This is a genomic window from Streptomyces sp. NPDC003379, from assembly GCF_053589195.1.
The window spans coordinates 493,372-551,042 of sequence record NZ_JBSFRK010000001.1 but is presented as its reverse complement, the minus strand read 5'-3'; the positions used below and the strand labels follow the sequence as shown (position 1 = coordinate 551,042).

Annotated in this window: 44 protein-coding genes, 1 pseudogene and 1 riboswitch (2 of these 46 only partly in view); of the genes and pseudogenes, 31 read left to right on the top strand and 14 right to left on the bottom strand. The window is 69.7% G+C overall.

Annotated features, from left to right (window positions below; genetic code table 11):
- Window positions 1-1,647, top strand: the 3' portion of a protein-coding gene (locus tag ACWDVB_RS02240; protein WP_451515408.1) for an ATP-dependent DNA helicase. 324 nt of this gene lie to the left of the window's left edge; 1,647 of the gene's 1,971 nt are visible here — the last part of the coding sequence; its start codon lies off the left edge, out of view; it ends in the stop codon at window positions 1,645-1,647.
- A gap of 169 nt (window positions 1,648-1,816) precedes the next feature.
- Here the strand turns inward: ACWDVB_RS02240 and lexA are convergent, their stop codons facing one another.
- Window positions 1,817-2,602 carry a transcriptional repressor LexA gene (lexA, locus tag ACWDVB_RS02235; protein ID WP_362340136.1) on the bottom strand — a complete coding sequence of 262 codons (786 nt, stop codon included), beginning with the start codon at window positions 2,600-2,602 and terminating at the stop codon, window positions 1,817-1,819.
- A gap of 495 nt (window positions 2,603-3,097) precedes the next feature.
- Between lexA and nrdR the strand changes: the two genes are divergently transcribed.
- A complete protein-coding gene (gene nrdR, locus ACWDVB_RS02230; protein ID WP_219689514.1) occupies window positions 3,098-3,643 on the top strand; it encodes a transcriptional regulator NrdR in 546 nt (181 codons plus the stop codon).
- Window positions 3,644-3,781: 138 nt separating this feature from the next.
- Window positions 3,782-6,685 (top strand): vitamin B12-dependent ribonucleotide reductase, encoded by a 2,904-nt coding sequence (locus tag ACWDVB_RS02225; protein WP_451515409.1) that lies wholly within the window; start codon window positions 3,782-3,784, stop codon window positions 6,683-6,685.
- A gap of 146 nt (window positions 6,686-6,831) precedes the next feature.
- On the opposite strand, the gene ACWDVB_RS02220 is transcribed toward ACWDVB_RS02225, so the two are convergent.
- Window positions 6,832-7,359, bottom strand: coding sequence for a TerD family protein (locus tag ACWDVB_RS02220; protein WP_451515410.1), 528 nt, complete (start codon window positions 7,357-7,359; stop codon window positions 6,832-6,834).
- A 169-nt stretch (window positions 7,360-7,528) separates the two neighbouring features.
- Here ACWDVB_RS02220 and ACWDVB_RS02215 point away from each other — a divergent pair.
- Both ACWDVB_RS02215 and ACWDVB_RS02210 read left to right on the top strand, forming a co-directional pair.
- Window positions 7,529-8,350, top strand: a pseudogene (locus ACWDVB_RS02215) (arylamine N-acetyltransferase family protein).
- Between the two features lie 33 nt (window positions 8,351-8,383).
- Window positions 8,384-8,989, top strand: a complete 606-nt coding sequence (locus ACWDVB_RS02210) for a YdbC family protein (protein ID WP_451515411.1) — start codon at window positions 8,384-8,386, stop codon at window positions 8,987-8,989.
- Between the two features lie 89 nt (window positions 8,990-9,078).
- Here the strand turns inward: ACWDVB_RS02210 and ACWDVB_RS02205 are convergent, their stop codons facing one another.
- Complete coding sequence (locus ACWDVB_RS02205; protein ID WP_451515412.1) at window positions 9,079-9,699, bottom strand: TetR/AcrR family transcriptional regulator C-terminal ligand-binding domain-containing protein; 621 nt, start codon at window positions 9,697-9,699, stop codon at window positions 9,079-9,081.
- Window positions 9,700-10,066: 367 nt separating this feature from the next.
- Here ACWDVB_RS02205 and abc-f point away from each other — a divergent pair, with 367 nt between their 5' ends.
- The 4 genes from abc-f to ACWDVB_RS02185 all read left to right on the top strand — a co-directional run bounded on the left by abc-f (window position 10,067) and on the right by ACWDVB_RS02185 (window position 15,423).
- Window positions 10,067-11,677: a ribosomal protection-like ABC-F family protein gene (gene abc-f, locus ACWDVB_RS02200; protein ID WP_451515413.1), complete on the top strand. Its 1,611-nt coding sequence runs from the start codon at window positions 10,067-10,069 to the stop codon at window positions 11,675-11,677.
- 34 nt (window positions 11,678-11,711) lie between these two features.
- Window positions 11,712-12,371: a histidine phosphatase family protein gene (locus ACWDVB_RS02195; RefSeq protein WP_451515414.1), complete on the top strand. Its 660-nt coding sequence runs from the start codon at window positions 11,712-11,714 to the stop codon at window positions 12,369-12,371.
- Window positions 12,372-12,383: 12 nt separating this feature from the next.
- A complete protein-coding gene (locus ACWDVB_RS02190; RefSeq protein ID WP_451515415.1) occupies window positions 12,384-13,406 on the top strand; it encodes an ADP-ribosylglycohydrolase family protein in 1,023 nt (340 codons plus the stop codon).
- A gap of 523 nt (window positions 13,407-13,929) precedes the next feature.
- Window positions 13,930-15,423, top strand: coding sequence for a DUF4153 domain-containing protein (locus ACWDVB_RS02185; protein ID WP_451515416.1), 1,494 nt, complete (start codon window positions 13,930-13,932; stop codon window positions 15,421-15,423).
- 94 nt (window positions 15,424-15,517) lie between these two features.
- Here the strand turns inward: ACWDVB_RS02185 and ACWDVB_RS02180 are convergent, their stop codons facing one another.
- Entirely contained in the window at window positions 15,518-17,077 is a 1,560-nt protein-coding gene (locus tag ACWDVB_RS02180; RefSeq protein WP_451515417.1) for an MFS transporter, read from the bottom strand.
- A gap of 111 nt (window positions 17,078-17,188) precedes the next feature.
- On the opposite strand from ACWDVB_RS02180, the gene ACWDVB_RS02175 reads away from it, so the two are divergent.
- The 3 genes from ACWDVB_RS02175 (at window position 17,189) to ACWDVB_RS02165 (ending at window position 19,578) form a co-directional block, all read left to right on the top strand.
- The gene (locus ACWDVB_RS02175) at window positions 17,189-17,803 is read left to right on the top strand and encodes a TetR/AcrR family transcriptional regulator (RefSeq protein WP_451515537.1); all 615 of its coding nucleotides are present in this window, start codon (window positions 17,189-17,191) and stop codon (window positions 17,801-17,803) included.
- A 241-nt stretch (window positions 17,804-18,044) separates the two neighbouring features.
- A complete protein-coding gene (locus tag ACWDVB_RS02170; RefSeq protein ID WP_451515418.1) occupies window positions 18,045-18,746 on the top strand; it encodes a ribonuclease HII in 702 nt (233 codons plus the stop codon).
- 79 nt (window positions 18,747-18,825) lie between these two features.
- Entirely contained in the window at window positions 18,826-19,578 is a 753-nt protein-coding gene (locus ACWDVB_RS02165; RefSeq protein ID WP_451515419.1) for a hypothetical protein, read from the top strand.
- A 265-nt stretch (window positions 19,579-19,843) separates the two neighbouring features.
- Here the strand turns inward: ACWDVB_RS02165 and ACWDVB_RS02160 are convergent, their stop codons facing one another.
- Window positions 19,844-20,482: a hypothetical protein gene (locus tag ACWDVB_RS02160; RefSeq protein ID WP_451515420.1), complete on the bottom strand. Its 639-nt coding sequence runs from the start codon at window positions 20,480-20,482 to the stop codon at window positions 19,844-19,846.
- A gap of 366 nt (window positions 20,483-20,848) precedes the next feature.
- On the opposite strand from ACWDVB_RS02160, the gene ACWDVB_RS02155 reads away from it, so the two are divergent.
- The 9 genes from ACWDVB_RS02155 (at window position 20,849) to ACWDVB_RS02115 (ending at window position 34,948) form a co-directional block, all read left to right on the top strand.
- Entirely contained in the window at window positions 20,849-23,008 is a 2,160-nt protein-coding gene (locus tag ACWDVB_RS02155) for a RecQ family ATP-dependent DNA helicase (RefSeq protein WP_451515421.1), read from the top strand.
- Between the two features lie 296 nt (window positions 23,009-23,304).
- Window positions 23,305-23,844, top strand: coding sequence for a choice-of-anchor K domain-containing protein (locus ACWDVB_RS02150; RefSeq protein WP_451515422.1), 540 nt, complete (start codon window positions 23,305-23,307; stop codon window positions 23,842-23,844).
- A 111-nt stretch (window positions 23,845-23,955) separates the two neighbouring features.
- Window positions 23,956-25,479: a DUF4192 domain-containing protein gene (locus ACWDVB_RS02145; RefSeq protein WP_451515423.1), complete on the top strand. Its 1,524-nt coding sequence runs from the start codon at window positions 23,956-23,958 to the stop codon at window positions 25,477-25,479.
- Between the two features lie 331 nt (window positions 25,480-25,810).
- Entirely contained in the window at window positions 25,811-27,769 is a 1,959-nt protein-coding gene (locus ACWDVB_RS02140) for a glycogen debranching N-terminal domain-containing protein (protein ID WP_451515424.1), read from the top strand.
- A 195-nt stretch (window positions 27,770-27,964) separates the two neighbouring features.
- A complete protein-coding gene (locus ACWDVB_RS02135; RefSeq protein ID WP_451515425.1) occupies window positions 27,965-28,726 on the top strand; it encodes an NUDIX hydrolase in 762 nt (253 codons plus the stop codon).
- A gap of 210 nt (window positions 28,727-28,936) precedes the next feature.
- Complete coding sequence (locus tag ACWDVB_RS02130; protein ID WP_451515426.1) at window positions 28,937-30,844, top strand: ATP-binding cassette domain-containing protein; 1,908 nt, start codon at window positions 28,937-28,939, stop codon at window positions 30,842-30,844.
- 162 nt (window positions 30,845-31,006) lie between these two features.
- On the top strand, window positions 31,007-31,897 hold the full coding sequence (locus ACWDVB_RS02125; RefSeq protein ID WP_451515427.1) for a FadR/GntR family transcriptional regulator: 891 nt from the start codon (window positions 31,007-31,009) through the stop codon (window positions 31,895-31,897).
- Window positions 31,898-32,353: 456 nt separating this feature from the next.
- Window positions 32,354-33,898, top strand: coding sequence for an RNA polymerase sigma factor (locus tag ACWDVB_RS02120; RefSeq protein ID WP_451515428.1), 1,545 nt, complete (start codon window positions 32,354-32,356; stop codon window positions 33,896-33,898).
- 138 nt (window positions 33,899-34,036) lie between these two features.
- A complete protein-coding gene (locus ACWDVB_RS02115) occupies window positions 34,037-34,948 on the top strand; it encodes a S1 family peptidase (RefSeq protein WP_451515429.1) in 912 nt (303 codons plus the stop codon).
- 93 nt (window positions 34,949-35,041) lie between these two features.
- On the opposite strand, the gene ACWDVB_RS02110 is transcribed toward ACWDVB_RS02115, so the two are convergent.
- The gene (locus ACWDVB_RS02110; RefSeq protein WP_150186615.1) at window positions 35,042-35,272 is read right to left on the bottom strand and encodes a DUF7455 domain-containing protein; all 231 of its coding nucleotides are present in this window, start codon (window positions 35,270-35,272) and stop codon (window positions 35,042-35,044) included.
- 441 nt (window positions 35,273-35,713) lie between these two features.
- Here ACWDVB_RS02110 and ACWDVB_RS02105 point away from each other — a divergent pair, with 441 nt between their 5' ends.
- The 3 genes from ACWDVB_RS02105 to ACWDVB_RS02095 all read left to right on the top strand — a co-directional run bounded on the left by ACWDVB_RS02105 (window position 35,714) and on the right by ACWDVB_RS02095 (window position 40,125).
- The gene (locus ACWDVB_RS02105; protein ID WP_451515430.1) at window positions 35,714-37,837 is read left to right on the top strand and encodes a DNA gyrase/topoisomerase IV subunit B; all 2,124 of its coding nucleotides are present in this window, start codon (window positions 35,714-35,716) and stop codon (window positions 37,835-37,837) included.
- Between the two features lie 114 nt (window positions 37,838-37,951).
- Entirely contained in the window at window positions 37,952-38,536 is a 585-nt protein-coding gene (locus tag ACWDVB_RS02100) for a DUF485 domain-containing protein (RefSeq protein ID WP_451515431.1), read from the top strand.
- Window positions 38,533-40,125 carry a solute symporter family protein gene (locus tag ACWDVB_RS02095; RefSeq protein ID WP_451515432.1) on the top strand — a complete coding sequence of 531 codons (1,593 nt, stop codon included), beginning with the start codon at window positions 38,533-38,535 and terminating at the stop codon, window positions 40,123-40,125. The genes ACWDVB_RS02100 and ACWDVB_RS02095 overlap by 4 nt, the downstream gene beginning before the upstream one ends.
- A gap of 31 nt (window positions 40,126-40,156) precedes the next feature.
- Here the strand turns inward: ACWDVB_RS02095 and ACWDVB_RS02090 are convergent, their stop codons facing one another.
- The 4 genes from ACWDVB_RS02090 to ACWDVB_RS02075 all read right to left on the bottom strand — a co-directional run bounded on the left by ACWDVB_RS02090 (window position 40,157) and on the right by ACWDVB_RS02075 (window position 44,844).
- Window positions 40,157-40,834: a response regulator gene (locus ACWDVB_RS02090; protein ID WP_451515433.1), complete on the bottom strand. Its 678-nt coding sequence runs from the start codon at window positions 40,832-40,834 to the stop codon at window positions 40,157-40,159.
- A complete protein-coding gene (locus ACWDVB_RS02085; RefSeq protein ID WP_451515434.1) occupies window positions 40,831-42,498 on the bottom strand; it encodes a sensor histidine kinase in 1,668 nt (555 codons plus the stop codon). The genes ACWDVB_RS02090 and ACWDVB_RS02085 overlap by 4 nt, the downstream gene beginning before the upstream one ends.
- A 114-nt stretch (window positions 42,499-42,612) precedes the next feature.
- Window positions 42,613-43,518 carry a sucrase ferredoxin gene (locus ACWDVB_RS02080; RefSeq protein ID WP_451515435.1) on the bottom strand — a complete coding sequence of 302 codons (906 nt, stop codon included), beginning with the start codon at window positions 43,516-43,518 and terminating at the stop codon, window positions 42,613-42,615.
- Window positions 43,519-43,563: 45 nt separating this feature from the next.
- Complete coding sequence (locus tag ACWDVB_RS02075) at window positions 43,564-44,844, bottom strand: citrate synthase family protein (RefSeq protein WP_451515436.1); 1,281 nt, start codon at window positions 44,842-44,844, stop codon at window positions 43,564-43,566.
- Between the two features lie 120 nt (window positions 44,845-44,964).
- Between ACWDVB_RS02075 and ACWDVB_RS02070 the strand changes: the two genes are divergently transcribed.
- Window positions 44,965-46,191, top strand: a complete 1,227-nt coding sequence (locus ACWDVB_RS02070; protein WP_451515437.1) for a citrate synthase/methylcitrate synthase — start codon at window positions 44,965-44,967, stop codon at window positions 46,189-46,191.
- Between the two features lie 650 nt (window positions 46,192-46,841).
- Here ACWDVB_RS02070 and ACWDVB_RS02065 read toward each other — a convergent pair.
- Both ACWDVB_RS02065 and ACWDVB_RS02060 read right to left on the bottom strand, forming a co-directional pair.
- Complete coding sequence (locus ACWDVB_RS02065; RefSeq protein ID WP_451515438.1) at window positions 46,842-47,078, bottom strand: hypothetical protein; 237 nt, start codon at window positions 47,076-47,078, stop codon at window positions 46,842-46,844.
- 93 nt (window positions 47,079-47,171) lie between these two features.
- Window positions 47,172-47,747, bottom strand: coding sequence for a DUF6082 family protein (locus ACWDVB_RS02060; protein WP_451515439.1), 576 nt, complete (start codon window positions 47,745-47,747; stop codon window positions 47,172-47,174).
- A 375-nt stretch (window positions 47,748-48,122) separates the two neighbouring features.
- On the opposite strand from ACWDVB_RS02060, the gene ACWDVB_RS02055 reads away from it, so the two are divergent.
- Window positions 48,123-49,232, top strand: coding sequence for a CobW family GTP-binding protein (locus tag ACWDVB_RS02055; protein WP_451515440.1), 1,110 nt, complete (start codon window positions 48,123-48,125; stop codon window positions 49,230-49,232).
- Between the two features lie 10 nt (window positions 49,233-49,242).
- Here ACWDVB_RS02055 and ACWDVB_RS02050 read toward each other — a convergent pair whose 3' ends face one another.
- Entirely contained in the window at window positions 49,243-51,696 is a 2,454-nt protein-coding gene (locus ACWDVB_RS02050; protein WP_451515441.1) for a DNA gyrase/topoisomerase IV subunit A, read from the bottom strand.
- A 260-nt stretch (window positions 51,697-51,956) separates the two neighbouring features.
- Between ACWDVB_RS02050 and ACWDVB_RS02045 the strand changes: the two genes are divergently transcribed.
- From ACWDVB_RS02045 to ACWDVB_RS02030, 4 genes are all read left to right on the top strand, one after another.
- Window positions 51,957-53,351: a M16 family metallopeptidase gene (locus ACWDVB_RS02045; protein ID WP_451515442.1), complete on the top strand. Its 1,395-nt coding sequence runs from the start codon at window positions 51,957-51,959 to the stop codon at window positions 53,349-53,351.
- Window positions 53,348-54,733 carry a M16 family metallopeptidase gene (locus tag ACWDVB_RS02040; RefSeq protein ID WP_451515443.1) on the top strand — a complete coding sequence of 462 codons (1,386 nt, stop codon included), beginning with the start codon at window positions 53,348-53,350 and terminating at the stop codon, window positions 54,731-54,733. Before ACWDVB_RS02045 ends, ACWDVB_RS02040 begins: the two co-directional genes overlap by 4 nt.
- 251 nt (window positions 54,734-54,984) lie before the next feature.
- Window positions 54,985-55,146, top strand: a riboswitch (cyclic di-AMP (ydaO/yuaA leader).
- Window positions 55,147-55,159: 13 nt separating this feature from the next.
- On the top strand, window positions 55,160-55,963 hold the full coding sequence (locus ACWDVB_RS02035) for a M23 family metallopeptidase (protein ID WP_451515444.1): 804 nt from the start codon (window positions 55,160-55,162) through the stop codon (window positions 55,961-55,963).
- Window positions 55,964-56,174: 211 nt separating this feature from the next.
- Window positions 56,175-56,861, top strand: a complete 687-nt coding sequence (locus ACWDVB_RS02030) for a GntR family transcriptional regulator (protein WP_451515445.1) — start codon at window positions 56,175-56,177, stop codon at window positions 56,859-56,861.
- 173 nt (window positions 56,862-57,034) lie between these two features.
- On the opposite strand, the gene ACWDVB_RS02025 is transcribed toward ACWDVB_RS02030, so the two are convergent.
- The gene (locus ACWDVB_RS02025; protein ID WP_030021209.1) at window positions 57,035-57,316 is read right to left on the bottom strand and encodes an HPr family phosphocarrier protein; all 282 of its coding nucleotides are present in this window, start codon (window positions 57,314-57,316) and stop codon (window positions 57,035-57,037) included.
- 135 nt (window positions 57,317-57,451) lie between these two features.
- On the opposite strand from ACWDVB_RS02025, the gene ACWDVB_RS02020 reads away from it, so the two are divergent.
- Window positions 57,452-57,671 carry the 5' end (the start) of a bifunctional acetate--CoA ligase family protein/GNAT family N-acetyltransferase gene (locus ACWDVB_RS02020; protein ID WP_451515446.1) on the top strand. It continues 2,657 nt past the right edge of the window, so only the first 220 of its 2,877 coding nucleotides appear in the window; its start codon is at window positions 57,452-57,454; the stop codon falls past the right edge of the window.

Below are 57,671 nucleotides of genomic sequence, written 5' to 3'. Positions count from 1 at the left end.
TCGAACTACCTGTGCCTGCACCGCCTCCACGAAGGCGTGCCCCAGGAAGAGGAGGAGGGCCTCTTCGACCAGTTCGAGGCGGCCGCGCCCACCAGCAAGCTGGGCCAGGACCTCTTGAGGATGCGGGATTGGGCGGACGAGACCGAGACGGGCGACCGCGACGATCTCACCCCCGGGGCCTCCGATCGCGCCTGGTCCCAGGTCTCCGTCTCCTCCAGGGAGTGCCTCGGGGCCTCGAAGTGTGCCTATGGGGCGGAGTGTTTCGCCGAGGCGGCTCGCGAGCGTGCCAAGCTCGCCGATGTCGTCGTCACGAACCACGCGCTGCTCGCCATCGACGCCATCGAGGGCGCCCCTGTCCTTCCTCAGCACGAAGTGCTGATCGTGGACGAGGCCCATGAGCTGGTCTCCCGTGTCACCGGTGTGGCCACGGGTGAGCTCACCCCCGGGCAGGTCAACCGTGCCGTCCGTCGCGCGGCCAAGCTCGTCAACGAAAAGGCGGCCGACCAGCTCCAGACCGCTTCCGAGGGCTTCGAGCGGTTGATGGAGCTGGCGCTGCCGGGCCGCCTGGAGGAGATCCCCGAAGACCTCGGGTATGCGCTGATGGCCCTGCGCGACGCCGCGCGCTCCGTCATCACGGCGCTGGGTTCCACCCGGGACAAGTCGGTCCAGGACGAGGACGCGGTTCGTAAGCAGGCACTCGCCTCCGTGGAGTCGATCCACGATGTGGCGGAGCGCATCACGAACGGCTCGGAGTACGACGTCGTCTGGTACGAGCGGCACGACCGTTTCGGAGCCTCCCTGCGCGTGGCCCCCATGTCCGTGTCGGGTCTCCTCCGGGAGAAGCTCTTCGCCGACCGCTCGGTGATCCTCACCTCGGCCACGCTCAAGCTCGGCGGCGACTTCAACGGCGTCGGGGCCTCACTCGGCCTGGCCCCGGAGGGCACCGAGTCCGAGGACGCGCCTCAGTGGAAGGGCCTCGACGTCGGGTCCCCGTTCGACTACGGCAAGCAGGGCATCCTGTACGTCGCCAAGCACCTGGCTCGTCCCGGGCGCGAGGGCACTCGTAGCGACATGCTCGATGAGCTGGCCGAACTGATCGAGGCGGCCGGCGGTCGCACGCTCGGCCTGTTCTCCTCCATGCGCGCCGCTCAGAGTGCTGCGGAGGAGCTGCGAGGCCGCCTGGACATGCCCATCCTGCTACAGGGCGAGGAGACCCTGGGCGAGCTGATCAAGGGCTTCGCGGCGGATGCGAAGACGTGCCTCTTCGGGACGCTCTCGCTCTGGCAGGGCGTCGATGTGCCGGGGCCCAACTGCCAGCTGGTGATCATGGACAAGATCCCGTTTCCGCGTCCCGACGACCCGCTGATGAGCGCCCGCCAGAAGGCGGTCGACGAGGCCGGTGGAAACGGCTTCATGGCGATCGCGGCCACGCACGCGGCTCTGCTGATGGCGCAGGGCGCGGGACGTCTCGTACGAGCGTCCGGAGACCGTGGGGTGGTCGCCGTGCTGGATCCCCGTCTGGCCACCGCGCGCTATGGAAGCTATCTGCGGGCTTCGCTGCCTGACTTCTGGTACACGACGGACCGGAACCAGGCGCGCCGCTCCCTGGCAGCGATCGACGCCGCGGCGAAGGCCGCCGAGGCGTAGAACCCCCGACTGCGACGACGGCCGGGGGCTCCGTGTGGGGGCGCGGCGCCCCCAGGCGGCGTCTCCTTTGTTCGGACATGACTGGACAGGACCGGAAACACTTGGACCGGACACAGCAGGGCCCCGGAACCGGCGCAGTTGGTTCCGGGGCCCGGTCTGGGGCGGAGGCTCACACCCGCCGCAGCACCGCCACGACCTTGCCGAGGATCGTTGCCTCGTCGCCGGGGATCGGCTGGTACGCGGAGTTGTGCGGGAGGAGCCAGACGTGCCCGTCCTCGCGCTTGAACCGCTTGACCGTCGCTTCGCCGTCCAGCATGGCAGCCACGATGTCGCCGTTCTCCGCGACGGGCTGACGGCGCACCGTGACCCAGTCGCCGTCGCAGATCGCGGCCTCGATCATCGAGTCACCGACGACCTTCAGTACGAAGAGCTCGCCGTCGCCCACGAGCTGCCGGGGGAGAGGAAAGACGTCCTCCACCGACTCCTCGGCGAGGATCGGCCCGCCGGCCGCGATACGGCCGACCAGCGGGACGTACGAAGCTGCCGGTTTGCCGGTGGTGTCGGTGGGCTGGCTACTCGGCTGGTCCGAGCCCCGCACCTCGTAAGCACGCGGGCGGTGCGGGTCGCGGCGGAGGAAGCCCTTGCGCTCCAGAGCCATCAGCTGGTGGGCGACCGAGGAGGTGCTGGAGAGGCCCACCGCCTGACCGATCTCACGCATTGACGGTGGGTAGCCGCGCCGTTGCACGGAGTCCCTGATGACCTCGATCACGCGGCGCTGCCGGTCCGTGAGTCCCGAACTGTCGGCACGGATGCCTGGAGGTCGGCCCGGCAGGGAGCGAGTGGGCTTGGGCCCCTCCTGGTTCGTGGCTGCTTCATTCATGGCATGCACCGGCTCGAGTCGGCTCTGGGAGCGGTCCTGGGCAGTGATGGTGGCGCTGTCTGCGGTGGTGGTCACGTCGGTCGGCCCCTCTCGAGATGTTCTCTCCCTAGCTAGCCAACGGTAGTTGCTTTCGAAAGGTTGCGCCAAACACACGTTCGAGTGAAAAATCGGCGATTACCTGACGTGATCATGTGTCCAGGTGTATGGCTGGCGCTCGGGCCGAACGACAATTCGGTTCATTACGGTACTCTTCACCGCCGGGGTAATGAGCCCCTCCGTGGCGTTCCCATACTGCCACCCGGCGCCCCGTCAACCCGGCACCGGCCCCCGCCCCGAGCGGCGCGAGTGACGACTTCGTAGGTCTGACGCGGTCTGGGGCGATGCGACACGCTAGGTGCCGAAAAAGCGGTCAAACCCCAGATCTAGTGGTTGGATTGCAGGAGCAGCCCAGAAGTTGTGGTCCCTGGTCTTTCGGGGCCTCGGGGATCGCCTATGCTTGGGGCTGCTTCGAGGGCCCCGAGGGCCTGTTGAGGCTTATGAGTCACGCCATGAAGGAGGGTTCGGAGTTCCATGCACTGCCCCTTCTGCAGGCACCCCGACAGCCGCGTAGTCGACAGCCGCACCACCGACGACGGCACGTCGATCCGAAGGCGCCGCCAGTGCCCTGACTGCTCCCGTCGTTTCACGACCGTGGAGACATGCTCACTGATGGTGATCAAGCGCAGCGGCGTGACCGAGCCCTTCAGTCGCACGAAGGTCATCAATGGCGTCCGCAAGGCGTGCCAGGGGCGACCGGTGACCGAGGATGCCCTCGCCCTGCTCGGGCAGCGGGTCGAAGAGGCGGTGCGCGCCACCGGAAGCGCCGAGCTGACCACCCATGACGTCGGGCTGGCCATACTGGGTCCGCTGCAGGAACTCGACCTCGTCGCCTACCTGCGCTTCGCGTCCGTGTACCGGGCGTTCGACTCGCTCGAGGACTTCGAGGCCGCCATCGGGGAGCTGAGGGAACAGCGGCTCGACGCCGAGCCGCGCGACGCGGGCGGAGAGCGCGTCGTGAACGACCGCGGGCCCGGAGGGACTGTCGAAGTCCCGGTGCCCGCCACCGCCGCCGACTGACCGGCTGACCGACCGGCCGGCGGCGAAACCAGACCTGTTGTGGGTGTCCTCTGCGATGCCCACAACATCAGACACATATCCGTGCCATGGGAAGAACGTGGCACTTCAGGGCGTTTTAGCCTGATACAGGGAGGCGGCATGACCGAGACGACGAGCGGCCCGGCACGAGGTTCCCGCGCCAAGGGAACCAAGGCCAACAAGGGTCTGCGCATCGACCGCATCCATACGACCCCCGGCGTGCATCCGTACGACGAGGTGGTCTGGGAGCGCCGTGACGTCGTCATGACCAACTGGCGCGACGGCTCGGTCAACTTCGAGCAGCGTGGCGTCGAGTTCCCCGACTTCTGGTCGGTGAACGCGGTCAACATCGTCACCAGCAAGTACTTCCGCGGGGCTGTCGGTACCCCGCAGCGCGAGACCGGCCTCAAGCAGCTGATCGACCGCATTGTGAAGACGTACCGCAAGGCCGGCGAGGACTACAACTACTTCGCTTCGCCCGCCGACGCGGAGATCTTCGAGCACGAGCTGGCGTACGCCCTCCTGCACCAGATCTTCAGCTTCAACTCGCCGGTCTGGTTCAACGTCGGAACGCCGCAGCCGCAGCAGGTCTCCGCCTGCTTCATCCTGGCCGTCGACGACTCCATGGAGTCGATCCTCGACTGGTACAAGGAAGAGGGCATGATCTTCAAGGGCGGCTCCGGCGCCGGCCTGAACCTGTCCCGCATCCGTTCCTCCAAGGAACTGCTGTCCTCCGGAGGCAACGCCTCGGGTCCCGTCTCCTTCATGCGCGGTGCCGACGCCTCCGCAGGAACGATCAAGTCCGGTGGCGCCACGCGCCGCGCGGCCAAGATGGTCATCCTCGACGTCGACCACCCCGACATCGAAGGCTTCATCGAGACCAAGGTGAAGGAAGAGGAGAAGATCCGCGCCCTGCGTGACGCGGGCTTCGACATGGACCTGGGCGGCGACGACATCACGTCCGTCCAGTACCAGAACGCCAACAACTCGGTCCGCGTGAACGACGAGTTCATGAAGGCCGTGGAGTCCGACTCCAAGTTCGGGCTGCGCGCCCGGATGACCGGTGACGTCATCGAGGAGGTCGACGCCAAGTCGCTCTTCCGCAAGATGGCCGAGGCGGCCTGGGCCTGTGCCGACCCCGGCATCCAGTACGACGACACCATCAACGCCTGGCACACCTGCCCGGAGTCCGGCCGGATCAACGGCTCGAACCCGTGCAGCGAGTACATGCACCTGGACAACACGTCCTGCAACCTCGCCTCGCTGAACCTTATGAAGTTCCTGAAGGACGACGGCAAGGGCACCCAGTCCTTCGACGCCGAGCGCTTCTCGAAGGTCGTCGAGCTGGTCATCACCGCGATGGACATCTCGATCTGCTTCGCGGACTTCCCGACCCAGAAGATCGGCGAGAACACCCGCGCCTTCCGTCAGCTGGGCATCGGCTACGCCAACCTCGGCGCCCTGCTGATGGCCACGGGTCACGCGTACGACTCCGACGGCGGTCGCGCCCTCGCCGGTGCCATTACGTCGCTGATGACGGGCACCTCGTACAAGCGTTCCGCCGAGCTCGCCGCGGTCGTGGGTCCGTACGACGGCTACGCCCGCAACGCCACGCCGCACAAGCGCGTCATGAAGCAGCACGCCGACGCCAACGCCACTGCCGTCCGCATGGACGACCTGGACTCGCCGATCTGGGCCGCCGCCACGGAGGCCTGGCAGGACGTGATCCGCCTCGGTGAGAAGAACGGTTTCCGTAACTCCCAGGCGTCCGTCATCGCCCCGACCGGCACCATCGGTCTCGCGATGTCCTGCGACACCACGGGCCTGGAGCCCGACCTCGCCCTGGTGAAGTTCAAGAAGCTCGTCGGCGGCGGCTCGATGCAGATCGTCAACGGCACCGTGCCGCAGGCCCTGCGCCGCCTGGGCTACCAGGAGGAGCAGATCGAGGCGATCGTCGCCCACATCGCCGAGAACGGCAATGTGATCGACGCCCCGAGCCTGAAGACCGAGCACTACGAGGTCTTCGACTGCGCCATGGGTGAGCGCTCCATCTCCGCGATGGGCCACGTCCGTATGATGGCCGCGATCCAGCCGTGGATCTCGGGCGCCCTCTCCAAGACGGTCAACCTCCCGGAGACCGCCACTGTCGAGGACGTCGAAGAGGTCTACTTCGAGGCCTGGAAGATGGGCGTCAAGGCGCTCGCCATCTACCGCGACAACTGCAAGGTCGGTCAGCCGCTCTCCGCCAAGAAGAAGGAGACGGAGAAGACCGAGATCACCGAGAAGACCGAGGACACGATCCGTGCCGCGGTCGAGAAGGTGGTCGAGTACCGCCCGGTCCGCAAGCGTCTCCCGAAGGGCCGTCCCGGCATCACCACTTCCTTCACGGTGGGCGGCGCCGAGGGTTACATGACCGCCAACTCCTACCCGGACGACGGTCTGGGCGAGGTCTTCCTGAAGATGTCCAAGCAGGGCTCGACCCTCGCGGGCATGATGGACGCCTTCTCGATCGCCGTCTCGGTCGGTCTGCAGTACGGCGTGCCCTTGGAGACGTACGTCTCCAAGTTCACGAACATGCGCTTCGAGCCGGCCGGCATGACGGACGACCCGGACGTGCGGATGGCGCAGTCGATCGTCGACTACATCTTCCGCCGCCTGGCGCTGGACTTCCTGCCCTTCGAGACGCGCTCCGCGCTCGGCATCCACTCCGCCGAGGAGCGCCAGCGTCACCTGGAGACGGGCTCCTACGAGCCGTCGCTCGACGACCCCGAGGTCGACGTCGAGGGGCTGGCCCAGTCCGCTCCGCGGCAGACCGAGTCGCTGAAGGCTGTCGCCACACCGAAGGTGGAGGCCGAGGCGGCCAAGCCCGCCCCGCAGCAGGCGCACACCAGCGCCGAGCTGGTCGAGATGCAGCTCGGCATCCAGGCCGACGCGCCGCTGTGCTTCTCCTGCGGTACGAAGATGCAGCGTGCGGGCTCCTGCTACATCTGCGAGGGCTGCGGCTCCACCAGCGGCTGCAGCTGATCGACAGCGGAAGCCGACTGACAGCTGAGGCTGACTGACGGCAGAGGCTGGTTGACGGCACACGAAGGGGATCGGCGATACGTCGATCCCCTTCGTTGTGTGTTATTGCGGCGAACGTGGTGAGAGGGCTACTTCTCGCGCCGGTGTCAGATCTTGCTTCCCATGAGGGAGGCGAACTCCGTCGGATCGGCGTCGAAGCCACGGATGACCTCGCGGAACGACCACACCCCGGACTCGTCCCTGGTGAACTCCGCGACAGTCGAAGCTGTGCTTCCGGAGACACCGGACAGATCGTTCTGCGCCAGATCCGAGTGGCCTTCGCGGACCCGAACCACGGTGTTCGGGATGTCGCCGAACGTCTTCTGTGCTTCCTGCTGCTGGATAGCGACGCCCACCACCACCCGGGAGTACGCGGGTGCGAGGCGGTCCAGTTCCAGGACCATGACCTCATCGAAACCGAAGCCCTGACCCGTCCTGCTGTCACGGTTGAGGGTGATCGTGCCGTCGGGCGAGCGGCTGTCGAAGTGCACGAGGTACACGGGGTTTCCGTAAGGAGCATCCGACGTGTAGGTCGCGGCGATGATGTCGAGGTCGTTGGGCGTGGAGCCGGCCCGGCCCGGCTCCCACTTGAGACCGACTTCGACCTTCTTGATTCCCTTGCTGACACCGCTCACTGGGCTTCCCCCTCCTCGTGGCCCGGCCACTGCGGATCCGCCAGGCATGTCCCACACATACGCTACGACGCGCGACTGACAACGGCGTAGCGCCGCTGGTCAGGAGCGCGCAACAGGGCCGGCACCCGGGCAGGTTGGCGTTCGGCGCGGCCCCGGAGATCATTGCTTCATGACATGGAACGGGGAAGAACTCGATGTCGACGCCTACTTGGCGAGACTCGGGCACACGGCTGAGACGAAGCCGGATCTGGACACTCTGCGTGCGCTCCACAGGGCGCATGTGGCGGCGATCCCCTTCGAGAACCTTGAGATGATGCTCGGCCGCCCGGTCCCGCTGGACCTGGCGGCACTGCAGGACAAGATGGTGCACAGGCGGCGGGGCGGCTACTGCTACGAACAGAACCTGCTCTTCGCGGCGGCTCTTTAACGTATCGGCTTCAACGTCACCGGACTTGGAGCCCGCGTCAGAGCCAGGGCGTCCGTCACGCGCGCGGTGACGCACATGCTCCTGAAAGTCGAGGCGGACGGCGAGGACTGGCACTGCGATGTCGGATTCGGCGGTGACGGGCTGCTCGAACCGATTCCGCTGCGCGGCGACGTGGAGACGCGACAAGGGGAGTGGCGTTACCGGACTCAGCGTGAGGATGACGGGGCCATGGTCCTGCGGACATGGCGCCGTGACGGTTGGTTCGACCTGTACGCCTACACCCTGGAGCCACGCCTTCCCGTCGACTACGTAGTCATGAACCACTACACGTCGACCCACCCCAGGTCGTCGTTCATCCGGCGTCCGGTGATGCAGAGGGCCGCTCCCGAGGCGCGCCGCAGGCTGGTGGGTGATCAGTTGAGTGTCACGCACCCGGACGGCTCGGTGGTCGAACGAAGCGTTCCTGTGGGCGAATTGACGGAGGTTCTCGTTCGGCAGTTCGGTATTGAACTGGATGCTGATGACTCAGCCGAGCTGATCCGGGTGCACTACGCCGGAGCGTGACCCGGGGCGCGCTCCGCGCCGTACGATGGCGCGGTGCTGGTCAAGTGGATTCGCTGCACCGTGGTGGACCGTCGGGGGTTCGAGCGAGGGCAGCGAAAGTGGGCGGGGCTTTTGGGGGAGCCGGGGTTCCGGGGGCAGGGCGGGGGGTGGAGTCGAGGTCGGACGGGTGTCGCCCATGTCTTCACCTTCTGGGAGAGCCGCGCCTTCTACGACTCCTTCATGGCTCGTTCGCACGACCGCCTCGCGGCCGCGCAGGGGGGTACGTACAAGGACCACCAGGCCAAGCTCTTCGATCACCGCTTCGATGTGAAGACGGGCTTTGAACCGCGCTTCACGGACGCCGACGTGGTACGCGTCGCGCACTGCCGGGTCCGTGAAGCGCGGGTGGAGCACTTCGCCCTGATGCAGGAGAAGGTGTGGAACCCGGCGATGGCCGGTTCGCCCGGAATGGTGCGTGGGCTTTTCGGAGAGGCGCCCGGACACGAATTCCTCGTGCTCTCCATGTGGCAGTCCGCCGCTGAGCACGGCAAGTACCGCGCCGAGCGCGTGGAACGCCTCTCCCTGCGCGCGCAGACGGAGGCCGATGTCTCCGCACTCGCCGGGGACATCGTGCAGCTGGAACCGTCGTGGACGGTGTGACTCCTCCTTGAGGGGCGCGGTCTCGCGGGTGGGGCGAGCGGGTGGGGTGTACGGGTGCGGTCTGGTCCGGGCTTGCGGCGCCGTTGCTGTCACCGTCTGGTGAAAGCTCCTTCACGGGTGGCGGCGATGGCCGCAGCCGCCGACTGGTCGGCCAGCGCCGCGTCGATCGGCTCACGCGTGATGAAGACCCGGAGCAGCAGTGGTGCGGACACGGCTCGGACGAGCGCCGCCGAGTCGGTGTCAGGATCTGCCTCGCCGCGCTCCACGGCCCGCGATACGACCGCCTCGCAGCGGCTGAACCGCTCGGCGTAGAAGGCGTGGAGGGCCTTGGCGGCCCGCTCCGACTGGAAAGCCGCGGCGATGAAGGCGGTGGGCGCCGCGGCTGCCGCCTCGTCGGAGAAGGAGTCGACCACCTCATGGGCGAGCTCGCGCAGGTCCCCCTCCAGGCTGCCGGTGTCCGGCGGAGTCCACGTGTCCTCGCCCGCCATGTCGAGGGCGTCGGCGACCAGTCCCTCCAGTCCGCCCCAGCGGCGGTACAGCGTGGTCTTGTGGACTCCCGAGTGATCGGCGACGTACTCGACGGTCAGGCCCGGATAGCCATGGTCCGCGAGGCCGCTCAGTACGGCGTCGCGGACGGCGGCGCGGGTGCGGGCCGTGCGGCCGCCGGGGCGGCGGGTGCCGGGGGCGGCGGCGGACGCTGCCGATTCCACCGCGTCGGACTGCGACGCTTCGCGTTGCGGCGACTCGGCGTGCTCCGCCCATTCCGCCGGTTCTGATTGTTCCGCCCGTTCCGCCCGTTCCGCCCGCCCCGCCATGTCTGCTCCCGGTCGGCTTCGCCGATTCGTCTCGTCAGTCGCAGGTCGCTCACCGACTCGTGCTCGGCTGCTCCGATCAGCGGTAACAGGCTTGTCCGCCATGGCTTGCCTCTCTCCGTCGTCCCGCACCCGGCGGGTCCGGCGCCCACGGCCGGGAAAATAATTGCCACTTCTGTTGCGTTAGTCGGGACGCTGTGTCACGCTCATCGTAACGCGACAACCGTTGCGTTTGGCTGGCGTGGATATGGAACCGGGGGTGCCCTTGCCTACTCAGATCTCTCTGCATGGCGTGACCAAGGCCCGTGGCGAGCGGCTGTTGTTCGACGGGGTGTCCCTCGCGATCAGGCCGGGTGAGCGCATAGGCGTCGTAGGGGAGAACGGCGCGGGCAAGTCCACGCTGCTGCGTCTGATGTCCGGCGACGAACAGCCCGACGAGGGCGAGGTGGTGACCGTCGCAGACCAGGGGGCAGCCTTGCTCGCGCAGACCCCACAGCTGCCCGCCGACTGCTGCGTCGATGACGCGATCGACGCGGCGCTGGCCGAGCTGCGATCCATGGAGCGGCGGCTGCGCGACCTCGAAGCAGACCTTGGCTCCGCTACGGAACAGGCGCTGGCAGAGTACGGCGATCTACTGACGGCCTTCGAGCTGCGCGGTGGCTATGAGGCGGACGCACGTGTCGACAAGGCGATGCACGGACTGGGGCTCGGGCACATCGGCAAGGACAGGAACCTGGGCAGCCTGTCCGGTGGTGAGCAGGCGCGGCTCGGCCTGGCCTGTCTGATCGCAGCCGCGCCGGAAGTCATGCTCCTGGACGAGCCGACCAACCACCTGGACGAGGAGGCGCTCGACTGGCTGGAGAACGCCCTGTCAGCACACCGCGGCACGGTCGTCGCGGTCTCGCACGACCGTACGTTCCTGGAGCGGGTCGCCACCGCCATCCTCGAAGTGGACGCCGACCGCAGGACGGTGGTGCGGCACGGCGGCGGCTACCAGGGGCTGCTCGCCGAGCGGGCAGCCACCCGGTCGCGCTGGGAGCAGGAGTACGCGCAGTGGTGTGAGGAGACGAGCCGGCTCCAGGACTTCATGGCGACCACCGCCCATGCCGTCGCCGGGGGGCGTGGCATGAAGGACAACAACAAAATGGCGTACGACCGGGCGGGCGGCCGGGTCCAGGCCTCGGTCGCGGGCCGGGTGCGCAACGCGCAGGAGCGCCTCCGCAGACTCCGCGAGCAGCCGGTCCCCAAGCCTCCCGAGCCGCTGAGGTTCGCGGCGCGCCCCATGGCGGGTGCGGCCGAAGGGGCGCTGGTGACGCTGCGGCACGTACGAGTGGGCGAGCGGCTCGCCGTGGAAGAGCTCACGGTGTCGGCCGGTGAGCGACTGCTGATCCACGGGGGCAACGGCGCGGGGAAGTCCACGCTGCTGCGCACCATGGCAGGTGTCCTGGAACCCGACGAAGGAACCGTCGTCCGCAGAGGACGGATCGGCTATCTCGCCCAGGAGATACCGGTACAGCGTCCTGCCGAGCGCGTACTCGAAGTGTTCGGCAAGGGCCTAGGCCTGACCGAGGAGGAGCGGACGGAACTGCTCCTTTCATACGGCATGTTCCGAACCCACGACCTGCATGTCCCTGTGGGAGCGCTCTCCGCCGGGCAACGCCGGAGGCTGGCCCTCGCGCGGCTGCTCGCCAGGCCGGCGGATCTGCTGCTCCTCGACGAACCCGCAAACCACCTGGCGCTCGGCCTGGTCGAGGAGCTGGAGGCGGCACTCGACCAGTGGACGGGAGCGCTGGTCGTCGTCTCGCACGACCGGTCACTGCGTCGACGTTTCACGGGCCGAATACGCCGGATGGAGTCCGGACGGCTACCCGCCTGAGTCGCCCGACAGCACACCGATCTAGGGTTTCCGCATGGCACGCCCGCGGCGCATCATCCTGGTCCGGCACGGCGAGTCGGCGGGAAACGCCGACGACACCGTGTACGAGCGCGAGCCCGACCACGCGCTCGCACTCACCGAGACGGGGTGGGCCCAAGCGGCGGACGCGGGCAAACGACTGCGTGAGGTGCTCGGCAGAGAACGGGTGAGCGTGTACGTCTCGCCGTACCGCCGCACGCACGAGACGTTCCAGGCGTTCCGGCTCGATCCCGAGCTCGTGCGGGTGCGTGAGGAGCCCAGGCTGCGGGAGCAGGACTGGGGCAACTGGCAGGACAGGGACGACGTGCGCTTGCAAAAGGCGTACCGGGACGCGTACGGACACTTCTTCTACCGCTTCGCGCAGGGTGAGTCCGGAGCCGACGTCTACGACAGGGTGGGGGCCTTCCTCGAGAGCCTCTACCGGAGCTTCGAGGCCCCCGACCATCCGCCGAACGTCCTGCTGGTCACGCACGGACTCACCATGCGGCTGTTCTGCATGCGATGGTTCCACTGGTCGGTGGCCGAGTTCGAGTCGCTGTCCAACCCAGGGAACGGCGCGATAAGGATGCTGGTGCTCGGCGAGGACGGCAAGTACGCGCTGGATCGGCCGTTCGAACGCTGGCGCGAGCCGGAGCCGTACGGCATCACCGGATAGAGTGGCAGGGCGATGACCGCTGACTCCTCTCCCGACCGGCGCCTGGAGCGCGCTCTGGCCAGCCTGCGCGGACTGGCGGTGGGGGACGCGCTGGGCTCCCAGTTCTTCGTGCCCGCGCACTACCCACTGCTCAAGCACCGACAGCTGCCGGACGCCCCGTGGCAGTGGACCGACGACACCGAGATGGCCTGCTCCGTGCTGGCCGTCCTCATCAAGCACCACCGGATTGACCAGGACGCGCTTGCCCGGTCCTTCGCCGAGCACCACGACTTCGACCGCGGTTACGGCCCTGCCGTGAATCGTCTGCTGAGGCTGGTCCGTGAGGGCGGGGACTGGCGGGAGCTGGCTTCCGCGCTGTTCAAGGGTCAGGGTTCCTGGGGCAACGGCGCCGCGATGCGGATCGCCCCGCTCGGCGCCTGGTACGCGGACGACCCGGAGCAGGCGACGCACCAGGCGGAGATCTCGGCCTACCCCACGCATCAGCACCGGGAGGCCGTGGTCGGAGCCATGGCGGTGGCCGCGGCGGCGGCGTTGACGGCCGCTCCGGCGGGGCCACCCACGCCACAGGCTCTCCTCGACGGCGTCATCGCCCTGGTGCCGCGCAGCGCGGTGGGGGCGGGGCTGCGCAGAGCGCGGGACATGCTCGACTACGGCGACGCGGCGACGGTCGCTGCGGTTCTGGGATGCGGGCGCCGTACTACGGCTCATGACACGGTGCCGTTCGCGCTGTGGTCGGCCGCCCGTGGCCTCGGAGGGTACGAGCGGGCCATCTGGGACACGGCCCAGGTGGGCGGCGACATGGACACGACGTGCGCCATCGTGGGCGGCGTGGTTGCTGCCGGGGACGGCGGGGCGCCGCCCGTGGAGTGGCTGGAGCGGACGGAAGCGCTGCCGGGCTGGGTGCCCGTCGGGAAGGCTGGATTCCGGATGTTTCCGGAGCTCCTGGTGCCGCAAGGTCACGGTCGTGCCACAGGCGCTTCCTGGCCGGGAGCTGGGAATGGCTGCGCGGATACTCTTGTGCGGCCCGCTGGTTGAGCTTCGCTTGCGCGCATGGAACGAGATGCCGGTCCCGGCAGCCTTGCGGCATCTGAGCGTGCCGTGTGCCGTACGGATGAACCGGCCGGGAGGGGGTCCCGTGTCCGACACACCAGCCAGCCGCGACGGATCAGTCGAGGGTGACGAATCAGTCAGAGGTGACGTACCGGCCGGAGGCGACACATCGGCCAGAGGCGACACACCGGCCGGGGGTGATGCAGCGGATACGCCTGGGGCAGTGGGTACGCCTGCGTCCGCGGTCCTGCCCGACGCGCCGCTCACGCAGGCGCCGTCTGTTCCTGCGACTGCGACTGCGTCTGCGTCTGCGTCTGCGTCTGCGTCTGTGCCCGTGCCCGCGTCACCGGCCGAAGAGCCGCGTGACGCCGTTGAGGCGGCGGCTGCTGGAAGCGCCGCCGGGCGCGTTGGTTACGGGGCCGAGCCGCGGGACCGGGCGCCTGTGGCCCCGCAGCGCGCAGCGGTGGGAGGCGGAGGGCCGCAGCCCCATCCGGGCTGGGGCTACCCGATGCCCGAGCACACGCCGCTCCTCGCCGACCTGCGTGTCGAGCCGCCCGGGCCCGTGCGGACGACGACGCTCTGCGCAGTGCTCGCCACCGGTGTACTGACCATGCTGCTCCTCGGTGACGGCCTGGCGCTCAATCTGCTGATCGCGGCCGTCCCGGCCACGCTGGCCGCCTACTTCGCCCGCCGGACGGCCGGTGGCCGACCTCGCGCGTGGTCGCTGACGTGGGCAGTCGGCGGACTGGCGCTGCTGGTCGTGCCCGCCCTGCGTGACGCGGGATGGCCGTCGTTCCTCGCGATCGTCACCGCGCTCGCGCTCGGCTCGCTCGCGCTGCACGGCTGCCGGACCTGGCTCGGGATAGCCCTGAGTCCCCTGGGCCTCCTCGACGCTCTCTGGAAGGGCCTCGTCTGGGGCTGGCGCGGAGTGCGTGAGCGCGCGGGCAGTGCGAACGGCGCAGGCCCCGCCATGCGCGCGGTGGCGGTGACCGCCGGGCTGCTTCTGGTCTTCGGCGCACTGTTCGCCGGGGCGGACGCCGCCTTCGCCGATCTGCTCGGCGATCTGATACCCGACACCTCCGTCGCGGGGATTCCCTGGCGCATCCTGCTCCTGATAGTCGGTGTGATCGGCGCTCTCGCCGCGGCGCACACGGCGGCCTCCCCCCTGCGCTGGGACCGGCTCGTGGTCAACCCCGGCCGGGCCCGTGGCCGCATGGAGTGGGCGCTGCCGCTGATCGTGCTCAATGTGCTGTTCGCGGCGTTCAACGCCGTCCAACTCGCCGTGCTCTTCGGCGGGTACGACGCCGTCCTCGACAAGACCGGACTTTCGTACTCGGCCTACGCGCGGCAGGGATTCTGGCAGTTGCTCCTTGCCACGTTGCTCACGTTGCTCGTCATCGTGTTCGCGTTGCGGTGGGCGCCGCGCGACGGCGCCAAGGACCGCGCTCTGGTGCGCGCGGTGCTCGGCACGCTCTGCGCGCTGACGCTGGTCGTGGTGGCGTCCGCGGTGCGCCGCATGGACATGTACGTGGAGGCGTACGGACTGACGAGGCTCAGGATCTCGGTCGTCGCCGTGGAGCTCTGGCTCGGAGTGATCATCCTGTTGCTCATGGCTGCCGGAGTGTGGGGCGCTCGATGGCTGCCGCGCGCCGTCGCCGCGAGCGCCGCCGTGGGGGTGATGGTCTTCGGTCTGCTCTCGCCCGACGCGATGATCGCCGAGCGCAATGTGCAGCGCTACCAGGACACCGGCAAGTTCGACCTCGATTACGCGCGGCAGCTCTCCGCGGACGCGGTGCCCGCCCTCGACAAGCTGCCGGAGCCGAAGCGCTCCTGTGCGCTCATGGACATAGCCGACGACCTCGGGACCGAGAGCGGCCCTTGGTACGCGACGAGCTTGGGGGAGTCCCGGGCCCGGCAGATCATCGAGGTCCGGCCGCCCGAGCCGGACCTGGACGTCTGCGGCCGGACGAGCACTGGGACCCCGTACACCTCGTATCCCTGACATCGGTTCACGCCCGTTGGCGTCGGTCGCTGCCCACCGCTCCGTATGGCTGCGATCGAGGAAGGGGCGGACGAAACAGCAAATCCTGGCCCCGTCAGCCGCCCCCGGGCCCGGCAGCGCTCGCCGTACCCGACAGGGCTTCGAGGTCGCTCTTGCGTACGCGGATCACCAGCGTGGCGGTCGCCAGGGCGAGCAGGGCCATGGCCACCGCCGGGATGAAGGCGGTCGAGATGCCCTCGGACAACACCTCGTGACCCCACGGCGCCGGCAGCTCGTGGGTCTTGGCGAATTCCGCCTTCTGTTCCGGAGTGCCGTGGGCCATGAAGTCCGCCATCTGCTCCTTGGCCTCGTCCCGGCTCGCGGTGCCGAAGACCGTGGTGAGGATGGAGAGACCGAGGGAACCACCGACCTGCTGGGTCGCGTTGAGCAGCCCGGACGCCGCACCCGCCTCGTGCAGGCCGACTCCGGAGACCGCTGTCAGCGTCAGCGTCACGAAGTTCAGGCCCATGCCGAAGCCGAACAGCAGCATCGGGCCGAGCACTCCACCGACGTACGAACTGTCCGGGCCGATCAACGTCTGCCAGCCGAGGCCCACGGCGACGATGATCGAACCGGTCACCATGAACGGTTTGGGGCCGAGGACCGGCAGGAACTTCTGCGAGAGCGCCGCACCGATCGCGATCACAACCGTGACCGGCAGGAACGCCAGGCCGGCCTCGATCGGGGTGTAGTTCAGTACGTTCTGTACGAAGAGCACGATGAAGAAGAACATGCCGAACATCGCGGCAGCGAGGCTGAGCATGATCACATACGTGCCCGAGCGGTTGCGGTCGGCGAACATCCGCAGCGGAGTGATCGGTTCCTTCGCACGGCTCTCGACCACGGCGAAGGCGACCAGCAGGACGACCGCGGCCGCGAACGACCCCAGGGTGAGGCTGTCGCGCCAGCCCTCCTCGGAGGCCCGGATGAAGCCAAAGACCAAGGAGGTCATGCCCGCCGTCGAGGTGAGTGCCCCCAAGAAGTCGAAGCGGCCCGGGTGGCGCTCGGATTCGTTGATGTAGAGCGGGGCCAGCACGGCGATCAGAATGCCGATGGGTACGTTCACGAAAAGCACCCAGCGCCAGTCGAGCCACTCGGTGAGCATGCCACCGGCCAGTAGCCCGATCGCGCCGCCGCCCGCGGAGACGGCCGCGAAGACGCCGAACGCGCGGTTCCGCTCCGGCCCTTCGGGGAAGGTCGTCGTGATGAGCGCCAGCGAGGTGGGCGACGCGATCGCGCCTCCGACACCTTGCAGGGCGCGAGCGGCCAGCAGCTGCCAGGGCTCCTGGGCGAATCCGCCGAGGAGCGAGGCGAGCGTGAAGAGGAGGATGCCGGCCATGAAGACGCGGCGACGTCCCAGAATGTCCCCGGCCCGGCCGCCGAGAAGCAGCAGGCCGCCGAAGGTGAGGGTGTACGCGCTGACGACCCATGTCAGGTCGGTGGTGGAGAAGTTGAGCGCGCCCTGAATGTGAGGCAGCGCGATATTAACAATCGTCGCGTCCAGGACCACCATGAGCTGGCAGGCCGCTATGACGGTCAGGGCTATGCCGGGATGCCCCTGCCGGCGTGCCGCACCAGGCTTGTGTTCTTGCGTCAGTTGAGAGGTAGTCACCATGATCCCCCGCAAGTGCCTTAGTGAACGGTCTCGTTCACTGTTCTGAAGACGGTAGTGACTCCCCTTCAGTGGATGCAACCGTTCACTCGCTCGCTCAACGGAGAGATATCGATGGTTACTTCGCGCTGGTCGGCCGTTCCCGCTCGCACGGCTTCCCCGCGGCGTCGGGGCCCTGTGCTCGAGCGGGCGATCCTCGATGCCGCCCTTGAGCAGCTCAGCACGGTGGGCTGGAGCGGACTCACGATGGAGGGCGTGGCCGCGGGCGCGCAGACGGGGAAGGCCGCGGTGTACCGCCGCTGGCCGTCCAAGGAGGAGCTCGTCGTGCACGCGCTGCGGGCCGGGCTGCCGCAGATCGACAGCACGCCGGACCTCGGAGGCGTCCGGGAGGAGCTTCTGCAGCTGTGCAGACAGATACGGGAGGCCATGTTCTCGCGCCCCGGATTCGCTCTGCGTTCGGTGCTTCACGAATGCGATACGGCAACGGCGGAACGCTTCCATGAAGTGATCTTCCAGGGCGTCGTGGAGCCGAGCGTCAAACTCCTCAAGGAGGTCGTACGGCGTGGAATCGCGCGCGGAGAGGTGCGTTCCGGAGGTATGGACGACTACGTATGCGACGTTATTCCGGCCATCCTGATGTACCGCTCCAAGGTGTGCGGCAGCGAATGGACGGACGAGGAATTCGAGGCCCTGATCGATCAGGTGATGGTGCCGCTACTGCGTCGCTGAGGGAGGGTGGGGCGGCCCGGGGCGCCACTCAGGGGCTACGCGGGGGTCGGTCGACCCGCTTCACGTACTACGTAGGGCAGGTCTTCACGTACTACGGAGGGCGGGTCTTCGCGTAGTGCGTAGGGCGGGTCCATGAACCGTGCATGGACCCGTTGGACAACCGTTCACGAAGGGGCGCAGGAGCGACTGGGCAGGCCCGGGTGTCGCAGGTGGCCCCCGGCGGCGTACGCTGTTTGGCGCCATGCCGTACGAAGCACCCACCCACACCGTCGAGCGCTCCTTGCGCGCCACCACCGGAGCGAAGATCGTCGCCGGTGTCGACGAGGTCGGGCGCGGTGCGTGGGCGGGCCCCGTCACCGTCTGTGCGGCGGTCACAGGACTGCGCCGGCCGCCCGAAGGGCTCACCGACTCCAAGCTGATCAGCTCCAAGCGGCGCACCACGCTCGCGGCGGAGCTCGAGAGCTGGGTCACGGCGCACGCCCTTGGCCACGCCTCGCACGAGGAGATCGACGAACTGGGGATGACGGCCGCGCTGCGGCTCGCCGCGGTGCGGGCACTGGAGGGGCTGCCCGTCCGTCCGGACGCGGTCATCCTCGACGGGAAGCACGACTACCTCGGCACTCCCTGGCGGGTTCGTACGGTGATCAAGGGTGACCAGTCCTGTGTGGCCGTCGCCGCCGCTTCGGTGATCGCCAAAGTCCGGCGCGACAAAATGATGGCCGAACTGGGCATCGAACATGCAGACTTCTGTTTTGCGGCCAACGCCGGCTATCCGTCGCCGGTGCACAAGGCCGCGCTGGCGGAGCGGGGGCCCACCCCGTACCACCGGCTTACGTGGGCGTATCTTGATGCGCTGCCCCAGTGGCGGCACCTCAAGAAGGCCCGCAGCTGGGCGGACGGAAACGTTCCGGAAATCGAGGGTCAGCTCGGCTTTGAGTTCTGACCCTTTTCCGGCACGCCCGGTCGCACTCATGTGCCACCCGCCGACGCGAGTCGCATCGGCGTTTGATAGACAACACTTCATGCCTCTCATTCCCGAGGAGCCTCAGATTCACGAGAGTGCCCAGGGTCCCCGCGCCACGCAGGCCAGTGGCCGCACCGCGCCGACCCCCCGCCCCGTACCCGGTCCGCGTCCCGCGGCTCCGCCGCGTCCCGGCCGTCCGGGTCCCGCCCGGCCGATGCCGCCCGCGCAGCGCACGTCGCGTGACGCGGCCGCCAAGCCCGGGCTGTCCGCCCCGGCTGCTTCTGGAACCTCTGCTTCCGGAGCGCCTGCTTCCGGAGCGCCTGCTTCAGGAGCCCCGGCTTCTGGAGTATCCGTTTCTGGAGTGTCTGCTTCCGGAGTGTCCGCTTCTGGAGCATCCGCCGACAGTGCCTCCGCGGCCTCGGTTCCGCAGATCCAGTTGATCCCGGCCTCGGCCGAGGGCGCGCTGGACGCGGCCGAGGAGGCTGTCGACCTGCTCCTCGACTCCGGGCGCGCGCCCGGGGACGTCCTGGTGATCACCACCGGTGAAGCGCACCCGTGGGCCACGCACGAGCTGTCCTTCGGTGAGGCCGCCTACTGGGCCCAGCACGACGCGGGCGACGACGTCTTCTACGCCGACGCCGCCGCGCTGAGCCGTGCGGCGACCCGGCCCGTGGTCGTCGTCGCTGTCAACGGTGCCGGCGAGGAGACCGCGCTCGGCGCGCTGCCGACGGCGGTGACCCGAGCAGGCGACCTGTTGATCGTGTGCGGCGACCCGCAGCGGATCAACTCGATGCTGGGCGCGGGCGTCTGACGGTTACGCGTCTGGCGTCCTCGCGCGGCGGCTGTGTCGCTCGGTGGCTGCGTCCGACGTTCGACGTCCAGTGTCCGCCGGGGGTCGTACGTCGGTCGGTGCGCGCCGTGCGGTGCCAAAGTGCGCCGTGCGGTGTCGACCCGTGCCGCGGCTCCCTGTAGTGCACGGTGATCAGTCGTGTGCCGCGCGGCGACGTGGCTGCTTCCCACGTCCCGGCGCTGGATGCCGGGCGCTGGGGGCGAGGCCACGGAGTGTGCGTGGCGCGTCAGCGTGCCGCCGCGCGGCGGAGCACGTCCGAGGCGGCGCCTCCGGTGCGAGGCGCCGGCGGGTCGGCCCCGGTGAAGGCTTCGGGCTGCGAGTCGACGCTCGGCCTGCGGCCACCGCGCCCCTCGCCGAGCACCTGCCAGCCGTCGTGCGTCAGTGTGATGTACGCACCGCAGCGCAGCCCGTGCAGGGTGCAGGCGTCCCGCAGACCCCACATCCAGGCCCCGTCCTCCTGCGTCCAACGCGCGTCGCCCTCACGGCAGTAGAGCAGCACGGCGGTGCGCACCGGAGTGCGGCGCCGCAGGTCGTGCGGGATGATGCGACGCAATTGCACGAGCAGCGCGTTGCGGAAGATCCAGCCGTCCGTCGCGGTCGCGCGGCGGCTGAACGAGGCGCTCGCGCAGAGCCGGTCGTCCTGATCCAGCACCGCCACGACGGCCGTCGCAGGCGACGGCCGATGCCGGGAATGCAGGCCGCTCACGACCTCGCGTGGATTGCGCAGCAGAGGGATCCCCGCTGCTGACCACTCCGCTGGCTCCAGCATCCGGGCCAGTCGGTGGGCGGAATCGGCGGACATCTCGGCCGGCGTCGAGGACTCCGGCAGCGATGCCGCATCGGACGGAGCGAATCCGAAGGTCACGGTCCTCCCTTCGGCTACGCGCCCCTGACTGAGGGCGAGGGTCGGACTGGGGGAGCGCACCGCGGCGCAGCCCTTCCGGGCCACGGGAACCGCGCGGGGAGCAATTCCAATTCTTCCCGTCGTACGTGCTTGCGGCAACGAGCATTTGGGGTCGCACGTCGGTATCAGACGATGCGTCTTGTATATCCTTCCCATCTTGCCGTCCCTCGACGCTCACTCCCTCCCTGTACAGCCAGGACCAGCGGCAACATGTCCATGGCCCCGGCGTGACATCGCCCCCTCATCGTCCCCTCATCGCCCTCTCATCGGGCCTGGTCACGTTGCGTGAGTTGGTCGATTGTCAGTGGTATCGGGTTGCATGGGGGCATGGACAACCAGGAGCTGCGCACTGAAGCCGACGCCATCCTCGCCGAGCTCGTCGGCGACCCGGGGGGTACGGCGCGGCTGCGGGAGGACCAGTGGCAGGCGGTGGCGGCTCTGGTGGAGGAGCGTCGGCGTGCCCTGGTGGTGCAGCGCACGGGCTGGGGCAAGTCGGCGGTGTACTTCGTCGCCACCGCTCTGCTGCGACGGCGCGGCTCCGGCCCTACGGTGATCATCTCGCCGCTGCTGGCGCTGATGCGCAACCAGGTCGAGTCGGCGGCGCGGGCCGGCATCCGGGCGCACACCATCAACTCGGCCAACCCGGAGGAGTGGAACACCATCTACGAGGAGGTCGAGCGCGGCGAGACCGACGTCCTCCTTGTCAGTCCGGAACGCCTCAATTCCGTGGACTTCCGCGAGCAGGTGCTGCCCAAGCTGGCGGCCACGACCGGCCTGCTGGTGGTCGATGAGGCGCACTGCATCTCCGACTGGGGGCACGATTTCCGCCCCGACTACCGCCGCCTGCGGGCGATGCTCGCCGAGCTGCCCGTCGGTGTCCCGGTGCTGGCCACGACGGCGACCGCCAACGCGCGCGTGACCGCGGACGTGGCCGAGCAGCTCGGGACCGGTGCGGGTGAGGCCCTGGTGCTGCGCGGCCCGCTGGAGCGGGAGAGCCTGCGCCTGGGTGTGGTCCAGCTGCCGGATGCCGCGCACCGGCTGGCTTGGCTCGCCGAGCACCTGGACGAGCTGCAGGGTTCGGGAATCATCTACGCCCTCACCGTCGCCGCGGCGGAGGAAGCCACCGCCTTCCTGCGGCAGCGTGGCTTCCAGGTGGCCTCGTACACGGGCCGTACGGAGAACGCCGACCGTCTGCAGGCGGAGATCGACCTGCAGGAGAACCGGGTCAAGGCGCTCGTCGCGACTTCCGCGCTGGGCATGGGCTTCGACAAGCCGGATCTGGGCTTCGTGGTGCACCTCGGCTCGCCGTCGTCGCCGATCGCCTACTACCAGCAGGTGGGCCGTGCGGGCCGCGGTGTCGAGCACGCCGATGTGCTGCTGCTGCCCGGCAAGGAGGACGAGGCCATCTGGCGCTACTTCGCCGATACGGCGTTCCCGCCCGAGACTCAGGTCCGGCAGACCCTGGGGACCCTCGCCGACGCGGGACGGCCGATGTCCGTGCCGGCCCTGGAAGCGGCGGTGGACCTTCGGCGCACCCGCCTGGAGACCATGCTGAAGGTGCTCGACGTGGACGGGGCGGTCAAGCGGGTGAAGGGCGGCTGGACCTCCACCGGGCAGCCGTGGGTCTACGACGCCGAGCGGTACGCGTGGGTGGCGCGGCAGCGCGCCGCCGAGCAGCAGGCCATGCGGGACTACGTGAGCACGTCCCAGTGCCGGATGGAGTTCCTGCGCCGGCAGCTGGACGACGAGGGCGCGATTCCCTGTGGCCGTTGCGACAACTGTGCCGGTGCCTGGGCCGACTCCTTCGTCTCGTCGGAGACGTTGACGGGAGCGGCGAAGGAACTGGATCGCCCGGGGGTGGAGGTCGAGCCGCGCCGGATGTGGCCGACGGGGATGCCCGCGCTGGGCATCAACCTCAAGGGACGTATCCCGGCCAAGGAGCAGTGCTCCACCGGACGTGCCCTCGGGAGGCTCTCGGACATCGGCTGGGGCAACCGGCTGCGCCCGCTGCTGGCCGAGAACGCGCCCGACGGTCCGGTCCCCGACAAGGCCCTGCAGGCGGCGGTGGCCGTGCTCGCCGACTGGGCGCGCTCTCCGGGCGGCTGGGCGCCGAACGTCCCGGACGCCTCCGCCCGGCCGGTCGGAGTCATCGCCGTACCGTCCCTGACCCGACCGCAACTGGTCGGGTCCCTCGCCCAGGGGATCGCGACCATCGGCCGCCTCCCCTTCCTGGGCGCCCTGGAGTACACCGGCCCGGACGGCGCGCATACGGCACGCCGCAGCAACTCCGCCCAGCGCGTCAGGGCGCTCTCCGGCGCGTTCACCGTTCCTGAGGAGCTGGCTGCCGCCCTGCGGCGCTCACCTGGTCCTGTCCTGCTCGTGGACGACTACACGGACTCCGGCTGGACCCTGGCGGTCGCTGCCCGTCTTCTCCGCCAGGCGGGCAGCGAACAGGTACTTCCCTTGGTGCTCGCTGCGGCGGGCTGAGCTTTTCCCCGCTCGCTCCCGCGCGTACTGCACGCTGGGCCATCTATTTGGCTTGTTCAACGACTTGCTGGGGTCGGGTTTCTTGAGCGGCTGTGACCAGACTTACCAGGCGTGCCTTTGTGGGGTTCTGTGGTGCATGGGGGTGAAATGTTTCGGCCCCGCCGTAGTTGTCTCGTTCTGACGTTCAGGTATCCGCGCTTCACTCTCAGGCTTGAGTGCCAGGACACTGTCACGTGTCATAGCGAATCGACAGGCAGCTCATTCGGGTGAGATCCCACAAGAGGAGCGTTCCTGTAATGGCAAAAATTCACACCGACGGAAACTGGGTGAATGTCGGAGAGGACCCAGCCTATAAGGCGCAGTTCAGCAACCTGGGCGGGAGCAAGATCAGCTGGGGCACTGCTGTGGGCACCGAGAAGAGCTCTTACGAATTCGAGGGAAACGCCGTGCAGGCGGACGTCGACGGCCCTCCGTTCGTGCTCGGTACATTCACGCACCACAACTTCCCGATCTATATACCGTTCGAGCGCTTCTGGGCGGACCTCAAGGTCACCATGACCATCCAGGACAGCACCAAGCGAGACTTCATCATCCGTTTCTCGCATTACGAGTCACCGAATCGCGGACCCGTGGCGGCACAGGCCGATGTGGTCGACCTGCCGAACGTCAAGGTGGAGAAAGCCGTAAAAGTCGACGGGGTCGAATGCGACCTGCTGATCACCGGTTTCTACTGGCACGATCAAGAGGAACCCACGCGTCGGTTCCGTAGCCCCGAAGGCGCCCGGAACGAAGCAGACCTCCACGTCCAGCTCAGCCGCTATCGCGGTCCGAGGTAGCCGTCACGCCTCTCACCCCTCTCTCACCCCTCTCGCACTCCATGGCGTGCCCCTGATCAGAGTTATCCACAGGGACAACCGGAATCTTGTGATCCGCGGGACAGTCGTCGCATGACGAATCACAGCGAAGCAACGGGTCCGATCGACCCGAACGACGCGGCTCGTTCCGACGGCCCGACCGACCCCGCCTCCGGCGACCCCTTCGACGAGCCCTTGGTCACCCTGCGCACCCCTGGCGAACTGGCCGACGCCTTGCCGTACCTGCTCGGCTTCAAGCCCGAGGAGAGCGTCGTGCTCATCGCGCTGCACGGCGAGCGCGGGCGGTTCGGCGGCCGGGTGCGCCTAGGGATTCCCGAGCGCGCGGAGGACTGGCCGTGTGTCGCGCAGCAGCTGGCCCAGTGTCTGGTGGGCGGTTGCGAACGGAGGGGAGCCCGCCCCGACGGCATCGTCGCCTTCCTCTGCCGGGAGCCCGGCGAAGCGGAGTCCGGACAACAGGTCGTGCGGCGCCTACAGCCGCTGGCGCAGTTGCTGCGTACGGCGTGCGGCGCCCTCGACGTCCCGGTGTTCGAGGTCGTGTGCATTTCGGGAGGTCGCTTCTGGACCTACTGCTGTCCGGACACCCGGTGCTGCCCGCCGGAGGGCATCCCCCTGCTCAGGCCGGGCACCTCGGTCCTGGCGGCTGCGGCGACCTACATGGGCGTTCAAGCGGTCGCCACCCAAGGCGAGATCAGGGCGCGGCTCATCCCCTGGGAGACCGCTGCGGCGATCGAGCAGGAGCGTGCGCTGGACGCCGCCGGCCTCGCGCTCATCCCCAGGATGCTGAACGAGGAGGCGCACGTCGCCGCCGCCGAGACGCTCGACCTGGCGCGTCGGATCAGGGCGCGGCTGGCTGCCGCACCGCCCGCTTCCGGCACGCTGGAGGCGGACAACAGGGACGACGAACTGATCGCGCACGACGAAGCGGCCGCGCTGATCCTCGGCCTCCAGGTCCGAACGACACGCGACCGCGCGGCGGAGTGGATGGAAGGCGACGAGGCGCCTCCCACGCTGCGCCTCTGGCGGGCACTGGCGCGACGTTGCGTCGGTGCGTACGCGGAGCACGCGGCGGCACCGCTGGCTCTCGCCGGTTGGGTCGCCTGGTCCCTGGGCGACCTCGCGGAAGGCCAGGAAGCCTTGGACATGGCGTTGTGCGCCGACCCCGAGTACATGTTCGCCCAGCTCCTGAACCGCGCATGCAACGAAGACATGGACCCGGAGCCGATCCGTCGCTGTCTCCGCAGGAGGCACAGCGATTGCGACGACGATCCTGACGGGACTTCTGCCAGCAGTCCGGAAGGGAATGCGGCCTTGGAGTCGCCGGGCGGCTCCTCCGAAGGCCCCGGGGCCGTGCGGTTGTCGGAGGCGACGGACTCGCCCGCGCAGGGAGGCGCTTCCAGGCGGCGCCGTCGCCGACTGCCTGGTCTGCCGTGCAGCGATGGTTCCCGGAGCTCCGACGCCCCCCGTTCCTCAAGCGGACCCGGCACCAGCCGTGGCCCAGGCGACCCCAGCGGCCCCCGCGTCTCCGGTGGCGGCCCCGGCGCGGGCCCCCAGAACCGGCGGCGCACCATCAGGCGCGGCACGAGGAACGGCCGATGAGCGCGCCCGTGCGTGGGTGGGCCAGGTGGGCGGCGCCGCTGCGCTCAAGGTTGGCGTCCATACGGAGATGGCTCCATGTGGTCGGCTTCCTGTGGGGGGGAGCGTGTCTTGCGGCGGGGCGGCTCCGTTCACCTGAGTGGCGGTATCCGCGGCCGAGTCGCGTCGCTGTACCGCCTCCGACCTTCCGTAGCGCAGACAACGCCGAAGAAGCCGCCCCATGTCCCGTTCCGCTCCGTCTCCCGCGTCCGACAGAGAGGGGCCTCGACGGCCCGCGCCGGCCCCCGCGTTCCGGCCCGGCGCACCGCGTCCGTCCGGCCTACCGGCGCAGGCATTGCGCCGCCCTGCCGAGCTCCCGCCCGCGCACGCGACCTTGATCTGCGTCGCCCTGCCTGCCTTCGCCGTCTCGACCGACCAGGGGCAGTTGACCGGCCGTGGGCTGGAGGGGTTCTACCGCGCGGGGCGCCGGATCCTGTCGCGTTGCCAGGTGCGCGTGGCAGGGCGCGAGCCGGTCGCCGTGCAGGCCCGCATGGTCTCAGCGGACAGCGCCCGCTTCGTGGCGACGCTGTGTCTGTCGACCGACGCCGGCCCCGACCCGGAGATCGTCGTCGAGCGGATCCGCCACGCGGACGGTACGGAACGGATCACCTTGCACAGCGCGGCCGGGCGCCACCTGCGGCTGCCCGTCGAGGTCGCGCTGGGCACGGACCTTGCCGAGGTGAGCCTCGTCGCCTCCGGCAGAGCCGGGCCCGAACTGTCCGCGAGCGTGCACGCCTCCGGCATGCGGTGGTCGTCCGCCACGGCCCACTGCGCGGTCACGGCTGACCCGGCACCCGCGGACGCCCTGGCCTCGGCGGGGCTGTTGCGCTGGGAGGTGGACCTGCCGCCGGGCGCCTCCCGGAGCGTGGAGCTGAGGGTGAGACCCGATGGCGCCGGGCCCATCCGCGCGGCGGGGCACGGCGCGATGCGTTCCGTCACGACAGCTCGGGCCGTGGGCGACGACCCCAGGGTCCAGCCGCTGCTCGGCCGGTCCATCGAGGATCTGCAGGCGTTGCTGCTGCGGGACCCCGGACACCCCACGGACATGTACCCGGCCGCGGGCGCCCCGTGGCGCTGCGGACTGGCGCCTGCCGAGGCGCTGGCCGCCGCCCGCATGGCGCTGCCGCTCGGCACACGGATCGCGGCCGGTACGCTGCGCGCCCTCGCTCGAAGGCAACACGCGGGGCCGGGACCGCGGTTCGGCATGATCCCGGGGCCGCTGAGGGACGCGGGGCCGCACCTGCCACCCGGCTGCACCGGCATCGAGGCGACCCTGCTCTTCCCCGTGCTCCTCGCCGAGGCGCGGCGTTGGGGGCTCCCCGGACAGGAGGTGGAGGAACTGCTGCCGGCGGCGGAGCGGTGTTTGCGGTGGCTGCGCACCGCGGTCGGCGACGGTGTATTCCTGCAGGACGCGTACCCGAGCGGACCGGCGCGCTGTGAGACCCAGGCTCACGCGCACCGTGCCGCGCTGCTCGGCGCCGACCTGCTCGACGCATACGGCATCGAGGGCCCGGCAGGCCTGCGGCAGTGGGCCCAGCGGCTGCGGTCCACGTTTCGGGAGGAGTTCTGGGTGGAGGACCGGACAGGTGGCCGCCCGGCCTCGGCTCGCCTGCGCGACGGCCGCCCCGTGCCGCACCTCACCGGGGGAGCGGCCCACCTCCTGGACACGGGTCTGCTCGGGTCGGGGACGCTCGCTCCGGGCCTGCTCGACCAGGTCCAGACCGGTCAACTCGCCAGGCTTTTCGGCGGGCCCGCCATGGACTCCGGTTGGGGGCTGCGCAGCCTGGGGGCCAGAGAGGTCGCGTACAACCCGTTCGGGCATCGCGGCGGGGCGGTCCGCGTACATGAGACGGCGGTCGCCGTCACGGGTCTTGTGGCGGCGGGGTACGAGAAGGAGGCGGGCTCGCTGTTGCGAGGCATGCTCTCGGCGGCCGAGTGCTTCGGCCATCGGCTGCCCGAGATGTACGCGGGGGAGCAGCGCACGGACGGCGGGGCTCCGCTGCCGCACCCGGCTGCCTGCCGCCCGGCGGCGACCGCCGCGGCCGCCGGGGTGCATGTCCTTACGGCGCTCGCCGGAATCCGCCCCGACGCGTCGGGGCGGACAGTGACGCTGAGACCGGTCCGCAGTGCACCGCTGGGGGAGCTGGAGCTGACCGCGCTGAGCGTCGCCGGTGCCCCGTTCTCCGTGCGGGTGAGCCGACTCGGCCTCGCCATGGTCGAGGAGGCGGCCGACGGGTTGCAGTTGGGGGTGTGATGACCCGGTTGGGCCTTTAGGAGGGATCCGGAGTGCGGGCGGGGACATGAGTGCGGAGAAGCGCGGACAACCGGACCCGGAGCTGCGGGTCAAGGAAAGAACCTGGTCGGAGAGGTGTGGACGAAGGGGGGAACCTGGCCGGAAGCCATGGGCGAAGAAGCTGTTTATCGTCAGGCAGACGACTATGATCGCGGCATGTCCCCCTACGACCCGTCGGCCTTCCCGCCCTTCGCCGTCACTGTCGACCTGGTCGTGCTGACCGTGCGCCGTCACGCGCTCTGCGCGCTGGCCGTACGGCGCGGTGAGCAGCCGTTCCAGGGGCGTTGGGCGCTCCCCGGAGGATTCGTACGCCCTGACGAGGACCTGTCGGCCGCGGCGGCGCGCGAACTCGTCGAGGAGACGGGCCTGTGCGCCCACGACCCCGACACTCCGGCGCAGGCCAACGGAGCGCACCTCGAACAGCTCGCCACGTACGGCGATCCCAAGCGCGACCCGCGGATGCGGGTGGTCAGCGTCGCCCACCTCGCGCTCGCTCCCGACCTGCCCGCGCCCCGGGCGGGCGGCGACGCGCACAGCGCGCGATGGGCGCCGGTAGAGGCGCTGCTCAATCAATCGGGCTTCGGCCGTGACAGCGAACCGGCCGCGCCGCTCGCCTTCGATCACGGGCAGATCCTGGCGGACGGCGTGGAGCGCGCCCGGTCCAAAATCGAGTACTCGTCGCTGGCCACGGCCTTCTGCCCGCCGGAGTTCACCGTCGGCGAGCTGCGACGCGTGTACGAGGCGGTCTGGGGTGTCGTCCTCGACCCCCGCAACTTCCATCGCAAGGTGACCGGTACCCCGGGTTTCCTCGTGCCCACGGGTGGCACGACGACTCGGCAGGGCGGCCGGCCCGCTCAGCTCTTCCGCGCGGGAGGGGCGACGCTCCTCAACCCGCCGATGCTGCGCCCCGAGGTCTGACCGCCCGCGCTCGCTCGTCCGCGGTTGCCGACCACCCGCCCCAGCGGATCACGCGTTCCACGTCGCTCGGTGAACACCCGCGACCCACCTCCTGCCCGAAAAGCCGGAAATGTCGCGTTATCTTGCTGCAGTACCCGCGGGGTTCGTCCGCCCCCGACCCGGCGGACGGGCCCCGGCCGCCGAGCGGTCGCACATCCTGCGAGAGAAGCGATGATCCAGGCCATCGGACTGACCAGCAATCCCCGCGAGGAGCTCCGGCCCGCCGTCGACGACGTGTCCTTCGAGGCGCGCGTCGGCCGTGTCACGGCGCTGCTCGGCGCCGAGGGCGCCGGTAAGACCACGGTGCTGCGGCTGATGCTCGAACTCGAACAGGGTCGCGGAGTCGCGTACTTCAGAGGCCGTCCCCTTCATCGCATCGCGCACCCCTCGCGTGAGGTGGGCGTGCTCCTGGGCGATGTCCCAGGGCACCCGGCGCGCTCGGTCCGTGGGCACCTGCGCATGCTGTGCGCGGCCGCCGGAGTATCCGTCCAGCGTGCCGACGACGTCCTTGAGGCCGTGGGCCTCGTCAGCCTCCGGGACCAGCGCCTCGGCACACTCTCGCGCGGCATGGACCGTCGCCTCGGGTTGGCCTGCGCGCTGCTCGCCGACCCGCACACGCTTGTCCTGGACGGGCCGGCCGACGGGCTCTCGTCTCGGGAGGGCACCTGGCTGCACGGACTCCTGCGCGCCCACGCGAGCCAAGGCGGGACGGTTCTGTTCACGACGGACAGTGCCAAGGAGGCGGCGCGGACCGCCGATCGCGTCGTCACGCTGGAGGCGGGGCGGCTCGTCGCGGACCAGGAGGTCGCGGACTTCGCGAGGACCAGACTCCGCCCCCGCGTCGCCGTCCAGAGCCCCCACGCGGCCCGCCTCGGCGCGCTCCTCGCCAAGGAGGCCCGCGCGGGTCAGCGCTCCATCGAGGTGGTCAAGGAGGACGGCAACAGGCTCTCCGTATACGGCAGTAACTGTGCCGATGTGGGGGAGACCGCCTATCGGCACGGCATCCTCGTCCATCAACTCGCCGACGAAGTCGGTGATGCGGGGCCTTGGGGGCCCTCGGAGCCCTCCGGACCTTCAGGTCCTTCGGTGCCGTTTAAATGGCCGGATCCGTCGATGCCGCGGGGCATCGCGTCCGAGGTTCAGGGTCCCGCCGACGAGCCCACCGAAGCCCAGCCGCCGGAGGGAGCCTTCGAAGCTCCTGCGTCCCTCGCCCGCCTCGTTCCGCCAGGGGGAGACGGCACCGTCCCGCTCACGAGCGGCGATGGCACTTCCGCTTCCTCCCTGCCGCCGCCCATCACCGTCCACCCGAGCCGCAGCCCCCTCCGCCCCCTGCGGTACGAACTGCGTCGCCTGACGGGTGTGGGGGCCGGCTATTTCACCCTGGCCGCCGTTCTCGCCACCTCCGCTCTGATCTGCGTCTTCCTGGCGCGGGCCGGGCATACGCCGCAGCCGCGCCTGCTCGCCGCCTGGCCCCAGGAACTGCCCTTGCCGCCCGCCGCTCTGGGCGCGGGGTTGCTCGGCGCCCTCGCCTTCGGGGACGAGTTCCGGCACCCCGCTCTCGCCGCGGACCGGGGAACCGTCCCGCGGCGCTTGGGGCTCCTCGTCACCAAGCTGCTCGTCGCCGCCGCCACGGCCCTGCTGCTCGGTCTGCTCGCGGTGGGTGCCGACGCCGCGCTGCTTCACCTTGTATACGGAGAAGAGCTCACCAGAGTTCCCGGCGACTGGCTTTCGCTGACCGGGAGTTGGGCGGCCCTGCTGACGGGGTGCGCCTGGGCGGGCGTGCTGGCCGCCGGTGTCTTCCGGTCCACGACCGCCGGGCTGGCCGCGGTCGTGGCGGTGCCGATCGTCGTCGTACCTCTCGTACAGAAGGCCGTTGAGGGGCCTGCTGTTCGATCGGCGGCCGGACTTCCGGGGCGATTGCGGGATCTCGCGCTGATGCAGTGGCCGTTCGGGGCCGAGCGTTACGTGGCAGGGGGAGTCCGCATGATCGTGCAACCCGTGGGCGGTGCCCTGATGTTGTCGGTGGCCGCTCTGCTCTGCGCATATGTGCTCACGGCGATGCGTGGCGGAGTCCGGTGACGACCGTCCGTCGCCTTCCGTTTCGGGGCTGTGCGCAACTCCCCGGACGACGCTCGTTTCTTTCCGATAAGGCGTCAATTGCGGCGAGGTAAGCGATCACCCTTTCGTGTGCTTTTCACCAAAGACCTCAAGGGAGTTGGGAGCCACGCCGACAACTGATCCGTGAGTACCCTTGCGCACACCATGATGACCACCGCCCGCTCCGCCGACTCCGGCCTCGCCGGCCCGGGCGACCTCGACCGATACCCCTTCGCCGAGCCCCCCGGGGTCGGCGACCGTGTCGTCGCCCCCGTATGGGACGGCGCCGAACACGACCTGGGGCGTGTGAGCCGGCGCGCGTCCGGAAGCCGCGGCCGCGGGCTGCACGGCCAACTCGTCCAGCAGCTGGGCCAGATGATCGTCTCCGGCGATCTGGGCGCCGACCGCCCGCTCGTCCCCGAGGAGATCGGCCAGCGCTTCGAGGTCTCCCGCACCGTCGTCCGCGAGTCGCTGCGTGTGCTCGAGGCCAAGGGCCTCGTCAGCGCCCGGCCCAACGTCGGCACGCGCGTGCGTCCCGTCAGCGACTGGAACCTACTCGATCCGGACATCATCGAGTGGCGCGCCTTCGGGCCGCAGCGCGACGATCAGCGGCGCGAGCTCGGCGAGCTGCGCTGGATGATCGAGCCGCTCGCCGCCCGCCTCGCCGCCGGTCACGGCCGCGAGGAGGTGCAGCAGCGTCTCGCCGACATGGTCGAGATCATGGGGCACGCGCTGGCCCAGGGCGACCCGATCACGTTCTCGCGCGCCGACGCGGAGTTCCACTCGCTGCTCATCCAGGTCGCCGGCAACCGCATGCTGGAGCACCTCTCCGGCATCGTCTCCGCCGCCCTGCAGGTCTCCGGAGGCCCGGTCACGGGCTGTGACCGACCCAGCGAGGCCTCCCTCGTGCACCACTCGCGCGTGGTCGACGCCCTCGCGGCGGGCGACGGGGCCGGCGCCGAGGCCGCCATGCGGCAGCTGCTCACGGTCCACCCGGAGGTGGAGCGCGTCGTGCCCGCCCCTCGCGAGCACTGACCCGCGCGTCCTCTCCGCCGTCCGCCGTGCACACGCCTCGCGGCAGGCGCCTCGTCGTCCCCGTGCCGTCGACGGCCCCGCCTCCGCACCGGGCGTCGCCGGATCTCCGCGGGCTCCCAGGGGGCCCGGCGGGGTCCGGCGACGCGATCGTGAGGGTTGCTTCGCGGGGCAACGGGGGATCATTCGTACATGCCTATAGGTCGCTTCTGGCCGCATCTGGACGCTTTTGAGTACTTACGGGGTGTGACTCGGGCCACGTAGATTGGGCGTAACGCTCCAAGGAACAGCGCGATGACCTAAGAGGTGATAGCCGAGGAGGGAATACAGCAGTCGTTCGCGGCGCTGTGTAGCTCCCCGGCCCCCGCCCGCGCCGTCGGCCCGAATCCCTAGCCGCCGGTCGTCGGCTCCGGTCCACAATGGACGGGGCCGGAAGCCGTTTTCCAACGTTCCGAGAGGTTGTTCGTGTCGGCCAGCACATCCCGTACGCTCCCGCCGGAGATCGCCGAATCCGTCTCTGTCATGGCGCTCATCGAGCGGGGAAAGGCTGATGGGCAGATCGCCGGCGATGACGTGCGTCGTGCCTTCGAAGCTGACCAGATTCCGGCCACTCAGTGGAAGAACGTTCTGCGCAGCCTCAACCAGATCCTCGAGGAAGAGGGTGTGACGCTGATGGTCAGTGCCGCGGAGCCGAAGCGCCCCCGCAAGAGCGTCGCAGCGAAGAGCCCGGCCAAGCGCACCGCGACCAGGACGGTCGCGGCCAAGACCGCTACGGCGAAGCCCACCGCCACCGCCGCCACTGAGGCGCCGACCGCGGATGGTGCCGCCGAGGACGCGTCCGCGAAGAAGGTCGCCGCCAAGAAGACGACGGCAAAGAAGGCCGTCGCCAAGAAGACCGTCGCCAAGAAGGCCGCGGCCAAGAAGTCCACTTCCAAGAAGGACGCCGACGAGCTCCTGGACGAAGAGGGCACCGAGGAGACACCCGCCGCCGGCAAGTCCGGCGATGGCGAGCCGGCCGAGGAAGGCGCCCAGGGCTTTGTGCTCTCCGACGAGGACGAGGACGACGCGCCGGCCCAGCAGGTCGCCGCGGCCGGTGCCACCGCCGACCCCGTCAAGGACTACCTGAAGCAGATCGGCAAGGTCCCGCTCCTCAACGCCGAGCAGGAGGTCGAGCTCGCCAAGCGCATCGAGGCCGGCCTGTTCGCCGAGGACAAGCTGGCCAACGCCGACAAGCTCGCGCCGAAACTCAAGCGCGAGCTGGAGATCATCGCCGAGGACGGCCGCCGAGCCAAGAACCACCTCCTGGAGGCCAACCTCCGTCTGGTGGTCTCCCTGGCCAAGCGCTACACCGGCCGCGGCATGCTCTTCCTGGACCTCATCCAGGAGGGCAACCTCGGTCTGATCCGCGCGGTCGAGAAGTTCGACTACACCAAGGGCTACAAGTTCTCCACGTACGCCACCTGGTGGATCCGTCAGGCGATCACTCGCGCCATGGCCGACCAGGCCCGCACCATCCGTATCCCGGTGCACATGGTCGAGGTCATCAACAAGCTGGCCCGTGTCCAGCGCCAGATGCTCCAGGACCTGGGCCGCGAGCCCACCCCGGAGGAGCTGGCCAAGGAACTCGACATGACCCCCGAGAAGGTCATCGAGGTCCAGAAGTACGGCCGTGAGCCGATCTCCCTCCACACCCCCCTGGGTGAGGACGGCGACAGCGAGTTCGGTGACCTCATCGAGGACTCCGAAGCGGTCGTGCCGGCCGACGCGGTGAGCTTCACGCTCCTCCAGGAGCAGCTGCACTCGGTCCTGGACACCCTGTCCGAGCGTGAGGCGGGCGTGGTCTCCATGCGCTTCGGTCTCACGGACGGCCAGCCCAAGACCCTCGACGAGATCGGCAAGGTCTACGGAGTGACGCGTGAGCGCATCCGTCAGATCGAGTCGAAGACGATGTCGAAGCTGCGTCACCCGTCGCGCTCGCAGGTCCTGCGGGACTACCTCGACTAGGTCTCTTCAGTCGTCAGAGCGTTCCCCGGAAGGCCCGAAGTCTCGGTATGAGGCTTCGGGCCTTCCGCGCGCGGGTGCGCGGTATGCGCCGCTGGATGACTCTGGGTACGCGTTTGCAGCCCAGAGTGAGGAGATCGCATGCGTCGTTCCTTCGTCCGGTCGTGGACACGGGCACTGGCTCTGGCGGCCGCCGCCGCCCCACTGCCGTTGGCTTCCCCGGCACCCGCGGCCGCCGACAGCGTGGTCATCGGGGGCAGCCCTGTACGGATTTCCGATAATCCATGGATGGTGGCGCTCTCCAGCCGTGACCGGTTCGGGGGTACCCGCTCGGGACAGTTCTGCGGCGCCGTCGTAGTCGGGCGTACGACGGTCCTGACGGCTGCCCACTGCATGAGCGAGGAAGCGCTGGGCGTGCCCCTGAGCCGCGTCTTGGACCTGAAGGTCATCGCCGGCCGCGGAGACCTGCGTACGTCGGAAGGCAGGGAGATCGCTGTCCGTGACGTCTGGGTCAATCCCAAGTACGACGGCCAAACCAACTCAGGGGATGTCGCGGCGCTGACCCTGTCCGAGCCGCTACCGGAGAAGTACGTGATTGCCATGGCGGGGGAGGGCAACCCCGCATACGAGGCGGGGACGGACGCGTCCGTCTACGGCTGGGGCGACACCACGGGATCGGGCCAGTACGCCCGGACGCTCCACGCGGCGCGGGTGCGGGTGCTGCCCGACACCGTGTGTGAAAAGGCGTACCCGGGCAGTGCCGCCGGGAAGTACGAGGCCGCCACCATGCTGTGCGCCGGCGAGATGGACGGCCGACGGGACGCCTGTCAGGGGGACAGCGGCGGGCCCCTGGTCGCGAAGGGGCGGCTCATCGGGCTTGTGTCCTGGGGGAGCGGCTGCGGGCGTCCTGGGAGCCCGGGCGTCTACACCCGGATCTCGGACGTGGCCAAGGTGATCGGGGGCGCGCCTGAAGCGAGTGTTCCTCCGAGGTCGCCGGGGCCTGCGGAGCCGCCGGTCCAGGAGGGCCCTGAAGGGGTGTGGGGGCTCCTGTGACGAGAGCGGGCGGCCGTCCCTGCACGTTGGCAGGGGCGGCCGCCCGTTCGCCGGCCTGGTGCGCCGGAGCTGGCTCGTCGTGGATGCGAGGTGTCAGCGTTCCTCTTCGGTGACGCTTTCCGGAACGGCGGTCAGGCGCTCCGTCTCGTCCTGTATCTCAGCGGCGATCTTCTTGAGTTCCGGCTCGAACTTGCGGCCATGGTGGGCGCAGAAGAGCAGTTCGCCGCCGCTCAGCAGGACGACGCGCAGGTATGCCTGGGCGCCGCAGCGGTCGCAGCGATCAGCGGCCGTCAGGGGGCTCGCGGGGGTCAGAACAGTAGTCACGTCGCCTCTTCTCTAGCTCGACGAGCTGTCGTACCAGGGTCAACATCCAACCAGGCCGAAAACGTTCCCGCTCGCGGCTTTTCCTCGAAATTTCTTTTTGAGGAGGTTGTCCGTTGCCGGTTGGCGGCGAATGTGCCGTATTGCGTCTCTTACGTGTCTTACGGTTTCGCGCTGTCTGTCAGGTCGGTGTCCTCCCGGCTGGCTTGCCGGTTGTTCATGAGGACGTGCCCGGAGCCTAAATGGTTCATGCCTCGAAGGGAACGTGACGTGCGCTTCACTCCATCGAGGGATCGAACATGTATACGAGCGTGGGCTAGTCTGAGTTGTGACGAGGGTGGCGTTACAACGGCTCTACCAGGCCTCGGTACCCTCTGACGGGCAACCGAAGCCGCGTCCTTACCCCAAAGGACTCCCCTTGAAATTCAGCGAGGAGCGAACCGCGTGACCGCCGAGACGTCCGTGCCGTCCACAGCGTTGCTGACAGGAGCAGATCGGGACGGTTCCAACTACACCGCGCGGCACCTGCTCGTCCTGGAGGGGCTCGAGGCCGTCCGTAAGCGCCCGGGCATGTACATCGGGTCGACGGACAGCCGCGGCCTGATGCACTGCCTCTGGGAGATCATCGACAACTCCGTCGACGAGGCCCTGGGCGGGTACTGCGACCACATCGAGGTCATCCTCCACGACGACGCCTCCGTAGAGGTCCGGGACAACGGCCGCGGCATCCCCGTGGATGTCGAGCCCAAGACCGGCCTTTCCGGAGTCGAGGTCGTCATGACCAAGCTTCACGCGGGCGGCAAGTTCGGCGGTGGCTCCTACGCCGCCTCCGGTGGTCTGCACGGCGTGGGCGCCTCCGTGGTGAACGCGCTCTCCGCGCGCCTCGACGTCGAGGTGGACCGGGCGGGCCACACGCACGCGATCAGCTTCCGACGCGGTGTTCCCGGTGCCTTCGCCAAGGTGGGCCCCGATGCGCCCTTCGACTCGTCGGTGAAGCTCAGCAAGGTCAAGAAGGTCCCCAAGAACCGCACCGGCACGCGCGTGCGCTACTGGGCGGACCGGCAGATCTTCCTCAAGGACGCCAAGCTGTCGCTGGAGCACCTCCACCAGCGCGCCCGCCAGACCGCCTTCCTGGTGCCGGGCCTGACCCTTGTCGTCCGCGACGAATTCGGCCTCGGCGAGGGTGGCACGAAGGGCGAGGAATCCTTCCGCTTCGACGGCGGCATCAGCGAGTTCTGCGAGTACCTGGCCCGGGACAAGGCGGTCTGCGACATCCTCCGGTTCTCCGGGCAGGGCACCTTCAAGGAGACCGTGCCGGTCCTGGACGACCACGGCCAGATGACTCCCACCGAGGTCACGCGTGAACTCGGGGTGGACGTGGCGCTGCGCTGGGGCACCGGGTACGACACGACCGTCAGGTCCTTCGTCAACATCATCGCCACCCCCAAGGGCGGCACCCATGTGAGCGGCTTCGAGCGCTCCCTCACCAAGACGATGAACGAGGCGATGCGCAGCCAGAAGGTGCTGCGCGTCGCCGAGGACGACATCGTCAAGGATGACGCCCTGGAAGGCCTCACGGCGGTCGTCACGGTGCGCCTCGCGGAGCCGCAGTTCGAGGGCCAGACCAAGGAGGTGCTCGGCACTTCCGCGGCCAACCGCATCGTCGCCAACGTCATCGCCAAGGAGCTCAAGGCGTTCCTGACGTCCACGAAGCGGGACGCGAAGGCCCAGGCCCGTGCCGTCATGGACAAGGCCGTCGCCGCGGCCCGTACGCGCATCGCGGCCCGCCAGCACAAGGACGCCCAGCGTCGCAAGACCGCCCTGGAGTCCTCGTCGTTGCCCGCGAAGCTCGCGGACTGCCGCAGCGACGACGTGGAGCGCAGCGAGCTGTTCATCGTCGAGGGCGACTCGGCGCTCGGCACCGCCAAGCTCGCCCGGAACTCCGAGTTCCAGGCGCTGCTGCCGATCCGCGGCAAGATCCTCAACGTTCAGAAGGCGTCCGTGACGGACATGCTGAAGAACGCCGAGTGCGGCGCGATCATCCAGGTCATAGGAGCGGGGTCCGGCCGGACCTTCGACATCGACGCGGCGCGCTACGGAAAGATCATCCTGCTCGTGGACGCCGACGTCGACGGCGCCCACATCCGGATCCTGCTGCTGACGCTCTTCCAGCGCTACATGCGGCCCATGGTCGAGGCGGGGCGCGTGTTCGCGGCGGTGCCGCCGCTGCACCGCATCGAGCTCAGCCAGCCGAAGAAGGGCCAGGACAAGTACGTCTACACGTACTCGGACCGTGAGCTGCGGGAGACCCTGCTCGAACTGCAGCGCAAGAACGTGCGCTACAAGGACTCGATCCAGCGGTACAAGGGTCTCGGCGAGATGGACGCCGATCAGCTGGCCGAGACCACGATGGACCCGCGCTTCCGGACTCTGCGCCGGATCAACATCTCGGACCTGGACTCGTCCGAGCAGGTCTTCGACCTGCTGATGGGCAACGACGTCGCTCCGCGCAAGGAATTCATCACGAGCTCCGCGGCGACGCTGGACCGGTCCCGCATCGACGCGTAGCGGGCCAAGGCTTCACCTGATGGGGTGAAGCGCGGGGAGAGAAGAGTCGGGGATCTTCACGATCTGCCCATCCTTGGGCACGCGGACGAACAGGCTGCGGGCAAGGGGGGTTCGGTGGAGAGGTACGACGGGCCCGATGCCGGGCCGGGCCGGGCTGGCCCGGGCCGGGGTCGGGCCGGTGATCTGAGGGATCCTTGGTACGACTCGCTCACCTCCGGCTGGGGAGAGCTGGACGGCACGGGGGCGCCGGCTTCCGTGGTGTCGCCCGGGGCCGGCGCACAGCGGCGGGACGCGAGTGCGGGCGACATCTATCTGGAAGTGCGGCGCAGCGACGCTTTCCAGGAAGTGCGGAGCCGGTATCGGAGGTTCGCCTTCCCCGCGGTTGCCGCCTTCTTCACCTGGTACGTCGCGTACGTCGTGACCGCGACGGCGGCACCGGGCCTGATGGCGCGTCCCGTCGCGGGAGCAGTGAATGTGGCGATGCTGGCAGGGCTCGGGCAGTTCCTCACGACGTTCCTGCTGACCTGGGCGTATGCCCGGCACGCTCGGTTGCGCAGGGACCGTGCGGCCCTTGATCTGCGGTGGTCCGTGTTCGAGCAGAAGCGAGAGCAGGACAGAGACCGGGAGCAGGACAGAGACCGGGAGCGGGACAGAGACCGGGAGCGGGGTAGCGATCGGGAGCGGGGCGCCGAGTGGTGACCGGTGACCATCAGACCCTTGCTCTTCTGCTGTTCGGTGCCTTCGTGGCCGTCACGCTCGCGATCACGACCTGGGTGAGCCGTGACAGACAGGGTTCGGCCGAGGAGTTCTACGCGGGCGGGCGGCTCTTCTCGCCGATGGAGAATGGTTTTGCCATCGCCGGGGACTACATGTCGGCCGCCTCCTTCCTCGGCATCTCCGGGCTGATCGCGCTCTTCGGGTACGACGGGCTGCTCTACTCGGTCGGCTTCCTCGTCGCATGGCTCGTGGTGCTGTTCCTCGTGGCCGAACTGGTGCGCAACTGCGGCCGCTTCACGCTCGCCGATGTCGTCGCCTCGCGGATGAGGGAACGGCCGGTGCGGATCGCGGCGGGAACTTCCTCGGTGACCGTCTCCGTTCTCTATCTGGTGGCGCAGATGGTGGGGGCGGGCTCACTGGTCGCGCTGCTGCTCGGTGGGACGAGCGGGGCGGCGCAGTCCTGGACGGTGGTCGGCGTCGGCGCGCTCATGGTGATCTATGTGTCGTTGGGAGGGATGCGGGCCACCACCTGGATCCAGATCGTGAAGGCCGTCCTGTTGATGTCCGGCGCGATCACTCTGACCGTGCTCGTCCTGGTGCGCTTTCACGGGGACTTCGACCAACTGCTGCGCACGGCAGGGGACCGCAGCGGTCAGGGTGAGCGGTTCCTGGCGCCCGGCCTGAAATACGGCGGGGACTGGACCGCGCGGCTGGACTTCATCAGCCTCGGGCTCGCGCTCGTGCTCGGTACGGCAGGGCTGCCGCACATCCTGTCCCGCTTCTACACCGTGCCGACCGCGCGGGCCGCGCGCCGGTCGGTCGTCTGGGCCATCGGTCTCATCGGCAGCTTCTATCTGATGACGATCGTGCTCGGTTTCGGCGCGGCCGCGATCGTGGGCTCCGCGGCGGTGCGCGGGTCGAACGCCGCGGGTAACACGGCGGTTCCGCTGCTCGCGCTCGACCTGGGCGGCGGCGCGGGCTCCACAGGTGGAACGGTTCTGTTCGCGGTCGTCGCGGCCGTCGCCTTCGCCACGATCCTCGCCGTGGTCGCCGGGATCACGCTCGCCTCTTCGGCGTCGGTCGCCCACGACCTGTACGCCTCCTTGCGGCGGCGGAACGCGAAGCCGCGCGGTGAGGTGGCGGTGGCGCGTGTCGCCGCGGTGGGGATCGGTGTGGTCGCGATCGGGCTCGGCTTGCTGGCCCGCGACCTCAACGTCGCGTTCCTGGTGGGCCTCGCCTTCGCGGTCGCCGCGTCCGCCAACCTGCCGGTGTTGCTGTACTCGCTGTTCTGGCGGAACTTCACCACGCGTGGCGCGGTGTGGTCGGTGTACGGGGGGCTGCTGCCCGCGCTCGCGCTGGTCGTGCTCTCACCGGTGGTCTCCGGAGGGCCCAACTCGCTCTTCCCTGGAGTGGACTTCCAGTACTTCCCACTGGAGAACCCGGGGCTGGTCTCCATCCCGCTGGGATTCCTCGCCGGCTGGCTGGGCACGGTGACCTCGCGCGAACCCGCGGACGAGGCCAAGCATGCGGAGACGGAAGTGCGGTCGCTGACGGGCGCCGGAGCGGCGTAACGATTCACTGCCGGCGTTCTCCAGTGACCGACTAGACGCTCGCCGTCCACTCGTAGCGGTGTTCCGGGCGGCCCGTGTCGCCGTACTTGAGGGTGAGCCTGACCCGGCCCGTGCGCTCCAGGAGCTTCAGGTAGCGCTGCGCGGTCTGTCGGCTCAGCCGCGTGTGGTCGGCCAGCTCCTGGGCGGAGAGCGGGCCTTCCGCGGCCATCAGCGCCCGGCGCACCAGCTCCGCCGTGGTGGGGGAGTGCCCCTTGGGCAGTTCGGGTGCCGGGGTCGCCGAGAGCGCGCCGAAGATCCGGTCGACCTCGGCCTGCTCGGCCTCGCCCCCGCCGTCCAGCGTGCGGCGCAAGGTCGCGTACGCGTCCAGCTTGGCGCGAAGGCCCGCGTAGGAGAACGGCTTGACCAGGTACTGGAGCGCGCCGTGCCGCATCGCCGCCTGCACGGTGGCGACATCGCGCGCGGCGGTCACCATGATCACGTCGGTCTGGTGGCCGCGCTCGCGCAACGTACGTACGACCGACAGGCCCGTCTCGTCCGGCAGATAGTGATCCAGCAGCACCAGGTCGACGGGGACGGCCTCGACGAGGCGCAGCGCCTCTGCGGCGCTGTGCGCCTTCGCCGCCACGCGGAAGCCGGGGATCTTCGCCACATAGGCGGCGTTGACGTCCGCCACCCGGACATCGTCGTCGACGACAAGGACCTCGATCATGGCGTCGCCTCCGTGCCCTTGATCAATGTTGATTCCTCCGTGGTGGCGAGCCCGGGCTCCGTGAGCGCTTCGGGCAGGGCGACGGTGAACTCCGCGCCTCCCTCGGGTGCTTCACCGGCCCGTGCGCTGCCGCCTTGTCGCTCGGCGAGTCTGCGGACCAGAGCGAGGCCGATCCCGCGCTTGCCGTGCGCCGGCGGCTCCTTGGTGGTCCAGCCCTCCGTGAAGATCGTCTCCCGCTGCTCGGGGGGCACCCCGGGGCCGGTGTCACGCACCCGCAGGACCACGGAGCGCCCCTCGGTACGCACGGCGACCTCCACGCGCGCGTGCAGGTCGCCCGCCGCGGCGTCGAGCGCGTTGTCGACGAGGTTGCCGACGATCGTGACGAGGCCGCCCGGGTCGACTAGGCGGTCGGGAAGCGCGGTGTCGCGTGACACGGAGAGCGCGACCCCTCGCTCCGCGGCGACCGTGGCCTTGCCGACGAGGAGGGCCGCCAGCAGCGGATCGCGGATCTTCTCGGTGATCTGCTCCGCGGTCACGCGGTGGGCGCCGGCCACCTCGCCGACGAACTCCGCGGCCTCCTCGTACATCTCCAGTTCGAGCAGCCCGAGGAGCGTGTGCATACGGTTGGCGTGTTCGTGGTCCTGGGCGCGCAGGGCGTCGATGAGGCCGCGGGTGGAGTCGAGCTCGCGGCCGAGCTGCTCCAGTTCGGTGCGGTCGCGCAGGGTCGCGACGGCGCCTCCGTCGTCGGTCGGCATGCGGTTGGCGACCAGGACGCGCTGTCCGCGGACGGTCAGCAGGTCGGTGCCGGTGACGCGTCCTGCGAGGACGTCGGTCGTACGTCCCGCGCCGAGCGCCTCGTCGAGCGGCCGGCCGAGCACCTCCGTGCCGAGGCCGAGGAGGCGCTGCGCCTCGTCGTTGAGCAGCCTGATCCGGCCGCCGCGGTCCAGGGCGACGACCCCTTCGCGGATGCCGTGGAGCATCGCCTCGCGCTCCGCGAGCAGCGCGGAGATATCGGAGAAGGCCAGGTCACGGGTCTGCCGTTGCACTCTGCGGGAGATCAGATACGCGGCGAGCGCGCCGACGGCGAGCGCCCCGCCCGCGTAGGCGAGCAGCCCCGGGATGGAGTGGATCAGGCGGGCCCGCACGCTGTCGTACTCGATGCCTACGGAGACGGCACCCACGATGTCCCCATGCGCGTCCCGCAGCGGCACCTTGCCGCGCGCCGAGCGGCCCAGCGTGCCGTTGTCGATCTCCATGACCTCACGGCCCGCGAGCGCGTCACTGGGGTCGGTCGAGACGACCTTGCCGATCTGGGCGCGGTCGGTGTGAGACCAGCGCACGCCTTCCTTATTCATGATCACGACGTACTCGGCGCCGCTGGCCCGGCGGATGCGGTCGGCCTCCGTCTGGACGGGCCCGTCGCTCGTGGGCCGCGAGGACTTCAGGTCCTCGGCGATCTGCTGGTGCGCGGCCGTCGTCTGGGCGATGGCGAGCGCGCGGCGCATCGCCTGGTCGTCGAGTTGGTCGCTGAGGGGCGCGAGGAAGAGCCCGGTGGCCAGCACCGCGACCCCGGCGGCGATCGCCAGCTGCATCAGCAGCACCTGCGAGAACACGCGCCGCGGCAGGCCGAGGCGGAGGCGTCGCGCAGGGGAGGCGGGGCTCATGTGTACGAACGGTACGGCCGGTGGCGGTCTACTCCGAAGTCAGTGTGGCGCGGATCTCGTATGCGGACGCACCAGCTCCAAGCGTCGACCGGCCCGAGCCCCCTGCACGGCGCCCTACGGTGTCGGGCGCACCGCCACCACGTCCATCCGCGCCGGGGACCCGAGAGCCGCGCCGCAGCTCTCCGGGCGGGGCGGTTGCGAGGCGCCCTGGGCCACGGTGACCCGCCACCGGCGGCCGTCGGTGTGCGCCACGGTCACTTCCCAGCGCGGGGCCGCGCCGTCCGTGCCGACGACGGTCAGGGTCCCCGCGGCGTCCTCGCCCGTCGATGCGCGCACCGCCAGCTCGGCGGCCTGCCCGGGGCGCTCCCACGCGGAGTTGCCCCGGCAGCCCTCGGTGATCACTCGGCTCCCACGGACGGCTTCGAGGATCTCCTTGACGGAGTGCGTCCCGGTCCGGCCGTACGCATAGCCGTACGGCAGCACCAACAGGGTGGGCGAGAAGCGGTGGCCACCCAGATGAGTGATCTCCCACGTTCCCTCTTCACCGGCGGCGGTGAGCTCGGCGGCGAGCGGCCTGCCGAGCAGGGCGCAGCAGCGGTCGCGCTTGCCGTTGGTGCAGACGAGCGCGAGCGGGGCCCCCGTGTGCGGGGTGCCGAAGCCGCCGTGGTCGCCCGCGCCGAGAGCCGTGAAGTCGAGATCGAGCAGTCGGCGCGGATCGTCCGTCAGCTCGGTGCGCAGCCAGGTGCGGCCGGGGAAGGTGTGCGCCACGTACGCCCGCTGCCGCGTCGGCGCATAAGAGTCCGCGTGGCGCCCGGGGCGGCGGATCAGCGCGACGCGCACGCCGGTGCCTTCGGCGGCCCTCTCCAGGGCGCGGCCGACCTCGGGGTCGAGGTGGCTGGACGTCAGCGCCTTGGCGCCCCAGGGGCCCGGCTGCTCCAGCAGGAGCCACGTTCTGGCGGTGGCGGCGGTCCCCGCGAGAGGCTCGTCCAGATCCCGGGAGGCGGTCGCGCACGTACTCACGTAGGTGAGCCTAACCCGCCCTTCTCGCCGAGTGATTCACACCTCTCAGGAGGAGCCCGCCGGGGAAGGCGAGGAAGGGGTCGGCATCGGCTGGGGCGGGCGCACTCCGACGTACTGGCCGCTGGGGCGCATGCGCAGCGGCCGCTCGTCGTACTCCTCCAGGGCATGGGCGATCCAGCCCGCCGTGCGGGCCACCGCGAAGATCGTCTCGCCCGCCTCGGCCGGCATCCCGGACGAGGCGGTCAGAACGGCCAGGGCGAGGTCGACATTGGCGCGCAGGTCTGTGTGGCGGGCCGTGGTGGCCACCACGTCACGGGCCGCGGCGAGGGCGGGGCCGGCCTTCGGCATCACTTCCAGGAGGCCGAACAGTGCCTGCGCGCGCGGGTCCTCGCCGGGGTAGAGGCGGTGGCCGAGCCCGGGGACGCGGCGGCCCGCGCGAAGTTCGTCGGCCACTACGGGGGTCGCGCTGCCCCGGTCGAGCACGTCGAGGAGCATGCGGTGGGCGAGACCGCTGGCCGCGCCGTGCAGCGGGCCCTCCAGGACGCCGAGCCCCGCCGACACCGCCGCGTAAGGGTGGGCGCGCGCCGAGGCGGCGACCCGCACGGCGAGTGTCGACGCGGCGAGATCGTGGTCGACGAGTAGCGCGAGGGCCGTGTCCAGGGCGTGCAGCGAGGCGTCGTCGGGCCTGACGCCGCTCAGCCGCGCCCACAGCCGCCGGGCCAGTGGGCCGTCGTCCCGGTGGCTGGGCAGGACCGGGGCGAGCGCGGCGACGAGCGTGGGGATCAGCGTGCGGGCGGTGCCGATGACCGCCTCTTCGGAGAGGTCGAAGCGGAGCGGGTCGGCCGCACCGGCGGAGATGGCCGCCACGCGCAGCCGGTCTGTGGGCCCGCTGTGCTCCGGCAGGGCGTTGACGGCGCGACGGGCCGCGGAGACGGTCTCGCTCGGAGCGGTGAAGCCGATGCCCGGGCGCAGGACGCCCGTCCACAGCCACTCGGCGACCTCTTCGTAGGAGTGCGCCAGCGCGAGCTCGGTGGCATCGACGCCACGGAAGTAGTAGCGGTCGTCGTCGATGAGCGTGATGCGGGTGCGTACGGAGAGTTCGTTGGCGGTGGTCGAGGCCGCGGGGTTCCGTCTGTTCTTGCGGGCCAGCGCCTCGATCTCCTTGGCGTCGAACGTGCTGCCCCGTGCACCTGGACCGCGGCGGCTGCTGAGCTGGCCGCGACTTACGTACGCGTACACGGTCTCGGGCTTCACACCGAGCAACTCGGCGGCTTCTTTGGTGCTCAGCCGCCGCCGACCGTCGTGCCCGGTTCCTTGATCCGTCATGGGCGACACCGTATCCGCATCCCGACAACTGCATTGTCGTATTGATTCAATCAATATTGACAGAGCTTTAGTCAAGCATGGACAGTCGAATCAAGTCCAGGGAGGAAGTCGAGGAACAACATGCCGATCAATGGCTCCGCCGCCACCCCCACCGAGCCCGTCGAGGTCCCACGAGGACTCGCGGGTGTCGTCGTCACCGAGACCGAACTCGGAGACGTGAGGGGATACGAAGGCTTCTACCACTACCGCCAGTACTCGGCCGTCGAGCTCGCGCAGAGCCGCAGCTTCGAGGACGTGTGGCACCTGATGTTCCACGGTGAGCTGCCGGACGCCGCCCAGAGCGCCGCCTTCGCCGCGCGGACCGCGCCCTTGCGCCGCCTCCCCGAGGAGGTTCGCGACGCGCTGCCCGCCATCGCCCGTGCGAGTGCGCTGTCGGGGCCGCTCTCCGGGTTGCGCACCGCCCTGTCCCTCTTCGGGGCGTCGAGGGGCTTCCGTCCGGTGTACGACATCGACGACGACCGGCGCCGCGCCGACGCCCTGGCCGCCTCCGCCGTCGTGCCGACCCTGCTCACCGCGTTGTACCGGCTCGGCCAAGGGCTCGAACCGGTGGAGCCGCGCGATGACCTGTCGTACGCCGCCAACTACCTCTACATGCTCACCGGTTCACAGCCGGACGCCGTCCGCGCCCGGGCCATCGAGCAGTACTTGATCTCAACCATTGATCACGGGTTCAACGCGTCAACGTTCACGGCCCGGGTCATCACTTCGACCGGAGCGGATGTCGCGGCCTGCCTCGTGGGCGCCGTCGGCGCGTTGTCGGGGCCGCTGCACGGCGGAGCGCCGAGCCGGGCCCTCGACACGCTGGACGCGATCGGCACCCGCGACCGCATCGACGGCTGGATCCGTGAACGTGTCCTCGCGGGCGACCGCATCATGGGCTTCGGGCACCCCGTCTACCGCACCGAGGATCCGCGTTCGCGCATGCTGCGGGACATTGCGCGGCGATTCGGCGGTGACATGGTGGAGTTCGCGGTCGAGGTCGAGCGGCAGGTCGAGGCGATCCTGGCGGAGTTGAAGCCGGGGCGGGAGCTGCACACGAACGTGGAGTTCTACGCGGGCGTCGTCATGGAGCTGTGCGGGCTGCCGCGCGAGATGTTCACGCCGACGTTCGCTTCGGCGCGGGTCGTGGGCTGGAGCGCCAACATCCTGGAGCAGGCGCGGGACTCGAAGATCATCCGCCCGGCGGCGCGGTACGTGGGGGAGACGCCGCCCGTCCCGGTGCCGCCGGCTGCGGTGCCGCCCACCTCGGAGGAGCCCGCTCCGGTGCCGCCGGCCGCCGAGCGTTAGGGACCGGTCGGGCGGCGTGCCGCGCTGCCGGTCCGCCAGTGCCTGCTCGAAGGCCCGGAACACCCGGAAGGGGAATGGGTCGTGCACGCCTCGAACCTGCTCAACAGCACCGCGTCCCGTCGCTACTGGAACGCGACGCGGGCGCCCAAGGCCGCACTGCCACCGGAGAGCGTGGAGAGGCGGCACACGGCGGCCAGGGAGGCGTCGTCCATGACCATCCGGGTCGGTTGTACGTGCAGGCCGTTCCTAAAAAACGGGCCCGGCCCCTGGGGCCGGACCCGTGAGGGTGGCTGCGCGGCCGGGCCGTGGAGCCACCCATCGGCGATCGCCGTTATTCGTCCGGAATGTCGGGCCTGGCCATGACGAGTGTCTGGCGAGTGAGGACGACGATGCGCTGGCCCTATTTACAGGTGCACCCGGGCGGCAGAGTGCCGCTGCCCCGTTGCTGCGGGGCGACACCTATGCGGCGTCTTATGAAGAGTTCCGTGGCGCTCTTGCGCCCGAGGCGAACTGCCATTCTGTGACTCCTTGCGGACGGGCAGGGAATGACGGTGAACAAATGGCACTGACTGTGAAGGATTGCTCACAAGGTGCGATGAGGAGTCACCGTCGGAATGCCGGGTGTGGCACGACGGCGAGTTCGGCGCGGCTCAGGTCTCGGGGATGTCGACCTTGGCTCGGATGAGAGTGTCCCGGCTGATGACGACGATGCGCTCATAGGCGGCACGTGCAGCATCGGCCGGCAGTTTGCCGTCGAGCGCCTCGGTCCTGTCTGTCCCGATGACGGCGAAACTGCCGTCGCTGAGCTCGAAAATGTCGGGACAGGTCTGGCCGGTTGCGCTGCCCCGCTCGCGGGGAGACGCGCCGATGCGGCGCACGATGTTCAAGGGGATCCCGGTCCTTGGGCGGTAGAGGAGTAAGGGCGCAGACAGGTTAGCCCTTGATGTCGCCGAGGTGGGTGCGTCGTCATCCAACTGGACCTATTCGGCGGGAGGTTCGCCCACCACCCACCACTCGTCGGTGTCGGCCTCCTGCAATTCCCTGTCCAGGCGATCCATCATCCGGCCCAGCTTGGCCTCGTCCGAGGACCGGTCCAGGCTCGCGCGGTGATGGCGTGTGGCGTCCCAGTAGTGCCGGAAGAGGGGGTTCTGGCACATCACCCGAAGGTGTCCGTGCAGCTCTCCCAGCGTCATGGCGCCGATGCGATGCGCATGCAGCGCGTTGATGTAGAGGGCATTGGCGAAGAGGAATTGCCGCTGTTTCTCAGGGGGGACGTCGTCGTCGTACGTGTCCAGGACGGCGGCCAGCGTCGCGTCCTCCATGGCTTTGCACAGCAGGTCGAAGTGCAGCCGGTGCTGTTCGGTGAGTGCGGCGTTTCTGCGCTCCGCGTCGGCTGCGGCGACCTCTCGCTCGGACATGAGGCGCTCGTGTTCCGCCGCGCGTGCGGCCTGCTTGCGCTCCTTTGCCCAGTGCCATGCAAACGTTCCGGTCGCGAACGCGAGCCCGGCGACGGCTGCCGGACCCGCTCCCCGTATCCAAAAGTTCTGTGTGGCCATGTCAACCCCCGATTCAGGCGACCGTCCGCCGGTCGTCGGGTGCGGGGCGACAGGGAGCGGACCGGCGAGCGGTGGGCGGTGCGCTTGCCGTCTCCCAGGGTGCCGAGCGGCTCTGATCGGCGGGGAGGCGGAGAGGAGGCGCACAGAAGGAAGTGGTGGTCGCACATCCCGGCGCCGTGCCCAATGTGTGCCCCGCGAGCGCCGCTAACAATCGTTCACTTCGCGCCCGTCCGCGCCCGCCTATCCTGGGGTGGTCTTCATTCTTCATACGGGCTCCGGCGACGTCCGTATTCCGCGTACGGGATCTCCCGAGATCCGCATTCCGCGTGCGGGGACCGCCGCGGCCCGTAGAACGTCAGCGCGAAGGGCCCACGGTTGAACAAGCAGCAGATCCCGGTCATCGTCCTCGCCGGATTCCTGGGTTCCGGCAAGACCACCCTGCTCAACCATCTGCTGCACCGCAGCGGCGGCAGCCGGATCGGGGCGATCGTCAACGACTTCGGATCGATCGAGATCGATGCGATGTCGGTCGCGGGGCAGCTCGGCGACTCCACCGTCTCGCTCGGCAACGGCTGTCTGTGCTGTGTCGTGGACGCCGGCGAGCTCGACGAGTACCTGGAGCGACTCGCCCGGCCCTCCGCGGGGATCGATGTCATCGTCATCGAGGCGAGCGGGCTCGCGGAGCCGCAGCAACTCGTGAAGATGCTGCTCGCGAGCGAGAACCCGCACATCGTGTACGGAGGGCTCGTCGAGGTCGTCGACGCCGCGGAGTTCGACGCCACACGGGAGCGGCACCCCGAGGTGGAGCGGCATCTGGGGATCGCCGATCTCGTCGTGGTCAACAAGGTGGACCGGGTGGCCGACGAGGAGCGTGCGCGGATTCTGGGCGTCGTCCGGGGCTTCACCGACCGTGCGGCCGTGGTGGCCGCCTCGTACGGGCGCGTGGACGTGGAGCTGCTCCTCGACCGCAAGCCCGTGGAGGAGCGGATCGGGCAGCTCTCGTTCGAGGACCTGCGCGAAGACACTCACTCCGAAGCCGAGACCTGTGAAGACGGCTGTGGTCACCGGGACCACCTGCACTCCGCCTACGAAAGCCTCGCCTTCACCTCCGAGGTGCCCATGGGCCCGCGTTCCTTGATGGCCCTGCTCGACAGCAGGCCTGAAGGGCTCTACCGCATCAAGGGGTACGTCGATTTCGGCGCCGCCGACCCGCGGAACCGGTACGAGGTGCACGCCGTGGGGCGTTTTCTGCGCTTCTATCCGGAGCCGTGGGCTCCGGGCGAGCCCCGTCTGACCCAGCTCGTGCTCATCGGGTCGGGCATCGACGTACCGGCCCTGGGGAGGGAGCTGGAGGCCTGTCGCGAGTACGCCCCACAGGCCGATGAGCACGGCATGTGGGGCGTACTGCGCTACGTCCAGGACCCGGAGGAGCCGGACCAGGAGCCGGACGAAGGGCCTGGTCAGGAGCGCGGCGCGGAGCACTAGCGGGCCGGGGCTACACCGGGCCCGCCACCGCCGCCACCGGCTTCGCGAGCGAGACCCCCGAGCCGTCGCGGCGCGGGTCGATCTCCGGCAGCTCGGCCGGTGCGCCGTTGCGCTGGGCCGCGCGCGGGGGTGTCGGGCCCGCCCAGGCGATGCTCAGGCAGTCCTCGCCCTTCAGGAACCGCTGGACGCGCACACCGCCCGTGGCGCGGCCCTTGCGGGGGTACTGGTCGAACGGCGTGAGCTTGGCCGTCGTCTGCACCGAGTCGTCGAGCGTGCCGCGCGAGCCCGCCACAGTGAAGACGACCGCGTCCACCGCCGGGTCCACCGCCGTGAAGGAGATGACCTTCGCGCCGTCAGCGAGCTTGATGCCCGTCATACCGCCCGCGGGACGGCCCTGGGGGCGCACCTGGGATGCCTGGTAGCGCAGCAGCTGGGCGTCGTCCGTGATGAAGACCAGGTCCTCCTCGCCGGTGCGCAGCTCGGCCGCGCCGACGATCCGGTCACCGTCCTTGAGGGTGACGACCTCCAACTCCTCCTTGTTCGACGGATAGTCCGGCACCACACGCTTGACCACGCCCTGCTCGGTGCCGAGCGCCAGGCCCGGCGAGGACTCGTCGAGCGTCATCAGGCAGATCAGCTTCTCGTCCCCGGTCAGCGGAAGCAGCTCCGAGACCGGCGCCCCTCCGGAGAGGTTGGGCGCGCCCATCGTCTCCGGGAGCTGCGGCAGGTCCACTACGGAGAGGCGCAGGAGCCTGCCCAGGGACGTGACCGCTCCCACCTCGCCGCGCGCCGTGGCCGGCACCGCCGAGACGATCGCGTCATGCTTGACGCGCTTGGTCTCGCTGTCCGTGAAGGGGTCGCCGTTGGCCGTGCGCGCCAGCAGGCCCGTCGACGACAGGAGCACGCGGCACGGGTCGTCCGCCACCTGGAGCGAGACCGTCGCGGCCGGGGAACCCGCCGACTCCAGGAGCACCGTGCGCCGGTCCGTGCCGAACTTCTTGGCGACGGCGGCCAGTTCCGAGGAGACCAGCTTGCGCAGCTCGGCGTCCGACTCCAGGATGCCGGTCAGCTCGTCGATCTCGCCGTTGAGCCTGTCGCGCTCGGTCTCCAGCTCGATGCGGTCGAACTTGGTCAGCCGGCGCAGCGGGGTGTCCAGGATGTACTGCGTCTGGATGTCGCTCAGCGAGAAGCGCCCGATCAGGCGCTCCTTGGCCTGCGCGGAGTTGTCGCTGGACCGGATGAGGCGGATGACCTCGTCGATGTCCAGGAGCGCGATCAGCAGGCCGTCGACCAGATGCAGACGGTCGCGCTTCTTGCCGCGGCGGAACTCGCTGCGGCGGCGCACCACGTTGAAGCGGTGGTCGAGATAGACCTCCAGGAGCTCCTTGAGGCCGAGGGTGAGAGGCTGGCCGTCCACCAGCGCCACGTTGTTGATGCCGAAGGACTCCTCCATCGGCGTCAGTTTGTACAGCTGCTCCAGGACGGCCTCCGGGACGAAGCCGTTCTTGATCTCGATGACCAGGCGCAGGCCGTGCGAGCGGTCGGTGAGGTCCTTGACGTCGGCGATGCCCTGCAGCTTCTTCGCGCCGACCAGGTCCTTGATCTTGGCGATGACCTTCTCGGGCCCTACGGAGAAGGGCAGTTCGGTGACGACGATGCCCTTGCGGCGCGCCGTCACGTTCTCCACGGTGACCGTCGCCCGGATCTTGAAGGAGCCACGGCCCGAGTCGTACGCGTCCTTGATGCCGTTCAGGCCGACGATCCTGCCGCCCGTGGGCAGGTCGGGGCCCGGCACGTACTTCATCAGCGTCTCGAGGTCGGCCCCCGGGTGCTTGATGAGGTGGCGGGCAGCGGCGATGACCTCGCCGAGGTTGTGCGGCGGCATGTTCGTCGCCATGCCGACCGCGATGCCCGACGCGCCGTTGACCAGGAGGTTCGGATACGCCGCGGGGAGTGCGGACGGCTCCATCTCCTGGCCGTCGTAGTTCGGCTCGAAGTCGACGGTGTCCTCGTCGATCGACTCCGTCATCAGGGAGGTGGCGTCGGCCATCTTGCACTCGGTGTACCGCATGGCGGCCGGCGGGTCGTCGTTGCCGAGCGAGCCGAAGTTGCCGTGGCCGTCCACCAGCGGGAGGCGCATCGAGAAGGGCTGGGCCATGCGCACCAGGGCGTCGTAGATCGACGCGTCGCCGTGCGGGTGCAACTTACCCATGACCTCGCCGACGACACGGGCGCACTTCACATAGCCGCGGTCGGGGCGCAGCCCCATCTCGTTCATCTGGTAGACGATCCTGCGGTGCACCGGCTTCATGCCGTCGCGGGCGTCCGGCAGGGCCCGGGAGTAGATGACCGAATACGCGTACTCGAGGAAGGAGCCCTGCATCTCGTCGACGACGTCGATGTCGAGGATCTTCTCCTCGAACGAGTCGTCGGGCGGCGGGGTTTTCGTGCTGCGGCGGGCCATCGCTGCTGCGGCTCCTTCACCAACATGTGCGGGATCTGACGCCGACCATTGTGGACTGTCCCACTGACAACGCCGACCACGACCCGTGCGGCGGCGTCACTCGGGACTGCCCGACGCGGAACTGCGCCGACGCGGGACTACGCCGAGGGCGGACCGGGAACTTCGCCAGGTGTCCGCACGCTTGCATACAGTGGCAGGACTGGCAGCAATTGTTCTGGTCCAGCGATGATCACCATGATCCAGCGATCGAAGGGACGTACATGCCCATGGGTCACACGGCCACAGCCGAGGCCGGCTCCGGCGGCCTGACAGCGACCGAGCACCGGCTGGCCAATGGCCTGCGCGTGGTGCTCTCCGAGGACCACCTGACCCCGGTCGCCGCGGTCTGCCTCTGGTACGACGTCGGCTCCCGCCACGAGGTCAAGGGGCGTACCGGCCTGGCTCACCTCTTCGAGCACCTGATGTTCCAGGGATCGAAGCAGGTGCACGGCAACGGCCACTTCGAGCTGGTCCAGGGAGCGGGCGGCTCGCTCAACGGCACGACGAGCTTCGAGCGCACCAACTATTTCGAGACGATGCCCGCCCACCAGCTGGAGCTGGCCCTGTGGCTCGAAGCCGACCGGATGGGCTCACTGCTGTCCGCGCTCGACGACGAGTCCATGGAGAACCAGCGCGACGTCGTCAAGAACGAACGCCGTCAGCGCTATGACAACGTCCCGTACGGCACGGCCTTCGAGAAGCTGACCGCCCTCTCCTACCCGGAGGGCCACCCCTACCACCACACGCCGATCGGCTCCATGGCCGACCTGGACGCGGCCACCCTGGAGGACGCGCGCGACTTCTTCCGGACGTACTACGCGCCCAACAACGCCGTCCTGTCGGTCGTCGGCGACATCGACCCGGAGCAGACGCTCGCCTGGGTCGAGAAGTACTTCGGGTCGATCCCCTCGCACGACGGCAAGCAGCCGCCGCGTGACGGCTCCCTCCCGGAGCGCATCGGCGAGGAGCTCCGCGAGGTCGTCGAGGAGGAGGTGCCGGCCCGCGCCCTGATGGCCGCCTACCGCCTCCCGGAGGACGGCACGCGCGCGTGCGACGCGGCCGACCTGGCGCTGACCGTCCTCGGCAGCGGCGACTCCTCCCGGCTCTACAACCGGCTCGTGCGCCGCGACCGCACCGCCGTCGCCGCGGGCTTCGGCCTGCTGCGCCTGGCCGGTGCCCCCTCGCTGGGCTGGCTGGACGTGAAGACCTCCGGGGACGTCGAGGTGCCGGTCATCGAGGCGGCCGTCGACGAGGAGCTCGCCCGCTTCGCCGCGGAGGGCCCCACTCCGGAGGAGATGGAGCGCGCTCAGGCCCAGCTGGAGCGCGAGTGGCTCGACCGGCTCGGCACGGTCGCGGGCCGCGCCGACGAACTGTGCCGGTACGCGGTCCTGTTCGGCGACCCGCAGCTCGCCCTCACCGCCGTGGGGCGCGTCCTCGACGTCACCGCCCAGGAGGTCCAGGAGGTGGCGAAGGCCCGCCTGCGCCCCGACAACCGCGCGGTGCTCGTGTACGAGCCCGTGACGGCCGCCGAGGACATCGAAGAGACCGTCGCCGACGGGACCGGCATCGACGGGCTCGCCGGCGCCGAGATCGAAGAAGAGGAGGCGGCGAAGTGAGCGAGGCCGCGACGATGCAGTTCCATCCACAGCCCGAGCCCGGCCAGGCCAAGCCGTGGGCCTTCCCCGCCCCCGAGCGAGGCGCGCTGCCCAACGGCCTCACGGTGCTGCGCTGCGACCGCCCCGGCCAGCAGGTCGTCGCGGTGGAGGTCCACCTGGAGGCGCCGTTGGACGCCGAGCCGGAGGGCCTCGACGGCGTCGCCACGATCATGGCGAGGGCGTTCAACGAGGGCACCGACAAGCACTCCGCCGAGGAGTTCGCCGCCGAGCTGGACCGCTGCGGCGCCACGATGGACGCGCACGCCGACCACCCCGGTGTCCGTGTCTCCCTCGAAGTCCCCGTCTCCCGCCTGCCGAAGGCGCTCGGTCTGCTCTCCGACGCCCTGCGCGCCCCCGCCTTCGCGGACAGCGAGATCGAACGACTCGTACGCAACCGCCTGGACGAGATCCCGCACGAGGCCGCCAACCCGGCGCGCCGCGCCGCCAAGGAGCTCTCCAAGCAGCTGTTCCCGGCGAGCTCGCGCATGTCCCGCCCCCGCCAGGGCAGCGAGGAGACGGTCGCGGCCATCGACTCGGCGGCGGTGCGCGCCTTCTACGAGAAACACGTGCGCCCCGCGACGGCCACCCTGGTCGTCGTCGGCGACCTCACGGGCACCGACCTGGACGCCGTCCTGGCGGACACCGTCGGCACCTGGACGGGCGGCATGGCCGAGCCGCGTCCGGTGCCCGCGGTGACCGCCGACGACACGGGCCGCGTGGTCATCGTGGACCGCCCCGGAGCCGTGCAGACGCAGCTGCTGATCGGCCGCGTCGGCCCGGACCGGCACGACCGGATCTGGCCCGCCCAGGTCCTCGGCACGTACTGCCTGGGCGGCACCCTCACCTCCCGCCTGGACCGCGTCCTGCGTGAGGAGAAGGGATACACCTACGGCGTACGCGCGTTCAGCCAGGTCCTGCGCTCCGCGCCGGACGGTACGGGCGCCGCGATGCTCGCCATCAGCGGATCGGTCGACACCGCCTCCACGGGGCCCGCGCTGGAAGACCTCTGGAAGGTCCTGCGCACCCTCGCCGCGGAGGGCCTGACCGACGCCGAGCGCGACGTGGCGGTGCAGAACCTGGTGGGCGTGGCCCCGCTCAAGTACGAGATGGCCGCCTCCGTGGCGGCCACGCTCGCCGACCAGGTCGAGCAGAACCTCCCGGACGACTTCCAGGCGCAGCTGTACCGCCGGTTGGCCGCGACCGGCACCGTGGAGGCCACCGCGGCCGTCGTGAGCGCCTTCCCGGAGGACCACCTGGTGACGATCCTCGTCGGCGACGCCGCGCAGATCGAGGAGCCCGTCAGGGCGCTCGGCATCGGTGAAGTGAGCGTGGTCAGCGGCTGAGCGCCGACCGGGCACCGACAGCGGTGACGGACTGGGCGCCAGCAGCGACGAACTGAGCGACAGTCAAGACATATCGGACCCCGGTGACCGTTACGGCCGCCGGGGTCCTCATATGTCCGAATTCATATGGAGGTTGCCTGTCTGCCGTGTGGCGTGCGCAACAAAAGTGGCGATCTGTTTGTCGATTGAAAGTCGGCGCGCTTAGCTTCGATCCGGCTGTTCGTCACGCAGTACGTCGCATCCGCGGCACCGGACAGCCATCGCCGAGTCCCCGTACGGCGCGAGCCAGGGGAGCCGGGGACCCACATGTCCCCTGGGGTGAATCGGGCACCTTGCCGTCAGGCGAGGGGCTCGTAGGAGACCTTCCTGCTCCGAACCCGTCAGCTAACCCGGTAGGCGAGAAGGAAGGAAAGGATCAGCCGCTTCATGGCGTTCACCCGTGCCACCGGGAAGCACCGTCGTCCCAGCCGCCTCACCCGCACCTCCGCGAGCGTCGCGGGTGTCGCCGCGCTCACCACGACCGGTGTCATCGGAGGCCTGGCCGCTCCGGCGCTGGCCGCCGCCGACGACGCGGCCGTCGAGCACATGGGACTCACGCAGGCGATCTCCGTAGGCGACTCGCTCGCCGAGAGCATCGACGCGCAGGCCGCCGCGCAGCGGCAGGCGGCCGACGACGCGGCCGCCGCCAAGATGGCCGAAGCGGCCGCCAAGAAGAAGGCCGCCGAGGACAAGCGCAAGGCCGAGGCCGACGCCAAGGCGAAGGCCAAGAAGGAGCGCGAGGCCAAGGAGCGCGCCGCCCGCGAGGCCGAGCGCAAGCGCCTCAATACCTACGTCTCCCCGATCTCCGGCTCGTACGTCTCCACGGGCTACCAGACCGGCGGTGCCATGTGGTCCTCCGGCAGCCACACCGGCGTGGACTTCCACGCCGCGTCCGGCACTCCGGTCCACGCGGTCGGCTCCGGCACCGTCGTCGAGGCCGGCTGGGGCGGCGCCTACGGCAACAACGTCGTCATCAAGATGAACGACGGCACGTACACCCAGTACGGCCACCTGAACTCCCTCGGCGTCACCGTCGGTCAGACGGTCACCCCGGGCCAGCAGATAGGCCTCTCGGGCTCCACGGGCAACTCCAGTGGCCCTCACCTCCACTTCGAGGCCCGCACCGGCCCGGAGTACGGCTCGGACATCAACCCCGTCACGTACCTTCGCTCGCACGGCGTCAACGTCTGACCCCTTCGCACCTCACCGAAGGCCCCGGCTCTCCCGAGCCGGGGCCTTCGTCGTTTCCCCGGCCCGCGTGCCTTTGGTCACCCGCCCGCCTTTGGCCAAAAGATATCCATGGATTCCGGCCCGCCATCGGAAATTCCGAAGCTCTGCAATAGAGTCACCGAACGAGCGTCGGTCGACCGCGTTTCGCGGGGATTAAGGCGGAGGTCCGGACATGCGTATTCCCGCGCATTCGGTGTGCACGGCCATCCGGGACGACATTGTCGCCGGTGTCCACGAAAGGGGCGGCCGGCTCACCGAGGAGGTTCTCGCGCGCCGCTACGGCGTCTCCCGCGTTCCCGTGCGCGAGGCCCTGCGCACCCTGGAGGCCGAGGGCTTCGTCGTCACGCGCAGGCACGCGGGCGCCTGCGTCGCCGAGCCCACGGAGCAGGAGGCCGCCGACCTCCTGGAGCTGCGCATGCTGCTGGAGCCGCTCGCCGCGGCCCGCGCCGCCCAGCGCCGCACCGACGCGCACCTGAAGGTCCTGCGGGGCCTCGTCAGGCTGGGCCTTGAGCGCTCCAGGAGGGGGCAGGGGGAGGATCTGCGCTCACTGGGCGGCTGGTTCCACGAGACGCTCGCCCAGGCCTCCGGCAGCCCCGGGCTGATCACGCTGCTCACCCAGCTCCGGCGCAAGATCGCCTGGATGTACGTCGTCGAGCCCCCGGTCGCGCCGGTCGCCTCCTGGTCCGAGCACGCGGCGATCGTCGACGCGGTCGCCCGCGGGGACGCGGAACGGGCCAGGGCGCTCACCGCGGGGCACACGGACCGGGCGACGGCCGCGCATCGATTGCGCCATTCATCGCGGGTCGGCCGTGTGAGCAATGTGCAACATGCCGTAAACACGGCAGGCCTGCCGAATTAACGTGGGCGCCGTATACAAAGAGAGCCGCCAGGGGTGCTTTGGCTAAGTCAATTCAGGGCGGATATTTTTGCTGCCCGAATTCAGGCGCCGCATTCGCCGGATGAGTGGCAGGCAAAACGAAGGGCCCACTCTGTGTTCCGGAGTGGGCCCTTCGAAGGGTGCTGCGTGGTGGTTCAGACCGTCTCCGGGAGCTCCTCAAGGCCCTCCGCGACCAGCTTCGCCAGACGGTCGAGGGCGGCGTCCGCGCCCTCGGCGTCGGAGGCGAGCACGATCTCCTCGCCGCCCTGGGCGCCCAGGCCGAGCACCGCGAGCATCGAGGCGGCGTTGACCGGGTTGCCGTCGGCCTTGGCGATCGTCACGGGGACGCCGGCGGCCGTGGCCGCGCGGACGAAGATGGAGGCGGGTCGGGCGTGAAGGCCCTCGGCCCAGCCGACGTTGACGCGGCGCTCAGCCATGTGTTGCTGCCCTTCCAGGTGTCTCACACTTGTCTAGACCATTGTCTCATGCCGTCACGGGTGCTCCGTCGGCCGCCTTCGGCCTCTCCCAGCCTGCCCCGGCCCGAGCGGCCCCGCGACCCGTACCCTGGCCCCATGCAGACCCCGTCGGATCAGCAGGATCGGCATCAGCAGGACCGGCCCGACCACCCGTCGCACTGGGAAGCCGATGTGGTGCTGCGCGACGGAGGCACCGCCCGGATCAGGCCCATCACGGCCGAGGACGCGGACCGCCTGGTCAGCTTCTACGAGCAGGTCTCAGACGAGTCGAAGTACTACCGCTTCTTCGCGCCCTACCCGCGGCTGTCCGCCAAGG

What these genes read in the sequence shown, in the direction of transcription:
- nrdR (WP_219689514.1), top strand. Translation starts at nt 3,098, where the DNA reads ATGCACTGCCCCTTCTGCAGGCACCCCGACAGCCGCGTAGTCGACAGC.
- ACWDVB_RS02225 (WP_451515409.1), top strand. Translation starts at nt 3,782, where the DNA reads ATGACCGAGACGACGAGCGGCCCGGCACGAGGTTCCCGCGCCAAGGGA.
- ACWDVB_RS02195 (WP_451515414.1), top strand. Translation starts at nt 11,712, where the DNA reads ATGGCACGCCCGCGGCGCATCATCCTGGTCCGGCACGGCGAGTCGGCG.
- ACWDVB_RS02190 (WP_451515415.1), top strand. Translation starts at nt 12,384, where the DNA reads ATGACCGCTGACTCCTCTCCCGACCGGCGCCTGGAGCGCGCTCTGGCC.
- ACWDVB_RS02185 (WP_451515416.1), top strand. Translation starts at nt 13,930, where the DNA reads ATGCCCGAGCACACGCCGCTCCTCGCCGACCTGCGTGTCGAGCCGCCC.
- ACWDVB_RS02180 (WP_451515417.1), bottom strand. Translation starts at nt 17,077, where the DNA reads ATGGTGACTACCTCTCAACTGACGCAAGAACACAAGCCTGGTGCGGCA.
- ACWDVB_RS02175 (WP_451515537.1), top strand. Translation starts at nt 17,189, where the DNA reads ATGGTTACTTCGCGCTGGTCGGCCGTTCCCGCTCGCACGGCTTCCCCG.
- ACWDVB_RS02170 (WP_451515418.1), top strand. Translation starts at nt 18,045, where the DNA reads ATGCCGTACGAAGCACCCACCCACACCGTCGAGCGCTCCTTGCGCGCC.
- ACWDVB_RS02165 (WP_451515419.1), top strand. Translation starts at nt 18,826, where the DNA reads ATGCCTCTCATTCCCGAGGAGCCTCAGATTCACGAGAGTGCCCAGGGT.
- ACWDVB_RS02155 (WP_451515421.1), top strand. Translation starts at nt 20,849, where the DNA reads ATGGACAACCAGGAGCTGCGCACTGAAGCCGACGCCATCCTCGCCGAG.
- ACWDVB_RS02150 (WP_451515422.1), top strand. Translation starts at nt 23,305, where the DNA reads ATGGCAAAAATTCACACCGACGGAAACTGGGTGAATGTCGGAGAGGAC.
- ACWDVB_RS02145 (WP_451515423.1), top strand. Translation starts at nt 23,956, where the DNA reads ATGACGAATCACAGCGAAGCAACGGGTCCGATCGACCCGAACGACGCG.
- ACWDVB_RS02135 (WP_451515425.1), top strand. Translation starts at nt 27,965, where the DNA reads ATGTCCCCCTACGACCCGTCGGCCTTCCCGCCCTTCGCCGTCACTGTC.
- ACWDVB_RS02130 (WP_451515426.1), top strand. Translation starts at nt 28,937, where the DNA reads ATGATCCAGGCCATCGGACTGACCAGCAATCCCCGCGAGGAGCTCCGG.
- ACWDVB_RS02115 (WP_451515429.1), top strand. Translation starts at nt 34,037, where the DNA reads ATGCGTCGTTCCTTCGTCCGGTCGTGGACACGGGCACTGGCTCTGGCG.
- ACWDVB_RS02090 (WP_451515433.1), bottom strand. Translation starts at nt 40,834, where the DNA reads ATGATCGAGGTCCTTGTCGTCGACGACGATGTCCGGGTGGCGGACGTC.
- ACWDVB_RS02085 (WP_451515434.1), bottom strand. Translation starts at nt 42,498, where the DNA reads ATGAGCCCCGCCTCCCCTGCGCGACGCCTCCGCCTCGGCCTGCCGCGG.
- ACWDVB_RS02075 (WP_451515436.1), bottom strand. Translation starts at nt 44,844, where the DNA reads ATGACGGATCAAGGAACCGGGCACGACGGTCGGCGGCGGCTGAGCACC.
- ACWDVB_RS02070 (WP_451515437.1), top strand. Translation starts at nt 44,965, where the DNA reads ATGCCGATCAATGGCTCCGCCGCCACCCCCACCGAGCCCGTCGAGGTC.
- ACWDVB_RS02060 (WP_451515439.1), bottom strand. Translation starts at nt 47,747, where the DNA reads ATGGCCACACAGAACTTTTGGATACGGGGAGCGGGTCCGGCAGCCGTC.
- ACWDVB_RS02050 (WP_451515441.1), bottom strand. Translation starts at nt 51,696, where the DNA reads ATGGCCCGCCGCAGCACGAAAACCCCGCCGCCCGACGACTCGTTCGAG.
- ACWDVB_RS02045 (WP_451515442.1), top strand. Translation starts at nt 51,957, where the DNA reads ATGCCCATGGGTCACACGGCCACAGCCGAGGCCGGCTCCGGCGGCCTG.
- ACWDVB_RS02035 (WP_451515444.1), top strand. Translation starts at nt 55,160, where the DNA reads ATGGCGTTCACCCGTGCCACCGGGAAGCACCGTCGTCCCAGCCGCCTC.
- ACWDVB_RS02030 (WP_451515445.1), top strand. Translation starts at nt 56,175, where the DNA reads ATGCGTATTCCCGCGCATTCGGTGTGCACGGCCATCCGGGACGACATT.
- ACWDVB_RS02025 (WP_030021209.1), bottom strand. Translation starts at nt 57,316, where the DNA reads ATGGCTGAGCGCCGCGTCAACGTCGGCTGGGCCGAGGGCCTTCACGCC.